The following is a 56,510-nucleotide window of genomic DNA, read 5'->3' as shown; positions in this document are numbered from 1 at the left end:
TCGGCTCATCGGCCGGAATTTTGGCAAGCAGGAGATAGATCGAGATCAGGCCAAGCGGCAGGTTGACGGCGAAAATCGCCCGCCAGATGCCACCGCCGAAAGCCGAGAGCACCAGGCCGCCGAGTACTGGGCCGAGCGCGGTGGTCAGCGCGGAGGCCGCCGCCCAGATGCCGATCGCGCGGCCCCGCTCTTTTTTCGGATAGGCCTTGGCGATGATGGCGAGGCTGCCCGGCACCATGATCGCCGCGCCAATACCCTGGAGGGCGCGAAACGCGATCAGCACGATCGCGTTCGGCGCCAGCGCACAGGCAAGCGAGGCCGCGACGAACAGCGCAATGCCGGCCACGAAGGCGCGGCGCAGCCCGAACCGGTCGCCGGCGGCTCCGCCGGCAAGGATCAGCGCCGAGAGCGTCAACGCATAGGCATTGGAAATCCACTGTGCCGCGGCAAGGCTGGCACCGAGATCGACGCGGATCGCCGGCATGGCGATGGCCAGGATCGAGCCGTCGATGAAGCCGAGCGCCGAAGCCAGGATCGCCGCAACCAGCACGTATCGCCGCAGCGAAGGCGGACAGAAAGTTCCGTTCGTGACCGGACTGGTCAGCGGGATTGCGGCGGCTTTATCTGGTGAATGCATGACACATTGCTTAGACCGTCGGTGTTTCGGCAACAACCGGCCAGCGGCTCGCAGTCACTGAGCCCAGCCAACTGGGCAGGGTCGCGCCGCACCGGATGCAAACGGCGGCAGTCATGCTAAGTTCCGGAGAGCCGCAAGCGAGGAGAAGTCTATGAAGCGTCCACTCGAAGCATCAGCGGAGGGACGCGGCCGCATTGTCGGCATCACCGACGGCGTCTTCGCCATCGCGCTCACCCTGATCGTGCTCGAGATCAGGGTGCCGGCGCATGAGACGATCCATTCCGAGCATGATCTGCTCGCTGCGATCGCGGCATTGGCGCCGCGCTTTCTGACCTATGCCTTTGAGTTTCCTGACGCTGACGATCTTCTGGTTCGGCCAGCAGGCCCAGCATGGGCTGATCGCCAAGTCCGACAGGCGGCTTGCCACGCTGAACCTCTGCTTTCTCGCCTTTGTCGCCTTGCTGCCGTTCTCGACCGACCTTCTGGCGGACTTCCTCGAATTCAGGACCGCGGTGCTGGTCTACTGGCTCAACCTGCTGATGCTCGGCGTCACGCTGTTCGCCAGCTGGCATTACGCGGAGAAGAACGGCTTTGTCGCGGAAGGCGTCGACGCTGAAGCGAAGCGCACGGTCTATCTGCGTATCGCCAAGGCGCAGATCCTGTGGGCAATCGGCGCCGCACTCTGCCTGGTCACCCCATTGCTCAGCGTCGGCTTCATTCTGGTGGTGCAGCTGATCTATGCCGCCGCACTGCGCGGCTCATTGCTGCGCAAAGTCATCGGCTGAAGATCCCCCGACGAATTCCACGGTGACGCCTGGCGACACCAACTTGGCGAGCTCGCGCGCGTCCCAGTTCGTCAGGCGCACACAGCCATGGCTTTCGGTCTTGCCGATCTTCGATGGGTCCGGCGTGCCGTGGATGCCGTAGGTCGGTTTGTCCAAGGCGATCCAGACCGACCCGACAGGTCCGTTGGGGCCTGGCGGAATGGTGAGAATCTTGTCGTTCTGGCCCTGCTTGAAATTGATGTTCGGGTTATAGGTGTAGTTCGGGTCGAGCGCGACACGCGACACCGCGTGTATCCCGGTGGGCGACGGCGTGTCGGCCGAGCCGATGGTCGCGGGATAGGCTGCGACCAGCTTGCCGTCCGCATCGTAGGCGTACACTTCCTTCTTGGCTTTGTCGGCGACGATACGCGCGACCGGCGTTGACACCAGCTTGCCGAAATTGGCGACCTTGATGATCGTCCCGGGGCGATTGAAGTCGAGGCCCTTGTTGATCGACTTCAGATAGGTCTCATCCATGTGGAAGCGCTCGGCGAGTGCCTCGGTGACGGAGGTGTAGCCCATGCGGTCGAGCTTGGCCTTCTGGCTGTAGTCCTCCGGGATCGAGGCTACATAGGGGCCAGCCGCGTCTTCGGGGGTGATCGTGTAGGAAGCGAAAGCGTCGCCGCCGGTCTGGGCAAGGGCCGCCTGGATGCCGACCGCGTCGGTCGATTTCAGATTGCTACCGGTGATCTGGTTGTAGGCGGCCAAGGCCTTGTCGACGTTAGAGCCGAAGCGCCCGTCGATCACCCCCGGCGAAGCGCCGCCGCGGTCGAGCAGCACCTGCAGCGCCGCCACGTCCTGCCGCGCGCCGAGCGACAGCGACGGATCGATGGTGGCCTTGCCGCCAGTGTCCGGCGGCAGGGACGTCTGCGTTTCCGGATTGGCCGGCTGCAGTTCGGGCTGGCCCGGCTGGGCCGGTTCTATCGAGGCCTCATTGAGGGGCTGGCGTTTGATGGTCTGCGGTTTTGCCGGCTGCGGCGCCTCGGGATAAGTGTTGTCGTAGCTGCCGTCATCCTGCTGCGAAGGCGGATAGGCCTCAACCGAATTGTCGCCATAGGGGTCGGCCTCGTCCGCCGGCGGGGGGATGACCCGGCCTTCTTCTTCCAACTGCTTGCGGCGGAACCGCGCCATGTCTTGCGGATCGTCGAGATAGTAGCGGTCATCGTCGGCTGGGGCACGGCCCAACTCGCGCAGTCTTGTATCGCGGCGCAGCGCGCGCCGGTCGAGTCTCGTCTGCGGCGGCTGGATGGCGATCACCTTGCCCGTATCGGCGTCAACGATGACGCGATTACCCCTGGCGTCGTAGTAAATATCGAGATTGCCGTCCTGGGCGACAAGGATGCCACCGTCGCTGGCGGTGCGGCTAACCCTGGGTGCATTGTCTTGCGTCGGCGCTGCGAGCGCGCCGCAAGAAAGCATCCCGGCTGCGAGGGCCGAAAAGACGAAGATCGTGCGGAACATGGTGGCCAAAACTCTCCGGTCCGTAGATTGCCGTCGCCCGGCGTTGTCCCTGTGAGGCGAACCCTTCGCCAGCAAACCAGCTATCCACAATATGGTTCCAACATGAACCGGGCATGAAGATGGCGGTTTTCCGGCACCTCTGGGAATATCAGCTAATGCATGTCGCCCAAAAGTGACCTCGGTTTTGGGACAACGACATGCATCAAAACAAAGAACCTAAAGGGCGTCGCATGACTCCGTTTTCACGAGACGCGCTTTAGCCTGCGCCAAGCCCCAACTCCTTGCGCGCCTGCTTCGTCAGCTTGAGCGCAACAAGGCGGTGGCTCTCGCGCAGATAGTCCTGCAACGCGTCATCATCCATGCTCTGGCTTGTCTGACGCTGGATCCATTTCATGCCGCGCGAGGCAAGATACGGCGCGGGCCGCAAGCCCGGCTGTTCCTTCAGCACGTCATAGGCAATGTCGGAGCATTTGAAGGTGACGAAGAGCTGCGCGCCTTCGTTCCAGCCACCAATGGCAAAGACCTTGGTCCCGACCTTCCAGACATGGGCGCCACCCCACTGCACGACATGGTTCGTGGCAGGCAGAGAGGCGCAGAAGTCGTTGTAGTCATCCAGCGTCATCCGCGTCCCATGCTTGCTATGAAAAACGCCTCGCGCCCAAACTGGGCGCGCGGCACTCCGAAGCGCGACGCGCTTCAGATCTTTTGTTTTTAATGCATGTCATTGTCCCAAAACCAAGGCCGGTTTAGGCGACACGCATCGGTCAGGCCGCCGCCTCGGTCGCGACAACAGTCGGCTTCGAGCGGAAATTCAGCCGGTCGGAACCGGCGGTCACCTTCACCGTCGAGCCATCGAGGATCTCGCCGAGCAGGATCTTCTCCGCCAGCGGGTCCTGCAGTTCCTTCTGCATCACCCGCTTCAGCGGCCTGGCGCCATAGGCCGGATCGTAGCCCTTGGCCGCAAGCCACTCGATCGCCTCGTGATCCAGCGACAGCGCGATCTTGCGATCGACAAGCAGGTTCTCCAGCCGTTTGAGCTGGATCTCGACGATGCGGTCCATGTCCTGACGGCGCAGCCGATGGAACAGGATCACCTCGTCGACGCGGTTGAGGAATTCCGGCCGGAAATGCGCCCTCACCACGCCCATCACCTCGTCGCGTACGGCGTCGACATCCTGGTCTTCGCCGAGATTGACCAGATATTCGGCGCCGAGATTCGACGTCATGATGATCAGCGTGTTGCGGAAGTCGACGGTACGACCCTGGCCGTCGGTGAGCCGGCCGTCGTCGAGCACCTGCAGGAGCACGTTGAACACATCCGGGTGCGCCTTCTCGATCTCGTCGAACAGCACGACCTGATAGGGCCGGCGCCGCACCGCCTCGGTCAGCGCGCCGCCTTCCTCATAGCCGACATAGCCGGGAGGCGCGCCGATCAGCCGGGCGACCGAGTGCTTTTCCATGAATTCCGACATGTCGATGCGCACCAGGGCGCTCTCATCGTCGAACAGGAAGCTGGCCAATGCTTTGGTCAGTTCGGTCTTGCCGACGCCCGTAGGTCCGAGGAACATGAACGAGCCGATCGGCCGATTCGGATCCTGCAGGCCAGCACGGGCACGCCGCACCGCCTTGGAAACGGCCTGCACCGCCTCGCCCTGGCCGACGACCCGCTTGCCGATCTCGTCTTCCATGCGCAGCAGCTTGTCGCGCTCGCCTTGCAGCATCTTGTCGACGGGAATGCCGGTCCAGCGCGAGACGATATGGGCGACGTGGTCGGGGGTGACCACTTCCTCGACCATGCCGGCCTTGCCGTCCTGGGCCTCAGCCTCCTTCAGTTTCTTTTCCAGTTCCGGAATCTTGCCATAGGCAAGCTCGCCTGCGCGCTGGAATTCACCCTTGCGTTGGGCAATGGCCAGTTCGTTGCGCGCCTCGTCGAGTTGCTTCTTCAAGTCGGCGGCAAGCCCGAGCTTCTGCTTCTCGGCCTGCCATTTGGCGGTAATCTCGGTCGATTCCTCCTCGAGGCCGGCGAGTTCCTTTTCCAGGCGGGCAAGCCGATCCTTCGAGGCCTCGTCCTTCTCGACCTTCAGCGCTTCGCGCTCGATCTTGAGCTGCATGATGCGGCGGTCGATCTCGTCCAGCGCTTCGGGCTTGGAATCGACCTGCATCCTGAGTCGCGAGGCAGCCTCGTCGACCAGGTCGATCGCCTTGTCCGGCAGGAAACGATCGGCGATGTAGCGGTTGGACAGCGTCGCCGCCGCCACCAGCGCCGAGTCGGAGATGCGCACCTTGTGGTGCTGCTCGTATTTTTCCTTCAGGCCGCGCAGGATCGAGACGGTGTCCTCCACCGTCGGCTCGTCGACAAAGACGGGCTGAAAACGGCGGGCCAGCGCCGGGTCCTTCTCGACGTGTTTTCTGTATTCATCAAGCGTGGTCGCACCGACGCAGTGCAGTTCACCGCGCGCCAGGGCCGGCTTCAGGAGGTTGGACGCATCCATCGCGCCATCCGCCTTGCCGGCACCGACCAGCGTGTGCATCTCGTCGATGAACAGGATGATGCTGCCGTTGGCCGAAGTGACTTCCGAGAGCACGGCCTTCAGCCGCTCCTCGAACTCGCCGCGATATTTGGCGCCAGCGATCAGCGCGCCCATGTCGAGCGCCATCAACTGCTTGTCCTTCAGCGATTCCGGCACGTCGCCATTGACGATGCGCAGCGCCAGGCCTTCGGCGATGGCCGTCTTGCCGACGCCGGGCTCGCCAATCAGCACCGGATTGTTCTTGGTGCGGCGCGACAGCACCTGAATGGTGCGGCGGATTTCGTCATCACGGCCGATGACCGGATCGAGCTTGCCGGCACGGGCATCGGCTGTGAGGTCACGCGCGTATTTCTTCAGCGCATCATAGCCCTGCTCGGCGCTCGCCGAATCGGCGGTGCGGCCCTTGCGGAGATCGTTGATGACCTGGTTCAGCGCCTGCGCGGTGACGCCGGCCTTGGCCAGGATTTCGGCTGATTTGGCCGATTTTTCCATGGCAAGCGCCTGCAGCAGCCGCTCGACGGTGACGAAGCTGTCGCCGGCTTTCTTGGCCAGTTCCTCGGCGGTCGAGAACACCTTGGCCAGAGGCTGCGCCAGATAGAGCTGGCCATTGCCGCCTTCCACCTTGGGCATCGCCTCAAGTGCCGCCTCGACACCGAGCTTGACGTCGCGGACATTGCCGCCGGCGCGCTCGATCAGCGATGCGGCTAGGCCCTCATCATCGTCGACGAGTACCTTCAAGATGTGTTCGGGGGTGAATTGCTGGTGATTGCGGGAGAGCGCCATGGTTTGCGCGGACTGGATAAAGCCGCGCACGCGCTCGGAGTATTTCTCAAGATTCATATCTGTCTCCTTCCGTCACCGACCCGCTTTGCGGCACCGGATCAGATTGCGGTGACGGACCCGCCCATTCGAGCCGGATCCTGTTCAGCCGAGATATGGTGCATAGGCCATGCTGTCTCAAGACACCTTGATGTCGGTCAACGTATAATATTCCACAGGCGCAAAAAACGAAAACGGCGGAGATTTCTCCCCGCCGTTCAACATCTTCAAGTGCTGCTCGATCAGTTGTCGATGTCTGAGATCACGGGCTCTGCGCTGCCGCCCTCGGCAGGGGCCGCGACCACCTCGCCGGCATCCGCATTGCGGCCGCCGCCGTCTGCCTGGTCGGCAGTGGCGCGCGGACGGCGCGGTCGCCGCGGGCGGCGGGCAGCGCCGCTCTCGGCTGCCGCCTCATTGAGCTCGGCCTGGGCGGCCAGACCGGCTGGCGAAAAATTCTCGAACAGCGGCGCCGGTTCGGTCGCCGCGACGGTTTCGGCCGGCGAAGCGGACTCTGCCTGCACCTCAGCCTGTCCCGGGGCCTCGTTGCGCTGCTGCTGGCCGCCTTGCTCGGCGGACGAAGCATAATCGCGCTGGCCGTTCTGGCCATAGCCGCCATTGGGGCGGCGATCGCGATGGCGACCGCCATGGTTGCGTCCACTATTGTCACGGCCAGCATTGTCACGATTGTCGCGGCCGCTTTCCCGGTTGAGCGCGACCTCGGCCGGCATGCCTTCGATCACTGGCTGCGGACCGGCGCCATGGTTGATCACCGGAACTTGCGGATCGGAAATGGCGTTGCCGCCGCTGCTTGCTCCGCTGTTGCCGGCCCCGACGTTGCCCGCATTGTCGAACTCGTCGCGGTCCTCGTCGCCATCATCGTCGAAGTCGTCGCGGTTCTGCTGGACGTTCTGGATCGGCATCTGCGCTTGCGCGGCGGCAATGATTCGATTGTAGTGTTCGGCGTGCTGGAGATAGTTCTCCGCCATGACCCGGTCGCCGGAGCTTTGCGCATCACGGGCAAGGGTGGCATATTTTTCGGCGATCTGCTGAGCCGATCCACGGATCTTCACGTCCGGGCCGTTGCTCTCGTAATTGCGCGTCAGCGGATTCGGGCCTTTGCGGTTGTTGTTATTGTTGTTGCCACCGCCGCCGCCATTGTTGTTGCGACCGCGCATGCGCCTGTTCTGCTGTTGTGGCCTCATTCGACTCTCTTCATCTTGAAATTTTCGAAAACTCGTTACGAACGGAGGCGCTCATGCAGCCAGCCGTTTCGTTTCTTCACCGGCGTTCGCCCGCATCGATTGCGTTGGCGCCACGTGCCATCCCGTTCCGGTTACATCACTTGCCGGACGATTCCCGCACGAAGCTTGGGCGTCGTTTGCGCAAGAAGGCAGCTATTTCCAAGGAAACCGAATCGCTAAGAGCACTGCCTGCTTCGTCTCATCCGGTTGAGGCGACCCTAGCCGCATTCCCCGGCATTGCCAAGCGGTTTTTTCGCACTGCGTCAAGGCTTTCCCCGTTGAAAGACAAGAACCCTGTCGTTTCCGCCGAGATCGCCGAACACCTCACCGGCGGCATAGCCGGCTACGCTAAATATGTCGTTGACCTCGTTGCGTTGCGTGTGGCCGATCTCGACCGCTATCACGCCTTCGGCTTCCAGAAATCTTGCCGCCTCGGCGGCGATGATCCTGTAGGGGGTAAACCCATCCGCACCGCCGTCAAGTGCCAGGCGCGGATCGAAATCGCGAACTTCGTTCTGCAGATTTCCAATATCCTCCGACCGTATATAGGGAGGGTTTGCGGCAATTACATGGTATCGGCCGGAAACTTTTTCGAACCAGTCCGACTGCAGTGCCGTGAACCGGCCGCCGAGCCCCAATTGCCCGGCATTGCGGGTCGCTGTCGCCAGCGCGCCTGCGGAAATGTCGACGCCGATGGCGGTCGCGGCCGGCACCGTGCTCAGCAGCGCCAGGGCGATCGCGCCCGTCCCGGTGCCGAGGTCGAGGATGCGGCATGTGCCCTCCCGTGCGGCCGTTGCCTTGACGAAGGGCAGCACCGCCTCCACCAGCGTCTCGGTGTCCGGCCGCGGCTCCAGCGTTTCCGACGATAGCGATAGGCGCAGACCGTAGAATTCACGATAGCCGAGGATGCGATGCACCGGTTCGCCACCGGTTCGCCGTTTCAGCGCGGCCTCGATTTCGGCGATGGCGCCCCCGTCGACCTTGCGCCCGGGTTCGGCAATGGCCTGTGTACGCGTCGTGCCGGAATAATGTTCGACGATCAGCCGCGCATCGAGCGCCGGATCGTCGATCATGGCCGCCGCAAGCCTGGCCCGCGCCTCCCGCAGCAGCGGCCCCAGTGCCTCGGGCAGAGGGTCAGCCATCGAGGCCTATATCGGCCAGCAGCTTTGACTGGTGATCGGCGATCAGTGCGTCGACGATTTCATCGAGTTCGCCCATCATCACCCGGTCGAGCTTGTAAAGCGTCAGATTGATGCGGTGGTCGGTGACGCGGCCTTGCGGAAAATTGTAGGTGCGGATGCGCTCGGAGCGATCACCGGAGCCGACCTGCGACTTGCGCGATTCGGAACGCTCCTCGTCAGCCTTGCCGCGCTCCAGATCATAGAGCCTGGCCCGCAGGATCTGCATGGCCTTCGCCCGGTTCTGGTGCTGCGACTTCTCCGCCTGCACCACCATGATGCCAGTCGGCAAATGCGTGATGCGGACCGCCGAATCGGTGGTGTTGACGTGCTGCCCGCCGGAACCCGAGGCTCGCATCGTGTCGATACGGATGTCCTCGGCGCGGATCTCGATGTCGACCTCTTCCGCTTCCGGCAGCACGGCAACGGTGGCGGCCGAAGTGTGGATGCGGCCGCCAGCCTCGGTTGCCGGCACGCGCTGCACGCGATGCACACCGGATTCGAACTTCAGATGGGCAAACACGCCCTTGCCGGACACGGTGGCGATGATTTCCTTGAAACCGCCGGCATCGCCGTCGCTGGCCGACACTGTTTCGAACCGCCAGCCGCGTTCGGCGGCATAGCGCTCATACATGCGAAACAGGTCGCCCGCGAAGAGTGCCGCCTCGTCACCGCCGGTGCCGGCGCGAATTTCAAGGATCGCGTTCTTGTCGTCGGCGGCATCCTTGGGCAGGAGCAGGATCTGGATGTCCTTCTGCAGTCCTTCGATACGCTCCTCGACGCCGGGCAGGTCGGCTTCGGCGAGAGCCCGCATCTCGGCGTCGGTGCCTTTGTCGGCGAGCATCGCTTCGAGGTCGGCCTGCTCGTGCTCGGCCGAGCGCAGCGCCCGAACCTTGGCCACCATGTCCTGAAGCTCGGCATATTCCGACGCCATCTTCACATAGGCATCCGGCGCCGGGCCGGCCGACATCTGCGCTTCGAGCATCTCGAAACGCTTGACGACTTGATCCATGCGGTCGCGGGGCAGGTTGATCATGACAAATGCTACAGCGGAATGGAGCGGTCGTCGGCAAAGGCCTGCAGCAACGCCCGCATCGGCAGCCCCTGCGCCGGCGCCATCAGATTGTCATCGAAGAAGGCTTCCAGCTCATCCAGCGGCAGTTCCGTCAACATGGCTTTGACCGGGCCGATCGAGGCCGGCGACATCGAGATCGAACGGAAGCCGAGACCGATCAGCGCCATTGCCGAGATCGGCTTGCCGGCGAGTTCGCCGCACAGCGTCACCGGCGTGCGGTTGCGGGCGCCGGCGTCGGCGATCTGCTTGAGCACACGCAGGAACGGCGCCGACAGCGTATCGAAGCGGTTCGCCAATTGCGTGTTGCCACGGTCGACCGCCATGACGAACTGGAACAGATCGTTCGAACCGACCGAGACGAAGTCGACGGCTTTCATCAATTCGTCGAGCTGGAACAGGAGCGACGGCACTTCCAGCATGGCGCCCAGCTTGAGGCTGGTCGGGAGGTGGTGGGCGAAGCGTGAGAGATGCCGCACCTCGCGATCGATGATCTCGCGCGCCTGGGCGATCTCGCCAAGCTCGGTCACCATCGGCAGCATCAGCTTGAGTTCACGCCCACCGCTGGCCTTGAGCAGGGCGCGGATCTGGGTCCTAAGCAGACCCGGACGGTCGAGCGTCAGCCTAATCGCCCGCCAGCCGAGCGCCGGGTTCTCTTCCTGGATGGTGCCCTTGAAGTAGGGCAGCACCTTGTCGCCGCCGATATCGATGGTGCGGAAAGTTACCGGCTTGCCGCGCGCGGCCTCGAGCACGTCGCGATAGAGTTTCTCCTGCGCTTCGGCGCGCGGAAAGGTCGAGGCGACCATGAACTGCAATTCGGTGCGGAACAGGCCGATGCCGGCCGCGCCCGCCTCGGCCAGCTGCGGCAGATCGACGGCGAGCCCGGCATTCATCAGCAGGTCGACCTGGACGCCGTCCCTGGTCATCGACGGCTTCTTGCGCAGTTCGCGGTAGACTTCCTGCCGGCGTGCCCTGAACCGCACCTTTTCGGCATAGGCTGCCTCGAGATCGGACTGCGGCCGCAGATGGATCGCGCCTTCCTCGCCGTCGACGATGATGGCATCGCCGTTTTCCGCCATTGAAACCGCGCCCTTCATCTGGCCGGCGACCGGAATGCCCATGGCGCGCGCGACGATGACGACGTGGCTGGTGGCCGCGCCATCCTCGAGCACCAGTCCACGCAATTTGTCCCGGGGATAGTCGAGCAGCTCGGCGGCGCCCATGGAGCGGGCGACGATGATGGCATCCTTCGGCAGCGATGCCGCGACATCCTCCGGCCCGCGTCCCATCAGCTGGCGCAGCAGCCGGTTGGCAAGATCGTCGAAATCGCTCATCCGCTCGCGCAGATAGGGATCGGTCATGTGCAGCATGCGGGCGCGCATGTCGCTCTGCACCTTTTCCACCGCCGCTTCCGCCGTCAGGCCGTTGCGGATCGCCTCTTCCAGGCGCCGCACCCAGCCACGGTCGTTGGCGAACATGCGGTAGGCTTCCAGCACCTGGCGATGCTCGCCCTCGAAAGCGACGTCGCGGCGCTCCAGCATGTCGTCGATGGATAGCCGCAGCGAGCCGAGCGAGCTTTCCAGCCGCCGGACCTCTTCCTCGCTGTCCTCGTTGAACAGGTTGGTGACGACGATGCGCGGCTCGTGCAGCACGACATGGCCAAGCCCGACGCCGTCGTTGAAGGACAGCCCGGTGAAGCTCACCGGGCGGCGCAGGTCGAGTTCGAGACCTGGCCGGGTCAGCCGCGCCAGATCACCGGTGGCGATCATCTCGGCGATCACCATGGCGGTCGTTTCCAGCGCCTCGACCTCGTCGTCGCGGTAGTGGCGCATGGTCTTGTTCTGGACAACCAGGACGCCCAGCGTGCGCCCTGCCCGCAGCACCGGCACACCAAGGAAGGAGTTGTAGATCTCTTCCCCGGTCTCTGGCAGGTAGGCGAAGGCCGGGTGCTCCTGCGCGTTGGAAAGGTTGAGCGGCCGCGCGCTGGCGGCGATCGTGCCGACCAGGCCCTGCCCCAGCCTCAGTTGCGCCAGGTGGACGGCGTTGGGATTCAGACCTTCGGTGGCATAGAGCTCGAGCACCGAATCGGCGCGCAGCACATAGAGCGAGCACACTTCGGCGACCATGTTGGAGGCGATATCGCGCACGATCCGGTCAAGCCGCTCCTGCGGCTCCAGCGGCTCTTGCATGAGCTCGCGGAGCCGTTTCAGCAGAACGCGCGGGCCAACGGCCGTCTCACGCATCGCGGCTTCTTCTCCAATGAAACACTTGCCGGCGCAGTTTCCGCCGCTGCCGGCACGCGCGCAACAACTGATTCAGTCTTACAACTGCTTATCCAGACCGTAGACGGAATGCAAAGTGCGAACAGCAAGTTCCGTGTACGGACCGTCGATCAGTATCGAAATCTTGATCTCGGAGGTGGTGATGGCGCGAATGTTGATCGCCTTGTCCGCCAGCGCCTTGAAGGCGGTGGCCGCGACGCCGGCGTGGCTCCTCATGCCGATGCCGATGACCGACACCTTCGACATGCCGGCTTCCGACTGCACGACATCGTAGCCGACCTCGGCTTTCATCCGATCGAGCACGGCAAGCGCCTTGTCGACGTCTCCGGACGGCACCGTGAAAGTCATGTCGGTGAACTTGCCGTCCTCGGAAATGTTCTGGACGATCATGTCGACATTGATGTTGGCCTCGGCCAGCGGCCCGAAGATGCCGGCGGCAACGCCGGGGCGGTCGCCGACGCGGCGCAGCGAAATCTGGGCCTCGTCCTTGGCGTAGGCAATTCCGGTGACGACCTGCTGTTCCACGATCTCTTCCTCGTCGCAAATGAGCGTTCCCGGAGGATTGAGCAAATCCCCCATTCCGGGCGCGTCGGGATCGTCGAAGGACGACCGCACGAAGGTACGCACCCTGTGCACCATGGCAAGTTCGACCGAACGCACCTGCAGCACCTTGGCGCCGAGCGAGGCCATTTCGAGCATTTCCTCGAACGATATCTTGCCCAGCCGCCGCGCCTTGGGCTCGATGCGCGGATCGGTGGTGTAGACCCCGTCGACATCGGTGTAGATGTCGCAGCGATCGGCCTTGACCGCCGCGGCTATGGCCACGGCACTGGTATCGGAACCGCCGCGGCCAAGCGTGGCGATGCGGTTGTCCGGCCCGATACCCTGGAAGCCGGCGATGACAGCAACCTGGCCCTCGCCGAAACGCTTGACCAGGAACGCGCCGTCGATGTCGAGGATGCGCGCCGCGCCATGCGCGTTGTCGGTTTTGATCGGGATCTGCCAGCCCTGCCAGGACCGCGCATGGATGCCCATGTTCTGCAGCGTGATCGCCAAAAGCCCGGCGGTGACCTGCTCGCCGGAAGCGACAACGGCATCGTATTCGCGTGCGTCGTGCATCGGCGAGGCCTCGCGCGTCCAGGCGACCAGTTCATTGGTCTTGCCGGCCATTGCCGAAACCACCACCGCCACCTCATGGCCGGCGTCGACCTCGCGTTTGACGTGACGCGCCACATTGCGGATGCGGGCGATGTCGGCGACGGAGGTTCCGCCGAATTTCATCACGATGCGCGCCATGGAAGCGAATTGCCTTTGACTGAAGCCGGACCCCAACCCAGAAAGCGGAATCCCGAAAAGCGGAAAGACACGTCCGGCTGCGCCGGCCGCTGAATGCGCGGCCTCCTTAGCCAAATGCTTTCGGTTTCGCAAGGCTGGACGCGGATTGCCGGCTTCAAGAAGACGGCATATTGCCTTGCAGGCTGCCGCCGCTTACCAAATGCTGCCCGCGAGAATTCCTTTTGGTTCGGCAGAACAGATGATTGCTCGTCTTCGACGTGCCATGCGATGGCAAACGTTTCCGATTGTCGCCGGTTTCGCGGTGCTGGCGCTGATCGTCGGCTCCCGCGCCATGCTCGTCGAAAGCCAGAGGGCCAATCGTGCCGCCGCGCGCGCCACAATTGAGTATCAGCAATTGCTCTCCGGCCTGCTTTCGCTGGCGCAGGACGCCGAGAGCGGTCGGCGCGGCTATCTCTTGACCGGCGAGATATCCTATCTCGAACCCTATCGGAAGGCGGTCGATGCAATTCCGGGGCAGCTCTCCCGCATCGACGCCATGGCGGCTTCGGACAGCCCTTTCGTCCAGCAGATCAGTCATATCAAGGACGCGCTTTCGCGACAGCAGGCTGAACTGGCCGAAACCATCGCCCTGTATGACAAGGGCGACGCGGCCGGAGCGCTGCAAAGGTTCCGCAGCGGCCAAGGCAAGTCCGCCATGGACGAAATCCGGACCAACATGGATATGATCCGGCGCATCGACGCCGCCGACATCGCTGCGCGCGACGAGCACACGGACCGGGTCGAGGCGTGGCTGCGCATCGGTTCGCTGGCGGCGCTCACCGCGATCTTCCTGCTCGGCGCCTACACCATTCGCGAATCCCGCCGCCGCTTCCGCGAGGTCGCCACCGCTCAGGAAGAGCTCATGCGCAAGAACATCGAACTTGGCAACGAGATCCAGACGCGTGAAAAGGCCGAATCCCAAATACGCCAGATGCAGAAGATGGAGGCCGTAGGGCAGCTGACCGGCGGCATCGCCCATGATTTCAACAACATGCTGGCGGTGATCCTCAGTGCCATGAACCTTGCCCAGCGCAAGCTGAAGCGAGGCGAGAACGACATCGAGAAATTCATCGAGGCCGCGACGGATGCGGCCAGCCGCGCCGCCAATTTGACCTCGCGGCTGCTTGCCTTCTCCCGTCTGCAGCCGCTGGCGCCGCAGGTCGTCGACACCAACCGGCTGGTGACTGGCATGTCCGACCTCCTGCGCCGGGCTCTGGGCGAGGGAATACGCATCGAAACGGTGCTGGCGGGTGGCCTGTGGAAAACTCACGCCGACCCCAGCCAGATCGAGAACGCGATCCTCAACCTGGCCGTCAACGCCCGCGATGCCATGGATAATGACGGCAAGTTGACCATAGAGACCGCCAACAGCTACCTCGACGAGGCCTATGCCTCGACGCATGCCGAAGTCGCTCCGGGCCAATATGTGATGATCGCGGTGACCGACACCGGTGCCGGCATGTCACCGGAGGTCATTGCCAAGGCCTTCGAACCCTTCTTCACCACCAAGCCAGTCAACAAAGGCACGGGACTGGGGCTGAGCCAGGTGTTCGGCTTCGTCAAACAGTCAGGCGGCCACGTCAATATCTACTCCGAACCAGGCGAAGGCACGACGATCAAGATCTACCTGCCACGGTTCTTCGGCCCCGAGGAGCCGGCCGCGCCCGCTGAGCGTGGCAAGAGCGTCTCCAAGGTCACCGAGACAATCCTCGTGGTCGAGGATGACGCCCGCGTGCGAGCCGCCACAACGGACACCATGCGCGAACTCGGCTACACTGTCATCCAGGCCGGAAGCGGCCCGGAGGCTCTTCAGAAGCTGGCCGCGACGCCTGGCATCGCCCTGCTTTTCACGGATATCGTCATGCCGGTGATGAACGGTCGCAAGCTTGCCGAGGAAGCGGTCGCGCAACAGCCCGGGCTGAAAGTCATCTTCACCACCGGCTTCACCAGGAATGCCGTCGTCCACAACGGTGTGCTCGACCATGACGTGCATTTCCTGGCCAAGCCGTTCACCATCGAGCAACTGGCCGCGAAGCTGCGCGACGTGCTGGACACGAAGTAGGCGGGCCCTGACAGCAGGGAGAAAATGTTGCCTTGACATTCGAGGCCTCACGCCCGACTTCCTAGCGCATGACCCCGAAATCGACTTCGGTTTCGGAAAAGGATCATGCGCAGAATCAAAGTGCTACAGCGTCCTTTGCGCATCCGAAGGACGCGCGGCGCTGTAGTGTCGAGGAGACCAACCGATGCCAGAGCCCCGACGATCGACGATCGATGCCGGAGAAGTGGAACGCTTTTCCGCCCTTGCCGCCGAATGGTGGAACCCGAACGGCAAGTTTCGTCCGCTGCACAAATTCAATCCGGTCCGGCTGTCCTATATCCGCGACCAGATCGCGGCGCGCTTCGGCCGTGACCCGCGCGCGGCACGGCCGTTCGAAGGCCTGCGCATCCTCGACATCGGCTGCGGCGGCGGCCTTTTGTGCGAGCCGATGGCGCGGCTTGGCGCCGAAGTGGTGGGAGCGGATGCCTCGGAAACGAACATCGAAGTGGCAAAACTGCATGCCGCCGAAGGCAATGTGAGCGTCGACTATCGCGCCACGACGGCCGAGGACCTCGCCGACGCCGGCGAGACATTCGACGTCATCCTGAACATGGAAGTGGTTGAGCATGTCGCCGACATCGACCTGTTCGTCGCCAAATGCGGGCAGATGGTCCGGCCCGGCGGCATCATGTTCGTGGCCACCATCAACCGTACGCTGAAGGCGCTGGGGCTGGCCATCATCGGCGCTGAGTACGTGCTGCGCTGGCTGCCACGCGGCACCCACCAATTCGGCAAGCTGGTGCGCCCGGAAGAACTGGAAAAGGCGCTTGGCGGCGCCGGCCTGACTGTCATCGACCGCACCGGCGTCACCTACAACCCGCTTGCCGACCGCTGGTCGCGATCGAAGGACATGGACGTCAACTACATGGTGCTGGCGGAAAAGGGATCGGTCTGATCCTGTCTCTCGATTCGGCATCGAGCGGACGGGAGCCGCCTCGCCAGTATGGCGGCAAGGGTGAAGACGTTTAGGCGGCCTGGCCCTGCGCTCTCATGCTGGTCTGGCTCTGCGCCCTGGTGGTGATGAACACGCCGGCGGTGATGATGACGGCGCCGGCCCAGGTCAGCAGCTGGTAGTGCTCGCCAAGGAAGACCGTGCCGGCAAACAGCCCGACCGCGGCCGCCACATAGCCGATCTGGCTGAGATAGACCGGGCCGCCGACGGCCTGTAGCCGGAAGAAGAAGGCGAACATCGCCGATGCGGATGCGACTTGCGCGACGACCACCAGCGGCACACCGCCGAGCGGGGCGAAAGCCCTGAAGCCGAACAGAGCGAGAATGCCGGCGAGCAATAGCGTCGCCGACGCCAGATGGCTGCCGACGGCAAACTCGATCGGGCCGGTGCCTTCCGGCCAGTCGACGGTGCGGTAGATGTTGCCGGCGGCGAGGCTGATCGGAATGAGCAGCCCGACGGCCACCCAGAAATAGTCGGCCGGCTGGCCGGCCTCGCCGCGCGTAAGAGCCACCATCACCGCACCGATGAAGCCGACGGCAATGCCTGATATGCCGAGCATATTGGGGCGCCGGACACCGAGCAGGATCGAGAACACCAGCGTGACGACGGGCGAAAGCGTGAACATGATGCCCGTATAGCCGGCGCCGAGATGCGGGATGGCTGAAAACATCAGGAGATTGGGAAACGCGTAGGACACCGCCGCAGTGACGAAGAAATAGCGCAGCTTGTGCGCCGTCAGCCGGATCTTTTGCCTGCTGAGCAGCAATGCGCACAAAAGCACGCCGCCGGCGCCGAGCGAAATGATGAAGGCCCAGACCATGGCCGGCACGCCGGCCGCCGTGGCGAGCTTGCCGAAGGGCAATGTCAGGCCAAGCAGGCCGCCGGTGACCACCAGCAGGCCGAGCGCCGAATCCCAGAGAAATTTCATCGGACGGTCCCGTCGTTGATGGCAGCGCTTGGCCGCCGGGATATCTTGCGATAAGATAATGAAAAGATTCTTAGCGTCAAGATATTTGATGGTGAGATATATGGATAGAGCAGCGAAGGCCATCGAACAGTGGCGGCGGGAACGGCCGGATCTCGACGTGTCGCCGATGGGTGTGATCGGCCGGCTGAACGAGGCGTCCTCGCTGATCGCGCGTGACCGCCTTGCGCCGGTTTTTGCCCGCTTCGGACTCCAATCGGGGGAATTTGATGTGCTCGCGACGCTGCGCCGCTCCGGCCAGCCTTATACGCTGACCCCAACCGAACTCTATGAGGCGACGATGGTGACCTCCGGTGCCATGACCGCCAGGCTCGACCGGCTGGAGAAGGCCGGACTGATCCAGCGCGCGCCGCACCCCAGCGACCGGCGCGGGGTTGTTGTTCAATTGACTGAAAAAGGTCTCGCGCTGATCGACGAGGCTGTCACCGCCCATGTGGCCAATGAACACGAGATTCTTTCGGGCCTGACGAAGGCCGAGCAGGAGACGCTTTCGAGCCTGCTCGAGAAGCTGATCGGCAACGTGAGTTGATCATTCAGTTGCGATCGTCCGGAAATACCGGGATCGGCATGAAATCGACGCCGTCCTCGGCCAGGCTCTTGGCCTCTTCCAGCGTCGCTTCACCATAGATGCCGCGCGGGTCGGTCTCGCCAAAGTGGATTTTTCGCGCTTCCTCGGCGAACTTGTCGCCGACATAGTCGGCATTCTCGCGCACCTTCTCGGCCATCGCCTTCAGTTGCGCCACGGCCTGCTTCTGCGCCTCGCCCATGGCCAGCGCAATGGTTTCCTGCTTGCGGGCGGTCGAGACGGCGGGCGCCATCAGGGCCTTCTGCACCTTGTGCGAGCCGCAGCTGGGACAATCGACAAAACCGCGCTTCTTCTGGGTGTCGAAATCGTTATTGCTGCGAAACCAGCCCTCGAACTCGTGCTCGTTTTCGCAGATGAGGGAAAAGCGGATCAAGAGGCGGCACCCCTGAGACGCGGCGCCTCCATTGCGCCGGCGTTGATGGTGAAATCCCGCGCATTTCTGAGGTTCGGGATCTTCTTGCGCGCCGCAAGCGACCGCGCCGGGTCGATCTCGGCGACGATCACATCAGGCTCGTCATGCGCGGCTTCCGCCAGGATGCGCCCCCACGGATCGACGATCAGCGAATGGCCATAGGTCTCGCGGCCGTCCTCGTGCAGGCCGCCTTGCGCGGCGGCGACGACAAAGGCGCCGTTCTCGATGGCGCGGGCCCTCAGCAGCACGTGCCAATGCGCCTCGCCCGTCTGACGGGTAAAGGCCGCGGGCACGGTCAAAAGGTCGGCGCCCGCCATCGCCTCGGCACGGAACAGCTGCGGGAACCGCAGATCGTAGCAGACCGCGAAGCCCAGCTTCGCGCCCGCGATCGCGGTCACGACGGCCTCGGTGCCTGGTTCATAGGAGGCGGATTCGCGCCAGCTCTCGCCATTGTCGAGATCGACGTCGAACATGTGGATCTTGTCGTAGGTGGCAAGCGTGGTGCCGTCCGGACCAAACAACAGCGCCCGGTTGGCGAGCTTGCCGTCGGCGCGCAGGATGGCGGTCGAGCCGATATGCAGGTAGACGCCCAGTTCGCGTGCCAGTCCGCGCGCTGTCGCGACGACGATGTCCTTGTCCTCCGAGGTAAAGGCGGCGGCACGCGCTTCCTTGTCGCGGATCAGCGCCCCGGTCATTTCAGGTGTCTGGATGTAGGTGGCACCTTGCGCCGCCGCTTCACGCACCAACCGTTCGAGATCGGCCGCATTGCGCTCTGGACTTTCGCCTGAGCGCATCTGGATCGCCGCGGCCTTGAAAACACCCATGATCATACCCTCAAATCGTCGTGCCGTTGGCGAGCAGTTTGTCCAGCCGGCCTTCGGCCTCCAGATCATGGAGGTCGTCGCAGCCGCCGACATGCCTGTCGCCGATGAAAATCTGCGGAAAGGTCGTACGCCCATGAGCGCGCGAAATCATCTCCTGGCGCAGTTCCGGGGAAAACGAGGCGTCGTGCTCGGTATAGGCGACGCCCTTGCGCTCCAGCAGCCGCTTGGCTGCAGTGCAATAGCCGCACATCATGCGGGTGTAGATGGTGACATCGACCATAACGTTTCCGTTCTCTGTTGCCGACTTATATAGTCACGGACTCGTCCGCCCGGAAGTCCCCCGGCAGCACGCGGGCAAATGTCAGCACGTCGACAGCGGCCGCACCTCCTCTTTTCAGCGCCTTGGTGGCGGCACGCACGGTGGCGCCCGTGGTGTAGACATCATCGATCAGAAGCACCCTGCGGCCGGCAATCTCGATTTCCGCTTCCGCCGGCACACGAAACGCGGCCCGCACATTCTCCTCGCGTTCCTGTCGCTCCAGCCCGACCTGCTGGCGGGTGAGTTTCACGCGCTGCATGGCGGAGGGCGCGAAGGACAGCCCGCTGAGTTCGCAAACCGCGCGCCCCAATTCCGCCGACTGGTTGTAGCGCCGCCTGAAAAAGCGCCGCCAGTGCAGCGGCACCGGCACCACCACATCGGCCTCGGCAATGAGATCGGCGCCGGCGCGCACCATCCAGCGCGCCATCCAAGGCGCGAGATCGGTACGGTCCTGGTATTTCAGCCCTTGCACCATCTGGCGAGCCACGCCCGAATAGGCGACGGCCGCCCGTGCTCGCTCGAAGGGCGGTGGATCGGCGATGGCCTCGGCCGACAGAAAGCCCTCGCCCATATGGTGGATGAATGGCGTGCCCATCACCGGGCACCGGGGTCGTTCCAGCAGCCTGAGCTTCGGCCAGCAGGCGCCGCACAGTACGCCGGGCTGCGAGACATGCCGGCGGCAGCCGGCGCAGACGGGCGGAAACAAGGTGCGCGACGGCCAGCCGAGAGCCGATCGGGCCAGGCTCCTGATGTCGATGGACTTGATCTTGGACATCGGATCGGCCACGTGGTTGGTCCTGCATGCCATTATACCAACTATATCAGTGCCCAACCATATCAGGGGCAGGGACAAACAAGGATCCGCCTCTTGCAGCCTATAATGGATACCTCACTATGGCTGGCGCACAAGCGGCGCGCGCTTGCTCATCCTGTCGACGGCGCTGATTTCCTGATGAACCGCGCCGCCGAGGACCTTGCCGACCGGCTGGGTGCCGTCGAACGCCGGTTCGGCAAGGCGGCGGTGCTGTTTTGCCAGACGCCGGCGGCAGCCAACGTTCTGGCCGCCAGCGGCAAGGTTGGGGAAATCGTCCGCGTCGAGACAGACGCCGCCTTCCTCATCGGCAGTGCCGGCTTGATCGCCCCCCTGGAGACCGTGCCGTTCGAACCGCAAAGTCTCGATCTGGCCGTGTCGCTCCTGTCCTTGCAGGCGATGAACGACATCCCCGGCATGCTGATCCAGGTCCGCCGCGCGCTGCGGCCGGATGGGCTTTTCCTCGGTGCCTTTGCCGGTGCAGGCACGCTCGGCGAACTGCGCGAAAGCCTGCTTGCGGCCGAGACCGAGCTTTACGGCGGCGCCAGCCCGCGCGTCATCCCGTTCACCGATGTGCGCGATGCCGGGGCGCTCTTGCAACGCGCCGGTCTCGCCCTTCCGGTCGCCGATGTCGAAACCGTAACGGTGCGCTATGCCGACCTGTTTGCCCTGATGGCCGACCTGCGCGCCATGGGCGAGACCACCGCGCTCGCCGACCGCAGCCGGCGGCCCGGTTCAAGGGCGTTGTTTGCCCGCGCCGCGGAAATCTACGCTGAGCGTTTTTCCGACCCCGACGGTCGGATCCGGGCAAGTTTCTCGATGGTCTGGATGTCCGGCTGGGCACCCGATGCGTCACAGCAAAAACCGCTGAAGCCTGGTTCAGCCAAGGTCTCGCTGAAGACTGTGCTGGAAGGACCTGAAGGGCATTGACCGCCGCGAGCGTGGGCGCGCCGAGGTCATGGTGCGAAGGCGTTGGCCAGCCTGCTGCTATCGTCGCTGAACAGCCAGGTGAGCGAGTTGAAAACCTGGCCGATGCCGCCGATGATGGTCAGGGACAGCACGGTGACGATCAGGGCATATTCGACGGCGGTGGCGCCGGTGTCGTCCTTCAGAAAACGCAGCAGCACTGTTTTCATGGCCTCGATCCCCGTTGCCAGGACCTTACCGCCGATCTGTTAAGAAAGGTTAATGGCAAAGGCTTAACAGGCGGTGAAACAGCCGCTCCCGTGAAAATGTCTTAACCATCTCAGCAGTCGCCGCTGGTCCTGCCGTCCGACCCGATGATGCAGACCGAACCGGGCTCCGGCTGCAGTACGCTGCGGCGCACCGTATAGGTGCTGCGATGGCTGATCGAACCGGTGGCCGTCATGTCGAGACCGGGAAAACCGTCGCGAGCCGACTGCGAGCGCGTCTGACTGTCGAGGAAAGGCGTCGCGATCAGCGCCAGCGCCACCGCGGCCGATCCGAACAGCAACGTGACGCGCAAGATGCCCATCCCGGCATCGGCGGCACGGAAGCCGCGGTCGGGCCGGATCGAATCCCAATCACTGTCCAGGCTCATGCTATCGCTCCCTGCGATTCGGCGGCGACCGCGACAAATACGGCCATGCATCAATTTTTCATGATGAGATAAATCTTCCATTAACGCTGGCTGACATGGACCGTGGTCCCGATCAGCTCTCCGATCGTCAGAGGAGATCGATGAGAAACGGAATCAGCGGCGCGTCGGCCGGCGGCATCGGGTAGTCGCGCATCTGCTTTGGCCGCACCCATTTCAGTGCTTGCCCTTCCCTGGGCTGTGCGATGCCGCGGAAGCGGCGGCAGACAAACAGCGGCATCAGGAGATGGAAGTCGTCATAGGAATGGCTGGCGAAGGTGAGCGGCGCCAGACACGGGATCTCGGTCTCGATGCCGATCTCCTCATGCAGCTCGCGGATGATGCATTGTTCCGGCGTCTCGCCGGGCTCGACCTTGCCGCCGGGAAATTCCCACAGGCCGGCAAGCTGCTTGCCTTGCGGCCGCTGCGCCAGGAGCACGCGGCCATCGGCGTCGACCAGCGCGCAGGCGGCGACTAGGAGCAGGCGCTTGCCGGCAATCGCCAGGTCATTCATGACCGGGCGGCCGGCGGTAGTGATAGCGATAGACTTCCTCGAAGCCGAGCGAGCGGTAGAGCGCCAGCGCCGGCGCATTGCCCGCCTCGACCTGAAGCCAGGCTTCCCGCGCGCCGCGCAACCGTGCCCATTTCAGCGCCGACAGGATCAGGTTGCGGCCGTGCCCCTTGTTGCGGGCCGACTTGTCGGTGGCGACCTCGAACAGTCCGGCGAGATCGCCATCATGCACACAGATCAGCGTCGCCAGCGGCTCCGCTTCATCCTCGAGGGCGAACAGCCCGGCCTCCGGCTGGATGGCGCCGATGATCTCCGACAGGCCGGGCCGCAGCGAAACGTCGGAGCCGCCGACCTTGAGCGACGCGCCGATGAAGCGGCTGATGTCCTTGAGCGGAATCTGGTCCATGGCGGCGTCGAGATGGGCATTAGCCAGCGGCAGCCGCATGACCAGCGATTCGTCAAACCGGCTCCAGCCCTCCTTGTCGAGATGGCTGGCCAGATCGGGACCCGACAGCGGCGACATCCGGAACGTCAGCGGCCGGCCATAGGCGTCGAAGCGGCGGCTGGCGCGGCCGATGCGGTCGGCGATGTGCTGGGTGTCGCCGGGATCGAGCGGATTGACCGAATTCAGCCGCTTGGCCGGGTGGCCGGCGGTCAGCCGCACCACCCAGGTACCGTCATAGTGGACGGCGGCCGCCGGCCAGGCGCGAAAGCCGGCCGCTTCGTAGCGGCGCACGGTTGCGAGCATGCTTGCCGGATGGCGCGAGACCACGGCGATCAGCTCCGGTAGTCGCCGTTGATGGCGACATATTCCTTGGTGAGATCGCAGGTCCACACCGTCGCCTTGCCGCGGCCGATGCCGATGTCGGCGCGGATGCGGATATCGTCGCGCTTCATGTAGGCCGAGGTCTTTTCTTCCGAATAGGCCGGGTCGCGCTCGCCCTCATGGGCCAGCCGGTTGTCGCCGAACCAGATCGACAGCCGGTCGCGATCGGCGGGCTCGCCGGCCTTGCCGACCGCCATGACGACGCGGCCCCAATTGGCATCCTCGCCGGCAACGGCGGTCTTGACCAGCGGCGAATTGGCGATCGACAGCGCTATCCGCTTGGCCGAGCGGGCCGATTTCGCGCCGGTGACGGTGACTTCGACCTGCTTGCGCGCGCCCTCGCCGTCGCGCACCACCTGCAACGCCAGCGACTTCAGCACCTTGCCGAGCGCCCGACGGAACGCGCCGAGCCGGGCGTCCCTAGGGTCGGTGATCTCAGGCGCGCCGCGCTTCGCGGCCTTGCCGGTGGCAAAGAGCAGCAGCGTGTCGCTGGTCGACGTATCGCTGTCGACGGTCACCGCATTGAAGGTCTTGGCCGTGCCCCGCGACAACAGATCCTGCAGCACCGGTGCGGCGATCGGCGCGTCGGTCGCGATGAAGGAAAGCATCGTCGCCATGTCAGGCGCGATCATGCCGGCCCCCTTGGAAATGCCGTTGATGGTGACGTCGGTGTCGCCGAGCTTGACCATCTGCGTCGCCACCTTCGGATAGGTGTCCGTGGTCATGATGGCCTTTGCCGCCTCGGTCCACAGGTCCGGCTTGCCGTCGCTGACCAGCCCGGCGAGCAGATGACTGAACTTGGTTGTGTCGAGCGGCTCGCCGATAACACCGGTCGAGGCCAGGAAAACCTCGCCCGCCGTGCAGCCGGCCGCCTTGGCCGCCGCCTCGCCGGTCAGCGCGGTGGATTCGCGGCCTTTCTTGCCGGTGAAGGCGTTGGCATTGCCGGAATTGACGACCAGCACCCGGGCCTTGCCGGCGCCAAGGTTCTGCCGGCAGAAATCGACCGGCGCCGAGGGGCATTTCGACTTCGTGAACACGCCGGCGACCGTGGTGCCCGCGTCGAAGACCATCGCCAGCAGATCGGTGCGGTTCTTGTACTTTATCCCCGCTTCGGCGGTGGCGATGCGCACCCCTTCGACGACAGGCATCTCGGGATATTTCTTCGGCGCGAGCGGTGAAATCGTGGTGGACATGGCAACCTCGGGCGGGAAAATCGCAAGGGAAGGCCGGTTTGCCCGATACGGCGCGCCGGCGCAAGGGCGTTTTCGCCAGGCCTGCGGGGCGGGAAACCCGCTCCATTCAAGACCGACGAGGGATGGCGCATCGTGCCGGAGACATCGCATGCGATGTAAGGACCGGCGTCCTGATGACGAACGCGCTCTCACGCTAAAAAACGGGTCGTTTCGTTTCATCGGCGGATCACTTATCATCGCCCGGAAATTGAAACGAGGACGACAGGAATGGCCGAGGAGGCGGATACGGCGCGCAAATCGATCGGTGCGCGGCGCAATCCTGACAGTGCGGATGCCATTCTGGAGGCCGCCGAGGCAGTGCTTGTCGAGGCCGGCTATGCCGGCTTCTCGATCGAGGCGGTGGCGCGGCGCGCCCGCGCCGGCAAACCGACCATCTATCGCTGGTGGCCAAGCAAGGCCGCGCTGCTGCTCGAAGTCTATCAGCGCCAGAAGCGCGTCGACGTTCCCGATACCGGAAATCTGGAAGAGGATCTCGTCGGCTTCCTGCAGAACCTGTTCTTCCACTGGCGCGAGACATCGTCGGGCAGCGTGTTCAGGTCGCTGATTGCCGAGGCGCAGTCGGATGAAGCCGCGGCCGCGGCCCTTGCCGGCTATGCCGGCGGGCGCCGCGCCCACACCGGTCAGATCATCGAGCGCGCCAAGGCAAAAGGTGAGGTCGCGGGCGACATCGATCCGGCCGTGGTCGCCGACCTGCTGGCTTCCTATGCCTGGCGGCATCTCCTGACCAACCGGCTCGACGAGCCCGAGGCAACGATCCGCACGATGGTCCGCTATCTCCTGAAAGGCATAGCGGCCGCCCAATAAACAAAGGGCGCGGCAAGCTTCGCTGCCGCGCCCCTTTTGAAAAAGCCTTTAAGGCTTACTTGCCGCTTTCAAGCGTATCGACGGCCTGCTTCAGCTTGGCGTCGGGGATCTCGACCTTGGCGCCCGCGCGCAGCGACTTGACCAGCGCGAAATACTTGTCGCGGATGACGGCCTGCTTGGCCTGGTCCTTGACGTCGTCAAAAGCCGGCGGCTGCTTGGCGCGCTTGTCCTCGAGCTTGATGACATGCCAGCCGAACTGCGACTGCACCGGCTGCTTGGTGTATTTGCCGACCTCGAGCGCAAAGGCCGCCTTGTCGAACTCCGGCACCATCTGGCCAGGTCCGAACCAGCCGAGGTCGCCGCCATTGGACTTGCCTGAAGGATCGCTGGTGTGCTCGTTGGCGAGCTTCTGGAAGTCGGCGCCGCCGTCGAGTTGCTTGATGATGGCCTCAGCCTCTTCCTTCGTCTTCACGAGGATGTGACGGGCATGCACCTCGTTGACTGGCGGCGTGTTGGCGATCTCCTGGTCGTAGCGGGCGCGAACCTCGGCGTCGGTGACCTTGTCGACAACGCCTTTCTCGACCATCTCGCCATGCAGGGCGCGCTGCTGCAGGAAGGCCATGCGGCGCTGGAAGTCTGGATCCTTGTCAAGACCGTCGGTGACGGCCTTGGCGGCCATGACGCGGATCTCGATGGCAGCGGAGAGTGCGGCGGCGCGGCGCTGTTCGGGCGGCAGTTGCGCGAATTGCTGCGACAGCTCGCCTTCGGCAAGCACCAGATCGGCTTCAGTGAGCGATTGGCCATTGACGGTGGCGACGACGGCATTCGGATCGACCGGCTTCGCCGCGGGTGCCGCCGCGTCGGCCGGAGCAGCAGGAGCGGTCTCCTGGGCCATCAGCGGGGAGAGGCAAAGAGCCGACAGGCCGAAGGCCAGGCCAAGGCTGGCAAGCGACGCACGGCGGAACAACAAGGGCATTGGAATGACTCCGGTGAAGGATTGTAAGGAGGATGGGTTCCAGATCAGCCAGATTGTGGCGGAATTTGGCGCGACCGCCAGGGCCAGCGCGGCGTTGACATCAGTTGAGCCCCCTCTTATCTGTCCAACGACTTGGCGTCCAGAACCGTTTTCCGGGCGCTTTTTGTGTTTGCCCGTATTCAGGCGGCGCGTTCACGCGGATTTGATGGGGCCGGCCGGCGCCCATCTCAAGATTGAGAATTCTATCGAAAGGGCCATTGAATGGTCAGTCTCGGCGGTCTCGCCCGTAAGGTTTTCGGTTCCTCCAACGACCGTCGGGTCAAATCGACCCGGCCCCGTGTCGAGGCGATCAACGCCATGGAAAACGAGATGCGGGCGCTCTCCGACGCCGAGCTTGCCGGCCGCACGGAGAAATTCCGCCAGGACATCGCCAACGGCGCCAGCCTTGACGACCTTTTGGTACCGGCCTTCGCCACCGTCCGCGAGGCGGCGCGCCGTGTGCTGGGCATGCGTCCCTTCGACGTCCAGCTGATCGGCGGCATGGTGCTGCACAATGGCGGCATCGCCGAAATGCGGACCGGCGAAGGCAAGACCCTGGTCGCGACGTTGCCGGTCTATCTCAACGCGCTTGCCGGCAACGGCGTCCATGTCGTCACCGTCAACGACTATCTCGCCACGCGCGACTCCGAATGGATGGGCCGCGTCTACAAATTCCTCGGCCTCTCGGTCGGCGTCATCGTCCACGGCCTGTCCGACGAGGAGCGTCGCGTCGCCTACGCATCCGACGTCACCTACGCCACCAACAACGAGCTCGGCTTCGACTACCTGCGCGACAACATGAAATACGAGCGCGCCCAGATGGTGCAGCGCGGCCACAATTACGCGATCGTCGACGAAGTCGATTCCATCCTGGTCGACGAAGCGCGCACGCCGCTGATCATTTCCGGTCCGCTCGAGGATCGTTCGGAAATGTACAACACCATCGACACCTTCATCATCCAGCTGCAGCCGCAGGATTATGAGATCGACGAGAAGCAGAAGACCTCGATCTTCACCGAGGAAGGTACCGAGAAGCTGGAGAACCTGCTGCGCGATGCCGGCCTGCTGAAGGGCGAATCGCTCTACGATGTCGAGAACGTCGCCATCGTCCACCATGTCAACAACGCGCTGAAGGCGCACCGGCTGTTCCAGCGCGACAAAGACTATATCGTGCGCAACGGCGAGATCGTCATCATCGACGAGTTCACCGGCCGCATGATGCCCGGTCGCCGCTATTCCGAAGGCCTGCACCAGGCGCTCGAAGCCAAGGAGCACGTGGCGATCCAGCCGGAGAACCAGACGCTCGCTTCCGTCACCTTCCAGAACTACTTCCGCCTTTACAAGAAGCTTTCCGGCATGACAGGCACGGCGCTGACCGAGGCCGAGGAATTCGGCAACATCTACGGCCTCGAGGTCACCGAAATCCCGACCAACCTGCCGGTCATCCGCAAGGACGAGGACGACGAGGTCTACCGGACGGTCGAGGAGAAATACAAGGCGATCGTCAAGGAGATCCGTGAAGCCAGCGCCAAGGGCCAGCCGACACTGGTCGGCACGACCTCGATCGAAAAGTCCGAGCAGCTGGCCGAGCGCCTGCGCAAGGAAGGCTTCAAGGATTTCGAGGTGCTGAACGCCCGGCACCACGAGCGCGAGGCGGCGATCGTCGCCCAGGCCGGCAAACCCGGCGCCATCACCATCGCCACCAACATGGCCGGCCGCGGCACCGACATCAAGCTTGGCGGCAATGCCGAGATGCGCATCGCCGAGGAACTGGGCGACATGCCGGAAGGTCCCGAACGCGAAGCACGCGAAAGGGAAATCAACGCCGACGTCGAGCGCCTGAAGGAAAAGGCGCTGGCCGCCGGCGGCCTATACGTTCTCGCCACCGAGCGCCATGAATCGCGCCGCATCGACAACCAGTTGCGCGGCCGCTCCGGCCGCCAGGGCGACCCCGGCCGCTCGAAATTCTTCCTGTCACTGCAGGATGACCTGATGCGCATCTTCGGCTCCGAGCGCATGGACGGCATGCTGCAGAAGCTCGGCCTCAAGGAAGACGAGGCGATCATCCATCCCTGGATCAACAAGGCGCTGGAAAAGGCGCAGAAGAAGGTCGAGGCGCGCAACTTCGACATCCGCAAGAACCTCTTGAAATATGACGACGTCTCGAACGACCAGCGCAAGGTGGTGTTCGAACAGCGCATCGAGCTGATGGACGGCGAAGGCCTGTCGGAAACCATTACCGAGATGCGCGAAGGCGTCATCGAGGAGATCGTCGCCAAGGCCATCCCCGAAAATGCCTATGCCGAGCAGTGGGATGTCGCTGGCCTGAAGGCAGAGGTCGCCGAATTCCTCAATCTCGACTTGCCGGTCGACGAGTGGGCCAAGGAAGAAGGCATCGCCGAGGACGACATCCGCGAGCGCATTTCCGCTGCCGCCGACGCCGCCTCCAAGGAGCGCGCCGAGCGGTTCGGGCCTGAGGTGATGACCTATGTCGAACGTTCGGTCGTGTTGCAGACGCTCGACCATTTGTGGCGCGAGCACATCGTCAACCTCGACCACCTGCGCTCGGTCGTCGGCTTCCGCGGCTACGCCCAGCGCGATCCGCTGCAGGAATACAAGAGCGAGGCATTCGAGCTGTTCCAGGCGATGCTCGGCAATCTGCGCCAGGCCGTCACCGCGCAGCTGATGCGCGTCGAACTGGTTCGCCAGGCCGCCGAAGCCCCGCCTCCGGAAGCGCCCGACATGTTCGGCACGCATATCGACGGCAGCACCGGCGAGAATGATTTCGACGGCGGTGAGACTGCCCTTCTGGTGCGCCAGGAGACCAGCGCCATCGTCGCCCCGGAAGACCGCGACCCGAAGAACCCCGCCACCTGGGGCAAGGTCGGCCGCAACGAGGCCTGCCCCTGCGGTTCCGGCAAGAAATACAAGCACTGCCACGGCGCCTTCGCATAACGGCGCAGCGCTTTCCTTCTCCCCGTCCCTATACGGGGAGAAGGTGCCCGAAGGGCGGATGAGGGGCGGCGCGAAGTCCCGCGATTATCACATGTCCCCAACCGGGAGATGACATGCCGGACTGCGCCAGCCGCTTCGTCTATAGTTAATCTAATTCTCCTCACCCGGCCCATCAGCGCAATCTCCGTAGGCTTGCGCCGCCCCTCATCCGCCTGCCGGCATCTTTTCCCCGTGGAGTGACGGGGAGAAGGAAGGCTCTCCGCCCACGTTTTCTTAAGGTGTCTCCGCTACACCAAGGTCCGAAAAAGAGGCGGAAAACGGAGAGTAATCGGGGTGCGCTTTTCCGCGGCCACGACTGCCGGGCGGTTCTTGCCGCAGCGTTTGGCGCTGCGCGTGGGGCCGCTGCTTGACCGCATCGATGCCGTCCTGTTCACCGCCGACGAGCGCGGCGAGGCGGGCCGCATGTCGGTCATCGCCTTCTCGATCCGGATCGTCAGCGCCGTCATCGCCTTCGTCAGCCAGGTGCTGATGGCTCGCTGGATGGGCTCGTTCGAGTACGGCATCTTCGTGCTTGTCTGGGTGACGATGGTCATCGTCGGCAATCTCGCCTGCCTCGGCTTCCACACCTCGGTCATCCGCTTCATCCCCGAGTACCGCGAGCGCGGCCGGATGGACGAACTGCGCGGCATCGTCGTGGCCAGTCGCCTCTTCGTGCTGATTGCCTCGACGATGATCGCCGGGCTCGGCGCGCTCGGCGTCTGGCTGGCCGCGCCCTGGATCGAGAACTACTACGTGATACCGTTCATCCTTGGCGTCATCTGCCTGCCGATGATCGCGCTCTCGGATCTGCTGCAAGGCCAGGCAAGGGCGAACAGCTGGGCGCTGTTTGCCCTGTCGCCGACCTACCTGGTGCGGCCGGTGCTGATCCTGCTGTTCATGGCGCTGATACTCTTCGCCGGCTACGCCCCTGATGCCAGAACCGCGATCTTCGCCTCGATCGCCGCCACCTACGTCACCACGCTCGCTCAGTTGATCGGCGTCACCCAGCGCATGGAAAGGCAGATCCCGGCCGGGCCGATGAAGGTGCATTTCGCGCAATGGTTCATCGTCTCGCTGCCGATCTTCCTGGTCGAAGGGTTCTTCTTCCTGCTCACCAACGCCGACGTGCTGATGGTCGGCGCCTATATGGATCCCAACGACGTTGCCGTCTATTTCGCCACCGTGAAGACGCTGGCGCTGGTGCATTTCGTCTATTTCGCCGTCAAGGCGGGTGTTGCCCAGCGCTATGCGCAGTTCACCCATGGCGAGCCGGAAAAGCTCGCCGCTTTCGCCCGCGAGACGGTGTCGTGGACCTTCTGGCCTTCGCTGCTGATGGCGCTCTTGGTGCTGGCGCTCGGCGAACCCATGCTGGTGCTGTTCGGCCCCGAATTCACGACAGGCTATCCGCTGCTGTTCCTACTTGTCTTCGGCGTCGTGGCGCGGGCGGCCGTCGGCCCTTGTGAAAGCCTGCTCACCATGAGCGGCAACCAGAATATCTGCGCCGCCGTCTATGCCATGACGCTGGCCTTGAACATCGGCCTCAACGTGGTGCTGATCCCGCTTTTCGGCCTGTGGGGCGCGGCCATGGCCACCGCCTTTGCCATGATCTTCGAGGCCAGCGCGCTGTCCTTCACGGTCTGGCGCAAGCTCGGCATCGTCATGGCGATCTTCGTGCCAGCCGAAGGAGCCACCTGATGGCCGCTATCCCGTTGCTCGAGGAAACCAGCGGCGGCCCCGCCGGCGCCATGGTGTCGGGCCTTGCCGGGCTGGCGCGCGACCCCGACCCAGCCCATATCGAGATCCTTGCCAACAACCGGCCCGAGCGCAAGCTTGCCATCTATCCGGCGTCGGCCGGCTTCGACCTGGTGGAGGAACTGGATTACCTCTGTACCCGTACGATCGAGCCGAACGTCTTCTTCAACCCGCGTTTCCTGGCGCCGGCCATGCCCCGGCTGGAGGACCGCGAGGTGCGCCTGGCGGTGATCCGCGACGGCGACGAATACCGCAACCGGCTGCGCCTTCTGGTGCCGTTCTCGGTGGAACGGCCGGTGGTGCCGCTCGGCGTGCCGGCCATGCGCACCTGGTCGAGCCTGTTCGGCCCGCTCGGCACGCCGCTGATCGACCGCGACGATCCGGTCGGCGTCCTCGAGGATTTCTTCTCGATGCTGTCGCGCCCGCATCTCAAGCTGCCGAAAGTCTTCGTCCTGCCCGACATCAGGCTGGACGGTCCGGTGGCGAGCCTGCTTGGCACGGTGGCCGAGACGCGCGGCCTGACGCTGATCACTACCGGTGAGACCCCACGCCCGGTGCTGGAGAGCGAAGCCGACGGCGACGCCTATCTGAAGACCTCACTGCGCGCGCACCATTATCGCGAGCTCCGCCGCCTGAAGCGACGCCTTGCCGACCTCGGCAGGCTGGAGCACATCGTGGCGCGCGGTCCCGAAGAGATCCGCCACGCAATCGAAAGCTTCCTGACGCTGGAGGCGGCCGGCTGGAAGGGCCGCGAGCGCACCGCCATGGCGATCGACCGCTACCGCGCCGCGTTCGCCCGCGAGGCCGTGCACAGGCTCGCCGAACAGGACATGTGCCGCATTCATTCGCTGACGCTCGACGGCCGCACCATCGCCTGCCTGATCGTCTTCGTCGAGGCCGGCGTCGCCTATACCTGGAAGACGGCCTATGACGAGACGCTTGCCACCTATTCGCCCGGCACGCTGCTGATGATCGAGGTGACCAGGCAGCATCTCGACGACCCCAACATCATGATGACCGATTCCTGCGCCGTGCCCGACCATCCGGTGATGAGCAGGCTGTGGAGCGAGCGCAAGCCGATCGGCACACTGGTGATCGGGCTGACGCCGGACGCCGACCGCCTCGCCCGCCAGGCCGCCTCGCAGCTGCACCTCTACCGCGAGACTCGCAACATGGCGCGTCTGCTGCGCAACCGGATGAAGAGCCTGCTGAGGCGGCGCTGAGCCAATCGAATTCGCCGAAGGCGTGCGAAGGAATTTGGTGCCCCTAGCCGGGATCGAACCAGCACTCCTTGCGGAACTCGATTTTGAGTCGAGCGCGTCTACCAATTCCGCCATAGGGGCTCAGGCCGGGCGGCCTGGATGGGCGCGGACTATACGGTGGGAGGGCTGTTCGTCAACTGTCCAATTTGCAGACCAGCTCACAGCCGCGACCAGACGGCACCTTTCCAATTTGTAAGACCGCGGCCATTGTGCGGCGCGAAAAACCTTTCTAGACAGACGAGCCGTTCCATAGGAGAGCCGATGCTTCGCGGACTGTACGACTGGACGCTGTCACTGGCGGCGCGCAAATCCGCCGAATGGTGGCTGGCCTTCATCGCTTTCGTCGAGAGCTCGGTGTTCCTGGTGCCGGCGGACGTGCTCTATCTGCCGATGGCCCTGTCGCGGCCGGATCGCGCCTATCGCTATGCCTTCGTCGCCACCGTCGCCTCGGTGCTGGGCGGCATTGCCGGTTGGTTCATCGGCCACTACGCCTATGACGCCGTGGCGCGCCCCATCCTTGAATTTTATGGCAAATACGACGAATTCGAGCAGTTGCGGGCGTCGTCGGGCGTAAGCATTGAGTTCATCGCCCTGATGCTGGTCACCTCGGGTGCCGCCCATCTGCCGCCGATCAAGGTGGTGACGATCCTGTCCGGCGCTCTTGGCGTCAACCTGGCCCTGTTCATCGTGCTGGCCATCGTGGCCCGCGGCGGCCGCTTCCTGCTGCTGGCCTGGCTTTTGCGCCGCTATGGCGAACCGATCCGCGAATTCATCGAAAAGCGTCTCGGCCTCATCGCCAGCGCCGCCGCGGTCGCCCTGATTTTGCTTTATATCGTGATCAAGTACGCCCTCTGAACCCTCTCTCTCGAACCGCGCAATGCTTTTGGAAGAGCGGCAACCGGACTGGCGGGCGGCGAACACAATGGACGAAAGACCCATGACAGCGACGATGAATGCCGATACCGGACGCCAGCGCATGCGGACCGCCCTGTTTCTCGCCGTCGCCATGGCCGCCACGGTCGGTTCGGCGCTCTGCTTCCAGTATATTGGCGGCTACATCCCTTGCCACCTCTGCCTGGAGCAGCGCACCCCCTACTATATCGGCGCGCCTTTGATGGTGCTGGCGGTGATTGCATCGCTGCTGCGTGCGCCCGCATGGCTGACGCGCGGCCTGCTGGGCATTGCCGGCCTGCTGATGCTCTACGGCTTCTATCTCGGCGTCTACCACTCCGGCGTCGAATGGGCCTGGTGGCAAGGTCCGGCCGATTGCACGGCGGGCGCCGGTCCGGTCGACACTGGCGGCAAGGGCGTGCTCGACGCGCTCGACAAATTCGTGCCGCCTTCCTGCGACAAGGCCGCGCTGCGCATCCTCGGCCTGTCGCTGGCCGGCTGGAACGCCATCGCCAGCCTGGTCCTGGCCGCCGTCGCCTTCCGCGGCGCGCTTGCCCGCGACTGAGCCACTTGATTGAGCTGCTCGACGCAGAGTTCGAGCAAAAATTCGGCAGGCTGAGTCGGATGGCTCGGCTTTCGAGAACCGGAGCGGAGCGTACTTGAATACGTGAGCACCGGAAGCGCAGAGAGCCGCGCCAGACGGCCGGCATGGCGAGTTTGTGTCGAACTCTATGGTTCGAGTTCGACATCCCAGTAGAGATAATCCATCCAGCTTTCGTGCAGGTGGTTCGGCGGGAACAGCCGGCCATTGTTGTGCAGATCATGCACCGTCGGCTGGAACGGCTTCTGCAGCGGCCACATCTTGGCCTGCGACGGCATCATGCCGCCCTTGCGTAGGTTGCAGGGCGAGCAGGCCGCGACGACGTTCTCCCATGTCGTGGCACCGCCACGATGGCGGGGGATGACGTGATCGAAGGTCAGATCCTCGGGCGTGCCGCAATACTGGCACTGGAAGCGGTCGCGCAGGAACACGTTGAAACGGGTGAAGGCCGGATGCCTGGAGGGCTTCACATAGGCCTTCAGGCTGACCACGCTCGGCAGCTTCATCGAGAAGGTCGGCGAGGAAACCGCATGCTCGTATTCGGCGACGATATTCACCCGGTCGAGGAACACTGCCTTGATGGCGTCTTGCCAGGACCAGAGCGACAAGGGGTAATAGCTGAGCGGACGGTAATCCGCATTCAGCACCAGCGCTGGAAGCCCATCCGGAGATACGGCAACCGTCACCTTGTTGACCTCCTTGGTTCGCACATGACCCCGAAAATCGAATTCGACTTTCGGAAAGGGTCACGTGCAGCTTCAAAAGACCCACCGTTCGGCGCGGATACTGTAAGCCCGACATGACAGGGATGTGAAGCGGATTGTCGTTTGCCCGAAGTGCCAAAAATGCGTGATTTTCACGCCCTTTTGCGGATTCAGGCAGGCGGCGCGGCGTCGCGCCCTCTGGTTTCGCGATAATAGGACCAGAAAAGCCGCGATGCGACACCTCGCCACGGGCTCCATGATTCGGCCAGTGCGATCAGTCTTTTCTCCGGCGGACGCGGGTCGATGCCGAGCGCATGGCCGACAGCAGCTTGCAGGGCGACGTCGCGCGCCGGGAAGATGTCGGGGTGCCCCGCGGCAAACAAAAGGTACACTTCGGCTGTCCAGGGACCGATGCCGGCCACTGCGGTCATCGTTGTGATCGCCTCGGTTGCGTCGAGCGAACACAGGTGATGGAGGTCGAGACCGTCGGCCACCGCCTGGGCGACCGCGATCAGGCCGCGCTGCTTGGGCCGCGACAGGCCGGCCTCGCGAAACATGTCCTCGTCGGCGGCCAGGATCGCCTGCGGCGTCAGCGGATCGACAAGCCTTGTCAGTCGGCCGAAAATCGCATCGGCACTTGCGCGGGAGACCTGCTGCGAGACGATGATCGAGGCCAGGCTCCTGAACCCCGGCTCGGAAAGCCTGAGCGGTACCTCGCCGGCCATGCCGCGCACCTTTTCCAGGCGCGGGTCGATGACGCAAAGCGCATCCAGCCCGCGCGCAATGTCGTCCAGTGTCGTGATGCGTTGCATGGTATCCTTGTCCGCGAATGTGCCGCAAAGTAGCAATTGCCAAAACCGCCGCACAACCCGATCGCCGCCTGAGACATGACGCTCCTGACATTCCGCTTCGCGCCCAGCCCCAACGGCGACCTGCATCTCGGCCACGCCTATTCGGCGCTGCTCAACCAGAGGCTGGCAAATACCTCTCGCGGCCGCCTGCTGCTGCGCATCGAGGACATCGACACGACGCGCTGCACGCCGCGATTCGAGGCTGGCGTGCTCGCCGATCTTAAATGGCTGGGCCTTGGCTGGGAGGAGCCGGTGCGCCGCCAGTCCGAACATTTCGCCGAGTACGAGGCGGTGCTCGACCGGCTGATCCGCGAGGAGCTTGTCTATCCCGCCTTCATGAGCCGTGGTGAGATCCGCGCCTTTATCATCGGCTGCGAAAAGCGCGGGCGCGACTGGCCGCGCGATCCCGACGGCGTCCCTCTCTACCCTCCGACCGACAAGGCGCTGCCGATGACAGAGCGCAAGCGGCGCATCGCCGATAACGTCCCTTTCGCCTGGCGGCTGGATATCGGCGCCGCCTTGGCGCATGTCGGCAAGGACCTCGCATGGGCCGAATTCAGCGACGAGACGCTGTCCGCGACGCACTCGGTCGAGGCCCGCCCGCAAGAGTGGGGCGACGTGATCGTGGCGCGCCGCGACATCCCGACCAGCTACCACCTTGCCGTCGTCATGGACGACGCCCTGCAAGGCGTCAGCCATATCGTGCGCGGACAGGACCTGTTCCCCGCGACAGGAGTGCAGCGCCTGCTCCAGGAATTGCTTGGGTTGCCGCAGCCGGCCTATTTCCATCATCGGCTTATCCTCGGGCCGGACGGGCGGAAGCTGTCGAAGAGTCTCGGCGATACCGGCCTTGCCGCGTTGCGCGATGCCGGAGCATCGCCGGACGATATCAGGCGGATGGTTGGTCTCTGAGCCTGCGAAGTACTGGAAAGCCGCATATCGCACGCACCAGCCGTTGAATTCCGGTGATGCATGGATCAATCGTTTCGTTTTGCGCGACGGCCTGAACCGGACTAGAGCATCGCCACGGTTCAAGTCTCACCAGCGTGGCGGTCCCCGGAACATGCACAGCATCAAGCGGTTCATCCCCGCCACCTTCGTCGTCCTGTGGGCGACCGGCTTCATCGGCGCCCGCTACGCCATGCCGTGGGCGGAACCCTTCACCTTTCTCGCCGTGCGCTTCGTCCTGGCGGCGGCGCTATTCGCTGTCCTGACGGTCGTTCTGGGTTCGAAAAGAGCCACCCGCGAAGAGGCGCTGCATGCGGCCGGCGCCGGCATCCTCATGCATGGCGTCTATCTCGGCGCCGTGTTCTGGGCCATCCACAGGGGTATGCCTGCAGGGCTTTCGGCGCTGATTGTCGGACTGCAGCCGCTGATCACGGCGGTGCTCGCGGGCAAATTCTTGGGCGAGGCCATTCTGCCGCGCCATTGGGCCGGCCTCGCCGTTGGTCTGATCGGCGTCGTCATCGTGCTGTGGCCAAAACTTGGCGCGCTCGGCGGCGGCGTGACATCGGCGACACTGACCGCCTCGCTCATCTCCGTGCTCGGCATGGCCGCCGGCACCATCTGGCAGAAGCGTTTTGCCTCTGGCGGCAACCTCGTGGCGGCGACGATGTGGCAATATGTCGGCGGCGCGGCGCTGATGATCCTGGCCGCGCTTGCCTTCGAAACGCACACCGTGGTCATCAATGGCGAGTTGATCTTCGCGATGGCCTGGCTGGTGCTGGTGCTGTCGGTCGGCGCCATCTTCCTGTTGATGGTGATGATCCGCGACGGCGAGATGTCGAAAGTGGCCTCGCTGTTCTATCTGGTGCCTGCGGTGACCGCCGTCATCGCCTGGGCCCTGTTCAACGAGCAGCTCAACGCGCTGCAGATTGTCGGCATGGCGATCACCACCTTCGGCGTTGCCCTGGCAACGGCTCGGCAGACCAAGACACAGGTTGAGCCGACCAAGGCATGATCCCGAAAGGTGGGAACCGGTTTTCGGAAGAGATCATGCTCGGCTCAGCCGACTCTTGCCCGTGCCTCGAGATAGCGGCTGATGGCGGCATTGAGCTCGCCGCCAAGAATGAAGATCGCCGAGACGATGTAGAGGAAAACCACCGCGATCATGATCGAGGCCAGGCCGGCATAGGTCGTCACATAGGAGGAGAAATGATCGAGATAGGTGGCGAACATCGTCGAGCCGATAAGCCACGCGGCCAGCGTGAAGATGATGCCCGGCACCAGCGACACGAAGCGGCGCTTGCCGGCCGGCAGCCAGTAATGCACGGCAAACAGCCCACCGATGATGACGGTCGAGGCAATGACATAGCGCCATAGCGTGATCGTCCCCGTATAAGGCTTTATCCATTCGAAATGGGCTTCCGCCAGCCGCGCCAGCAAGGGCGCGAACACCAGCAGCACGCTGATCGCAAGAAAACCGGCGGTGGCGATCAGCACGAAGAAGATGCTCTGCACCCGGCGATGGATGATGCCGCGCGTTTCCGTCACGCGATAGGCCCGGTTGAGCGACGTGCGCAGCGCCTCGATGCCGTTCGAAGCAAAGTAGGCGGCAAGCAGCACGCCATAGGTCAACAAATCGCTGCGCCTGACGGTCAGCACGTTCAGCACCTCACGCGCGATCGGCTTGGCGATCTGCTCCGGCCAGGTGTCGAAGACCAGATGCACGGCCGTGTCGGCAAAGGCCTGGGCGCCGAGGAAACTGGCCAGCGTCGTGGCGAAGATCAGGAACGGAAACAGCGCCATCAGCGAGGTGATCGCCAGATGGCTGGCCATCGCCCAGCCATCATCGGTGGTGAAATGGCCGATCGCGTCGTAGAGCACGCGGCGCAGGGCGACAATATTCCGCAGCAAGAACGCGCGCTCCCTTCGATTGTCTCGACGCCGCGAATATGGGAAGTGAATGCGGCAAATGGCAACCCTTCTTCAAACCACGAATTCTGCAGCGGCGCAGTTGCGCACCGTCATCGTCACCGGTGCGTCTTCAGGCATAGGCGCCTATTGCGCCCGGGCATTGAAGGCCGAGGGCTGGCGGGTATTTGCCACGGCGCGCAAACCTGAAGACATTGCCGCACTCGAGGCTGACGGCATCGAGGCCTTCTATCTCGACTACAGCGAGCCGGACTCGATCGCCGCCCTAGTGCCAGCGGTGCTCGGCCGCACTGGCGGCCGGCTCGACGCGCTGTTCAACAACGGCGCCTATGCTCAGGCCGGCGCGGTCGAGGACTTGACCGTCGTGGCGCTCAAGGCGCAGTTCGAGGCCAATTTCTTCGGCTGGCACGACCTGACCCGCCGCATCGTGCCGGTGATGCGCCGCCAGGGCCACGGCCGCCTTATTCATTGCTCATCGATTCTCGGCCTGGTGCCGGTGCGGTTTCGTGGCGCCTATTCGGCATCGAAACATGCGCTTGAGGCCCTGATGCTTTGCCAGCGTCAGGAACTGACAGGCAGCGGCATCCATGTCTCGCTGATCGAGCCGGGGCCGGTGAGATCGAAGATCGCCAGCAATGGCCTGCCCTGGTTCCTGAGGAATATCGACCACGAGAATTCCGTGCATCGGCTGGACTATGAGGCGCAGCTGAAGCGGCTGCGCGCCGGCGGCAGCCAATCGGCGCTGAAGCCCGGGCCGGAGGTGGTTCACAAGGCTCTGCGTCATGCACTTCTGTCACGGAGCCCGCGCCCGCACTATGTGGTAACGGTGCCGGCCAGGATCGGCGCTGCGCTCAAACGCATCCTGCCGGCATCGATACTCTACCGCCTGATGGCCAAACGCGCCTGAACAACAAGAGAACTGGAAACGCAACAATGGCATCCGTCTTCAACATCCTCGCCATTCTGGTCATGGCCGCCGTGGTGATCGTTCTGATCCGGGGGCTCATCAACATGATGCGCGGCGGTTCCGGCGTCACTTCGAACAAGCTGATGCAAGCACGCGTCATGCTGCAGGCCGTGGCGCTGGCGCTGATTCTGCTGGCCGTCTATTTCACCCGCAAGTGACGGCCTTTCGGGAGGCGACGTGGTCAAGCTCAACAAGATCTACACCCGCACCGGCGACGACGGCACCACGGGGCTCGGCACCGGTGAAAGGCGGCTGAAATCCGATCTGCGGGTGGATGCCTACGGCACGGTCGACGAAGCCAATGCCTGCATCGGCATGGCGCGCGTCCACACCGCCCAGACCCATCCGGCGATCGACGCCATGCTGTCGCGCATCCAGAACGATCTCTTCGACCTCGGCGCGGATCTAGCGGTGCCCGACGACGGCAAACCGCTCGGCTATGAGGCGTTGCGGATCACCCCCGCGCAGACCGATCGCGTCGAGAAGGATATCGACCTTCTCAACAAGGATCTCCAGCCACTCAAATCCTTCGTGCTGAATGGCGGCACGCCGGCCGCCGCCGCCCTGCATCTCGCCCGCACGGTGGCGCGGCGGGCCGAGCGGCTGATGGTCGCGCTCGCCCAGGATCCGGGGGAACATGTCAACCGCGACGGGCTGAAATACGTCAACCGCGTCTCGGATTTCCTGTTTGTCGCCGCCCGGGCGGTCAATGACAATGGAAATGCCGACGTGCTATGGATTCCCGGCAAGAACCGCTAAAATATCCGAAAGGCGGAAGGGGACCGGGGACCGATGTTCATCCCGCTTTACGACACCAACAGGCTGCGCCACATCCGCCTGCAATATGTCACGATCGGGCTGATCGTGGCCAATGCGCTGGTCTATTGCGCCACCGCGCTTGGCGGCGAGAACTTCACCAATGCCGCCGTGCTCGGAGTCGGCTTCATCCCCGCCGTGGTTCACGACACGGCCGAACTCGATCCCCGCTTTGTGGTCATTCCGGAAAGCCTGAGCTACCTCACCTATTCCTTCCTGCATGCCGACATCTTCCACCTCGGTGGTAACATGCTGTTCTTGTGGGTGTTCGGCGACAATGTCGAGGATGCGCTCGGTCACATCCGCTACCTCATCTTCTATCTCCTGTGCGCAGTTGCCGGAGCAGCCTTCCAAAGCCTCGTCGCCTGGGACTCGCAGGTGCCGCTGATCGGTGCCTCGGGCGCCATCGCCGGCGTGGTCGTCGCCTACCTGATCCTCTATCCCAGGGTGAAGGTCTGGGTGCTTGCCTTTGCCCGCATCCCACTGCGCATTCCGGCCTTTATCCCGCTCATCCTGTGGGTGCTGTTTCAGATCGTCATGTTCGCCGCCGGCGGCGAGGACCAGATTTCCTGGGCCTGCCACATCGGCGGCATCATCGCCGGGGCGATTCTGGTGCTGGTCTTGCGCAGTCGCGGCGTGCCGCTGTTTGCCGCTGCCGACGAGGATATCGTGGCTCCCCTACCCGACCAGCCGCCGGTTCCCGCTGAACCAGTGGCGGCCGAACCGCCGGCCACCGCGGCGCGCTGGGGCCGGGGAAACCCTTCTGGCCCGAACTGAACCGATTTGAGCCGCCTTCAGCGTATTGACGCGCAGGATTACCACAACTACGGAAACGTCTCCGTCGCAGCCTAAGGCGGTCGGAGACCAGAATTTCCATCCGGAATGTCGGCTTTCGACAACTCAGAAAGGGCGCAGGCTGCTATAGCGCGCCCAACTAGCGTGAAGAGGTGACAGGCAAATGAAGATCCTTGTGCCCGTGAAGCGGGTTGTCGATGCGAATGTGAAGGTTCGCGTCAAGGCTGATGGTTCAGCGGTGGAACTCGCCAACGTCAAGATGGCGATGAACCCGTTCGACGAGATCGCGGTTGAAGAAGCGATCCGGCTGAAGGAAACCGGCAAGGCCGAAGAAATCATCGTTGTTTCGATCGGCCCGCAGCAGGCGCAGGAAACGCTCCGGACCGCGCTTGCCATGGGCGCCGACCGCGCCATCCTGGTGAAGACCGACGAGCAGACCGAGCCGCTCGGCGTCGCCAAGGTGCTGAAGGGCGTGGTCGAGGCAGAGAAGCCTGGCCTCGTCATCCTCGGCAAGCAGGCGATCGACGACGACTCCAACCAGACCGGCCAGATGCTGGCGGCCCTGCTCGGTTGGGCACAGGGCACCTTCGCCTCCAAAGTGGTGCTTGAAGGCGACAAGGCCAAGGTGACCCGCGAGGTCGATGGCGGCCTGCAGACCGTGGAACTGAAGATGCCGGCGATCGTCACCGCCGACCTTCGCCTCAATCAGCCGCGCTATGCCTCGCTGCCCAACATCATGAAGGCCAAGAAGAAGCCGCTCGACGAGAAGAGCCCGGCCGACTACGGCGCCGACGTCAAGCCGCGCCTCAAGGTCATCAAGACCGAGGAGCCGGGCGGCCGCAAGGCGGGCGTCAAGGTCAAGAGCGTCGCCGAACTGGTCGACAAGCTGAAGAACGAAGCCGGCGTGTTGTAAGCGATCGGGAAAGGAACAGATAAAATGGCAATTCTCCTCATCGCCGAACACGACAACGCCACCCTTTCGGACCAGACCGCCAAAGCGCTCTCGGCTGCATTGCAGATCGGCTCGGACGTGCATGTGCTGGTGGCCGGCAAGGGCGCCAATGGCGCGGCGGATGCAGCCGCCAAGCTCAAGGGGGTCAGCAAGGTGCTGCTCGCCGAGGCCGACGAACTCGCCGAGCGCCTCGCCGAACCGATGGCGGCTCTCGTTGTGTCGCTCGCCGGCGGCTACGACACCATCATCGCGCCTGCGACTTCCACCGGCAAGAATGTCGCCCCGCGTGTCGCGGCGCTGCTCGACGTCGCGCAGGTTTCCGAGATCATTGAGGTCGTTTCGCCTGATACCTTCAAGCGGCCGATCTATGCCGGCAACGCCATCCAGACCGTGCAGTCGACCGACGCCAAGAAGGTCATCACCGTGCGCACCGCCTCCTTCCAGGCGGCTCCCGAGGGTGGCTCGGCCGCGATCGAGACCGTCAAGGCCGCGGCCAATCCCGGCCTGTCCACCTTCGTCGAGAACAAGCTGTCGGAGACCGACCGTCCGGAACTGACCTCGGCCAAGATCATCATCTCGGGCGGCCGTGCGCTCGGCTCCTCGGAGAAGTTCCAGGAGGTCATCCTGCCGGTCGCCGACAAGCTCGGCGCTGCCGTCGGCGCATCCCGCGCGGCCGTCGATGCCGGCTACGCCCCGAACGACTGGCAGGTCGGCCAGACCGGCAAGGTCGTGGCTCCCGATCTCTACATCGCTGTCGGCATTTCCGGCGCCATCCAGCACCTCGCCGGCATGAAGGACTCCAAGGTCATCGTCGCCATCAACAAAGACGAGGAGGCACCGATCTTCCAGGTTGCCGATTATGGCCTCGTCGGCGATCTCTTCGTTGTCCTGCCGGAGTTGCAGAAGGCGCTTTGACGCTCTCTGCCAAAGCGTATTAAATTGTCAGGGGCGGGGTAGACTAAGTCGCCCCGCCCTTTTAGTTTGCACTGCACAAAAAGCGGGCCAGAAGGGCTTAGTGCAATTCCAGCAAACCCGCAGCGGTTTTGCGTCTGGAATTGCGGAAAAACAAAAGATGGAGCATTTTCGCGATTCAAGCGGAAAGCTCCGGACGGGATCGGGGTCATGAGCAAGATCGAGACGATCGGCATCATTGGCGCGGGCCAGATGGGCGGCGGCATCGCCCACGTCTCCGCGCTTTCGGGCTACAAGGTGCTGATCTACGATATATCGCCTGACCGTATCGAGAAGGGCATCGCCACCATCAGCGGCAACATGGCTCGTCAGGTGGGGTCTGGCAAACTCGACGAAAAGCTGCGCAACCAGGCGATGGCGCGCATTGCGTCGGCACCGGCCATGGCCGATCTTGCCGGCGCCGATCTGGTGATCGAGGCGGCGACCGAGGACGAGACCGTCAAGCGCAAGATCTACGCGCAGCTCTGTCCGCAGCTCAATCCCGAGGCCATCCTGGCGACCAACACCTCGTCGATCTCGATCACGCGGCTTGCCGCGCAGACCGACCGGCCGGAGCGTTTCATCGGCATACATTTCATGAACCCGGTGCCGGTGATGAAACTGGTCGAGCTGGTGCGCGGTATCGCCACCGAGGACCAGACCTTCGAGGCCGCCAAGACCTATGTGAAGCAGCTCGACAAGACGATCACCGTCTCGGAGGATTTCCCGGCCTTCATCGTCAACCGCATCCTGCTGCCGATGATCAACGAGGCGATCTACACGCTCTATGAAGGCGTCGGCACGGTCGATGCCATCGACACCGCCATGCGGCTCGGCGCCAACCATCCGATGGGGCCGCTGCAGCTCGCCGATTTCATCGGCCTCGACACCTGCCTGTCGATCATGCAGGTGCTCCATGACGGCCTGTCGGATTCGAAATACCGGCCTTGCCCGCTGCTGGTCAAATATGTCGAGGCCGGCTGGCTCGGCCGCAAGACCGGGCGCGGCTTCTACGACTATCGCGGCGAGCACCCCGTTCCGACGCGCTAGTCAAAGTCGAGAAATGGAAGGGTTCGGCGTTTCGGCGAAACGATGAACCGCTTCGACGCGTCCGCGGCCTACGATGCCACGGCGAGCGGCTTGGGCGGTTCCGACCTGTCGTTCATGAGGTTGCCATCCGGCGCCACGGAAAGGCATCCGCGGCCGGCCGCCTTGGCCGCATAGCAAGCGGCGTCGGCCCTCGCGATGATCTCATCGACCTCGCCGCAATTGGCGCGGATCGCCGCCAGCCCGATACTGGCGCCGATCGCATGCGGCCGACCATCCCAGGTGAAGTTCAGGCCGGCTATCGCATCGATTATGGAGCGCGCCGCGATCCTGGCGCCCGCGATCGAGCCCGATTTCAGGATGACGGCGAATTCGTCGCCGCCCAGGCGTGCGACGATGTCTTCAGGGCCAAGCACGCCGCGCATGGCCTCGGCGACCCGCTTCAGCAGTGCGTCTCCAGCGGCGTGGCCGCCAGTGTCGTTGACCAGCTTGAAATGGTCGAGGTCGATGAACATGAACTGGTGGATGCCCCCAGCCATCGTGCCGTCCTCCTTGCGCGCCTGCTCGACCAGCCCCTCCATGGTGCGGATGAAGCTCGATCGATTGGCAAGGCCGGTCAGCGCGTCATGCGCGGCGGCATGGGCAAGCTGCCGCTGCAACGCACGCGCATCGGTGAAGTCCTGGAAGACAATGACCAGGCCGCAGAATTCATTGCGCTCGTTCATGATCGGCGACACGACCTGACGGATGCTGCAGCGTGTGTCGTCGCGGCGGATCAGCACGGCCCGGCTGTTCTGGTCGGAGGGCGCCTCCGCGCCGATCGCGGGCCGCGTCGCACCAATCCTGTGGCCCGTCTCCTCGTCAACCGCCCGATAGACATGGCCGAGCGTCTTGCCGAGAGCGGCCTCGCCGGAAATACCGGTCAGCTTCTCGGCAACCGGGTTCATGAAGGTCACACGGTTCGCCGCATCGGTGCAGATGACGGCATCGCCGATCGACTGCAGCGTCACCCTGAGCCGCTCCTTCTCGTCGGCCAGCATTGCCGCCGACACCGTCAGGCGCTCTTCGGCCTCCTTGCGCCGGGTGATGTCGGTCAGGCTGCCAATCGCCCGGATCGGCCGCCCGTCCTCGTCGCGCTCGATGGCTTTGCCGCGGTCGAGGATCCAGATCCAGTGACCGTCCTTGTGGCGCATCCTGAACTCGGCTTCGAAGAACGGCGTCTGGCCATCAAGATGCGCGCGGTCCGCTTCGGCGACGGTCTGGCGGTCGTCGGGATGGATCATCGTCAGCCAGCGGTCCGGATCGCCGTCGAGTTCGCCTTCCTCGAAACCGAGCATCTTGACCCAGGTCGAGGAATAGGTCGTGCCGCCCTTGCGCTTATCGAAGTCCCAGACACCCTGACCCGCGCCGGCGAGCGCGAAATTCCAGCGCGTTTCGGCTTCGGCAATGCGCGCCTCGGCCTGCTTGCGCGCGTCGATGTCCTCGATCTGCGAGACGAGATAGAGCGGATGCCCGCTTCTCTCATCGCGGATGACGGAGCCGGCAAGACGCGCCCAGACGGGTGTGCCGTCCTTGCGCAGATAACGCTTTTCGAAGTGGAAGGCGTCAACGTTGCCCGCCCTCATGGAGTCCATCGTTTCCCGCCCGATATGCAGATCGTCGGGATGCGTGATCTGGAAAAAGGTCAGCGCCTCGATCTCCTGGCGGCTGTAGCCAAGCATGGCGGCAAAGGCTGGATTGGTCTGAAGGATACGCCCGTCAAGCGCCACGATGGCGATGCCGATCGCCGAGTCCTCCATGGCCCGGCGGAAGCGCTGTTCGCTCTCCGCGATCTGGCGCCGGTCGTCGGAGATGCGAACGATAAACAGGTAAGCGAAGAACAGTGCGCATACTGTCAACGCGACCGATATTTGAAGGCAAACTCTCAGTGCTTCCGCGCCAAGGTTCAGCCTCGACACCACGAACGGCGCCCCCACCACGGCAAGAGCGGCCACAAGCAACGCCAGCGCTGCACGCTTGTGGAGCCTCAGCCCGATCAATCCCCGCAATATCACGACCCGTGCCACCCCCGTGGGCAATCGCTTTTTCCCGTCAAAACCCTGAAGGATCGATTTTAAGGAATGGTTGCGCCGGGGTATTGGCGAGATCGGGAACCGGCAAACAATTGCCGGCATGATTAAGGATCAGTGTGCACGGCTTGCGGTTGCTTGGAGTATGCTACCAGCGCACGAAAAAACGCCCGCCAAGCGAACCAAGCAAAGCGAGAGCCGAGATCGCGATCGTGTACCAGGTGGCGACAAAGAGCGGCGAGTCGTCGAAACAGTGTGCGGCATAGAAGGTCGCCGCCAGCCCGCCGGCAAGCAGCCCCGCCACCGCGCCGGCAAGCACCGGCCGTGTCGGCGCGCCATAGCGCAGCATTCCCAGGAAGATGGCCAGCGGGCCAATGCCGATCAGCGGGATGAAGCTCATGCAGATCATCATGTTGGAGCCGATCATCCTGGTACTCCAATCGGCCTCGGGCACTGCGAACAGTTCCAGAACCACCGCCACCGCGACCAGCAGCGGCGCGGCGATCATCCCCGCCATTGCCCGGCCCGTCGCCGCACCCGGCGTCGACAGGGCGCGGATCGAGGCGAAAGCGCTGATGGCAAGCACGGTGGTGAAAACAAACTTGGACAGGAAGCGCATAGTATGCGCGGCCGCCATGAAATCGGGGCGCGGACCGATCGTCGACAGGAAAACGATCGCGGCGAGCACGACGGCCGCGCCGGCGGCCAGCCACCAGGCCGAGCGCAATGGCATCGCCTTGCTGCGGGCATCGGCATCGAGCGCCTTGATGAGATCGTCCGTCCTCATGTCATTCCCGCCCGGATCGCCCCTGACCGAATCGCTTGGCTATCGCGGCGAGCCCACGATGCAGCGACACGCGCACCGCCGTCTCGCTGATGCCGAACTTCGCCGCCGTCTCGCCGATCGAGCGGCCATCCACCGATATGGAAGACACCACGGACCGTTGGGCTGGCGGCAGCCCGTCCAGCGCCCGATTGATATCGCGCTCGCTGACGGTCTCGGTCTCCGGTTCGGCGAATGTCTCGGCGATTTCGTCGACATCGATCTCGATGCGCCGTCCGCGGCGCCGGAATGCATCGATCAGCTTGAAGCGGGCGATCGCGTAGACCCAGGGCAGCACCGGCGCGTCCTGGCGCCAGGTGTGCCGTTTAACATGAATGGCCAGCAAGGTTTCCTGCACGACATCCTCGGGATCGACCCCGCCCTGCACGATCTTGCGCCTGACAAAGCCGCGCACCAGCGCGGCAATTCGGTGGAGAAAGTCGGCATAGGCCTTTTCATCTCCCGCGATGGCGGCTCGCAACAGCCGGGAAAGCTCGGCCTCGTCCTTGCCGCTCACAAGAGTTCACTCCCCGGTTTTCGCGCCTCGGCGTTGATTTGTTACGTGGCCGGCGAAATAATGTCCAAGCCAAACTACGGGCAAGTCACGAAAGTGTGCGGGATGGCCCACCGGAATGCCATGCCGATTTGTCAAACTCCCCGATCGCCACGGCCCGTTGAAGCGTGTAGTCCAGAGGCCCGCCATCGCCCCCCGGTATCGGGTGATACCCGTTACTGACGTCTTGACATGCGAAACCGATCAGCCGGACGCCTTTCAATCTTGACTAGCGCATTCATGATTTGATACTCGGGCGCATCCGCAATGTGGGAAACCCGAGGAGCACCTTATGAAATCCCCCCTTCTTGCCCTTGCCGGCGCCACGGCACTTGCAATCGGCCTGATCGCCGGTCCGGCGATGGCCGAAGATGCCGGCATCGTCGTGTACAACGCCCAGCATGAAAGCCTCGCCAAGGAATGGGCCGAAGGGTTCACCAGGGAAACCGGCATCAAGGTCACCTTGCGCAATGGCGGCGACAGCGACTTCTCCAACCAGATCGTCGCCGAAGGTGCTGCTTCGCCCGCCGACATCTTCCTGACGGAGAATTCGCCGGCCATGGCGCTGGTCGAGAATGCAGGCCTGTTCGCCCCGGTCGATGCCGACACGCTGGCTCAGGTTCCGCAGGACTTCCATCCGGCAAGCGGCAAGTGGGTCGGCGTTGCGGCGCGCAGCACCGTTTTTGCCTACAACAAGACCAAGCTGACCGCCGACCAGCTGCCGAAGTCGATGCTTGATCTCGCCGATCCTAGCTGGAAGGGCCGTTGGGCCGCCTCGCCGTCGGGCGCCGATTTCCAGGCGATCGTCAGCGCGCTTCTGCAGCTCAAGGGTGAGGCCGCTACGGCCGATTGGCTGAAGGCGATGAAGACGAACTTCACGGCCTACAAGGGCAACAGCACGGTAATGAAGGCGGTCAACGCCGGCGAGATCGAAGGCGGCGTGATCTATCACTACTACTACTTTGGCGATCAGGCCAAGACCGGTGAAAACAGCAAGAATGTCCAGCTGCACTATTTCAAGAACCAGGATCCGGGCGCGTTCGTCTCGATTTCCGGTGGTGGCGTGCTCGCCTCGAGCAAGCATCCGAAGGAAGCACAGGCCTTCCTGAAGTGGGTCACCGGCAAGGGCGGCCAGGACGTTCTCAAGAACCGTGACTCCTTCGAATACGCGGTCGGCAAAGGTGCCGAATCCAATCCGAAGCTGGTGCCGCTGGCCGATCTGCAGGCGCCCAAGGTCGATCCGACAACCTTGAACTCGAAGAAGGTCACCGACCTGATGACGGCAGCCGGCTTGCTTTAGTTATCGTTCGTCCTAAAAGGACAACCGACCATGCTCCCGCCGGAATTCATTTTCGGCGGGAGTGCTTTTGTTTTTCGAGATGGCATTCGTCGATGACGACACGCTGTATTCCCGACCGCGATTGCGGTCCTTCGATTGCTGCCACCGGGCGGCAACGGCGCGGTGCCTGACCTGATGCAGTCCGCGATCGATCTCGAACACCCGGGCCTGCCTGCGCGCATGGGCCGAAAGGCTCGGCGGCGGACGGCGCCGTGGCTCGTCACCGCCGCCATCTTCGTCTCGCTGCTGTCGCTGCTGCCGCTTGCCTTCATCATGGGGGTCGCGGTGCAGACCGGCTGGGACACGGTCTCGGCATTGGTTTTCCGGCCCCGTGTCGGCGAACTGCTGGTCAACACCGGCCTGCTGGTGCTGCTGGCCGTCCCGATCGCCATCATCCTGTCGGTGGCGCTGGCCTGGCTGACCGAACGCAGCGACCTGCCCGGCGCCCGGTTCTGGGCCTGGCTATGCGTGGCGCCCCTCGCCATTCCCGCTTTCGTCCACTCCTATGCCTGGGTCACCATGGTGCCCGGGCTGCACGGCCTGTGGGCCGGCGTGCTGGTGTCCGTGATCGCCTATTTCCCCTTCCTTTATCTGCCGGTCTCGGCGGCGCTGCGCCGCCTCGATCCCTCCCTGGAGGACGCGGCCGCGGCACTTGGCCTTGGACCCTGGCGGGTGTTCTGGCGTGTCGTGTTGCCGCAGCTCAGGCTCGCCATCTGCGGCGGCTCGCTGCTGGTCGGATTGCACCTGCTGGCCGAATACGGCCTCTACGTCTTCATCCGCTTCGATACTTTCACCACGGCGATCGTCGACCAGTTCCAGTCGACCTTCAACGGACCGGCCGCCAACATGCTGGCCGGCGTTCTGGTGTGTTGCTGCTTTGTGCTCCTGGGCCTCGAAGTGCTGGTGCGCGGCGAGGAGCGTTATGCCCGTGTCGGCTCCGGCGCGGCGCGCTACCAGCAACGCAAGGGCCTCGGCCGCGCCACCATTCCGAGCCTCGCCTTGCTTATGGTCATCACGCTGCTGGCGCTCGGCGTACCTTTCATCACCATCGGCCGCTGGCTCGTCGCCGGCGGCGCCGATGTCTGGCGTCTCGATGAAATTGGCCTGGCGCTTGGCCAGACGCTATTCCTGTCGCTTGCCGGCGCGTTGCTTGCGACGGTCGCCGCCATGCCGATGGCCTGGATCTCGATCCGCGCGCCGGGACCGTTGCAGCGCCTGCTGGAGGGTTGCAACTACATCGTCGGCTCGCTACCGGGTATCGTCATCGCGCTGGCGCTGGTCACCATCACCGTGCGCGTCGCCCTGCCGTTCTACCAGACCCTGTTCACCATCCTGGTGGCCTATGCCCTCATGTTCCTGCCGCGTGCCCTGGTCAGCCTGCGCGCATCGATCGCCCAGGCACCGGTCGAGCTCGAACGCGCCGCGTCCAGCCTTGGCCGGCGTCCGCTCAACGCACTCTGGTCGACGACGATCCGCCTGTCGGCGCCCGGCGCCGCGGCCGGCATGGCGCTGGTGGCGCTCGGCATCATGAACGAACTGACCGCGACCCAGATGTTGGCGCCAAACGGCACCCGCACGCTGGCAATGGCATTCTGGTCCTACAGCGGCGAGATCGACTATGCCTCGGCGGCGCCTTATGCCTTCATCATGGTGGCGATGTCGCTGCCTTTGACCTGGCTGCTCTATGTCCAGTCGAAACGGATGGCCGGACGATGAGCTTTCTCGAAATCAGCGGCCTGAAAAAGCACTACGGCCCGGTCGCGGCCCTTGACGGCGTCGACCTCCATGTCGCCAGCGGCAGCCGCACGGCGATTGTCGGCCCGTCCGGCTGCGGCAAGACCACCCTGCTGCGGCTTATCGCCGGCTTCGAGGCGCCGGACCAGGGCCGCATCGTGCTCGACGGCGAGGTGCTGGCCAATGGTGGTGCGGCTGTCCCGGCGCATCGCCGCGGCATCGGCGTGGTGGCGCAGGACGGCGCCCTCTTCCCGCATCTGACCATATCGGACAATATCGGTTTCGGTATGGACCGCGGCGCGGACAAGCGCGCCGAGCGCATCGTCGAACTCGCTTACATCGTCGGGCTGGACAAGGCCGTGCTCAAGCGCCGCCCGCACGAGCTCTCCGGCGGCCAGCAGCAGCGAGTGGCGCTTGCCCGCGCCATGGCGATGAAGCCGCGGCTGATGCTGCTCGACGAGCCGTTCTCGGCGCTCGACACCGGTCTGCGCGCTTCGATGCGCAAGGCGGTGGCCGAGCTTCTGGAAGCGGCCGGCATCACCACCATCCTGGTCACGCACGACCAGGCCGAGGCGCTGTCCTTCGCTGCCCAAGTGGCGGTGATGCGCGAAGGCAAGTTTTCGCAGGTCGGCACGCCGCGCGAGCTCTATTTCAAGCCGAAGGACAGGATGATCGCCGAGTTCCTCGGCGACGCCATCATCCTGCCGGCAAAGGTGGCAGGCGGTTTCGCCAACTCACCGCTAGGCCGCATCGCGGTCGACACATCAGATAGACGCGATGTCGCCCGCATCATGCTGCGGCCGGAGCAGATCGGATTGAAGAGGACATCGCGCGAGGGCATGTCGGGCACACCGGAGATGCTGTTTGGCGAGGTGGTGGAATCCGAATTCGCCGGCTCGATGTGCACCATCGCGGTGCGCCTGATGAACAATCCCGATCCGCCGGACGCCGCCGCCATCGGCAACACGCCGCTGATCCTGCGCAAGCCGGGCATGGATGCACCCGCGGTGGGAGAGATCGTGCGGCTCACCGTGTCGGGAAAGGCGCATGTGCTGGCCTGAACGGCCGAGTGCCTGATGTGCTCGGGCCGCGGCAGGTTCGGTCACCGCTCGCGCGAAGTTTTGGAAATCAGAGTGCCGGCTCGGGAACGGACGCCTTGAAGACATCGAGGCGGTTTCCCGTCTCCGACGAGAAGAAATGCATGTCCTCTGGCGAAAGCTTCAGACCGACCGTGCTGCCCGGCTCCGGGTGCACGGCTTCCGATGTCATCACCGAAAACGGCGCGCCGTCGAGGTCGACGTAGATGACCCGCCCCGCGCCGAGTTCCTCGACCAGGTCGACGGTGGCCTTGAGCGCGCCGGCCGCGTCTGGCGCCACCAGCCGGACGGCTTCCGGCCGGATGCCCATCGCGACCTTCGTGCCGACCGGCAGACCTGCGCGCGGAACAACGATACGCCGGCTGCCGCCGAGCAGCGACAGCCCATCGAGTTCGACCGTGCCTTCCAGAATGTTCATCGCCGGCGCGCCGACGAAAGTGGCGACGAAGCGGCTGGCGGGCCTGCTGTAGATTTCGCCCGGCGTGCCGACCTGTTCGACACGTCCGGCATTCATCACCACCAACCGGTCGGCAAGCGTCATCGCCTCGACCTGGTCGTGGGTGACGAAGACGGAGGTGGCGTTGAGCCGGCGGTGCAGCTTGCGGATTTCCGACCGCATCTGGACGCGCAACTTGGCGTCGAGATTGGACAGCGGTTCGTCGAACAGGAACACTTTCGGTTCGCGGATCATGGCGCGGCCCATGGCGACCCGCTGCCTCTGGCCACCCGAAAGCGCCATAGGTTTGCGGTCGAGCAGATGTTCGAGTTCCAGCGTGCGCGCAACCGCCTGGATGCGCTGGTTGCGTTGCGCGGAAGGAACGCCTGAGACCTTCAGCGAATAGCCGATATTCTGGGCGACGCTCATATGCGGATAGAGCGCGTAGTTCTGGAACACCATGGCGCAGCCGCGCTCACGCGGCTCGAGCTTGTTGACCACGGTGCCGTCGATGGCGATCTCGCCGCCGGAAATCTCCTCCAATCCGGCGATCATCCGCAGAAGCGTGGACTTGCCGCAACCGGACGGCCCCAGGATGACGACGAATTCGCCCGAGGCGAAATCGAGGTCGACCCCGTGCACGACTTGCGTCCTGGCGTAGTTCTTCGTGACGCCGCGTATGGCGATGGAGGCCATCTTCTGTCTCCCCTTATTTCTCGGTGGCGATAAGGCCACGCACGAACCAGCGCTGCATCAGCACCACGACGATCAGCGGCGGCAGCATGACGATCAGCGTGCCCGCCATGGCGATGTGCCATTCCGGCGCGCCGCCGACATTAGGAATGAGCTGCTTCAGCTCGGTAACCGCAGTCGCATGCGACTGATCGGTGGTGATAAGCAGCGGCCATAGATACTGGTTCCAGGCCCACAGGAACATGATGGTGCCCAAAGCGGCCATGTTGTTGCGCGACAGCGGCAGCAGGATATCGATGAAGAAGCGCAGGGCGCCGGCGCCGTCCATGCGCGCGGCCTCGGTCAGTTCATCGGGCACCGTCAGGAAGAACTGGCGGTAGAGGAACGTGCCGGTGGCCGTGGCGACCAATGGCATGATCAGACCGGTATAGGAATTGAGCAGTCCGAGGCTGAGCGAGACCTGCACGCCCGACACTTTTTCGATCAGCCAGCTCAGGCCCGTGACGTCGAGGATGGCCTGGTAGGGTGACAGCACATTGGCGACGACGGCGTAGGTCGGCACGATGCGGACTTCGAGCGGCAGCATCAGTGTGACGAAGATCAGCCAGAAGATGAACGTGCGCCCGGGGTAGCGGAAATAGACGATCGAAAAGGCGGTGAGCGCCGAGATGATCACTTTGCCCGCCGCCACGCCGGCAGCCATGACGAAACTGTTAAACAGCTTGGGACCGAGATCCGCTGTCGTCCAGGCCGTCTTCATGTTGATCCAGAAGTCGCTGCCCGGCAGCAGCGACATCGGCACATCGTTGACGTCCTTGAGGTTGTGCGACGCGGCGATCGCCACGACCGCGAACGGCGCGATGCAAACGATGAACCCGACGAACAGGATCAGATGCGTGAGGAAATTGAGGAACGGGGTGCGTTCGACCATGTCTATCTCACCTGTAATGCACGCGCCGCTCGATGAAGCGGAACTGGAAGATGGTGAGCACGATGATGAGCAGCATCAGGATGATGCTCTGCGCGGCGGCGCCTGAATAATCCAGGCCTTTGAAGCCATCGGAATAGATCTTGTAGACCATCAGATTGGTCGCGTTCGCCGGGCCGCCGGAGGTCATGATGTCGACGATGCCGAAGGAATCCTGAAAGCTTTCGGTGATGTTGATGACCAGCAGAAAGAAGATCGTCGGCGTGATGAGCGGGAACTGGATGTCCCGGAAGCGCCTGACGACGCCGGATCCGTCCATCGCCGCCGCCTCGATCAGCGAACGCGGGATGGCCTGGAAGGCGGCGAGGAAGAAGATGAAGTTATAGCCGACATATTTCCAGGAGAAGGCGACGATAATCGAAGCCATGGCATCGGCGCCGTCGAGACCAGGGTCCCAGAAGCCGGGCCAGACCTGGTTGAGGACGGCCATGAAGCCGGCCTCCGGCGCCAGGATGAAGCGGAACGCCATCGCCAGCGCGGGCGCGGCGATGCCGTAGGGCCAGATCAGCACCACGCGATAGAGGCGTGAGCCGGCGAGCTGGCGATCGGTCAGGGCGGCGAGCACCAGCGCGATGAACATCGCAAGGCCGGTGCTGATTCCCGCAAAGACAAGGCTGGCGGTGATCGAGTTCCAATAATCGGCGTTGGCCAGGATCGAGCGGAAATTGTCGAGCCCGACCCAGATGTTGCCGCCGCCCCAGGGCTGTTGCAGCGTCAGCGACCAGTACACGGCCTGGCCGGCCGGCCAGTAGAAGAACGTGAAGATCAGAAGGAGCTGCGGCACCGCGAACAGGATGCCGATCGTCGATCTGCTAAAGGTAACGCGTTTTTCCATAGGTCCGCCGATGCCGCTTCACAGCTGGCCTGGAGCAAGGGTGAGATTAATATGCGAAACGGCCGCCCGTCGACCCAAGCATGATCCCGAAACACGGAAACCGTTTTCGGAAGTGATCAGGCTTGGAACACGGGCGGCCTTTGGCAATTCGGCTATCAGGGCAGGGTCTTGCCCGGATAGGTCTGCTGGAAGCGGTCGAGGATGGCATCGCCATTCTTGACCAGCGTGTCGAGGCCTTCCTGGACGCTGACCTTGTTGGCGAAGATCGCCTGCATCTGCGTGCCAAACTCGGCGCGGATCTGGGTGAAGTTGCCCAGGCGCACGCCGCGGGTGATTTCGGTCGGCTCCGAGGCGGTCAGGCTGGCGATCGCGACTTCACGGCCCTTGTAGGGCGCCTTGTCGTAGAAACCGTCGGCCTTCATGTAGTCAAATCCCGACTTGGTCACCGGGATGTAGCCGGTGTTGGTCGACCAGAACAAAGCGGTCTTGGGGTCGTGGATGAAGTTGAGGAAGGCGGCCGCACCCTTGTATTCGGCGTCCGACTTGCCGGAGAGCACCCACAGTGAAGCGCCGCCGACGAGCGAATTCTTGCGCTCGGTGCCGGCATAGACCGGCAGTTCGGCGACGTCCCACTTCATGCCTTCCTTCTGGGTCCTGCCGACGGTGCCGTGGTCGCCGACGGAGGTCAGGATCATCTGGCAGGTGCCGGAGGCGAAGGACTGGACCATGTCCTGGCCGAGATCCTTCGACTTGATCTTGATCAGGCCGGCATCATACCACTTCTTGAGGTCGGTGACGTACTGGACGAACTTGGTCTTGTTGACCTCCAGGCGGGCATCGAGCCCGTCATAGCCATTGTTCTTGGTAGCGATCGGCTGATTGTGGATCGCGGAGAACTGCTCCATCAACTGCCAGCTTTCGTTGGCCGAGATGTTGATCGCCATCGGGCATTCGTAGCCGGCGTCCTTCATCGCCTTGAGGTCGGCGCCGACGTCTTCCCAGGTCTTGGGCGCTTCGGTCTTGCCGATTTTTGCGAAGGCGTCCTTGTTCCAGTACATCAAGGCAGTCGAGGAGTTGAACGGGAAGGACAGCATCTCGCCCTTCGAGGTCGCATAGTAGCGCGCAATGCCGGGGAAATAGTCGGCGTAGTCGATCTTGTAGCCGTTTTCCTCCATCAGCTTGTCGGCGGGCTTGTAGGCGCCCGACAGCATCATGGTGGCGGTGCCGACGTCATAGACCTGGACGATGGTCGGCTGCTTGCCGGCACGGAAGGCGGCGATGGTGTTCTGCAGCGTGGCATCGTAATTGCCCTGGCTGGTGCAGACGACTTCGTAGTCCTTCTGCGACTCGTTGAAGTTCTTGCACATCGTGTCGACGACGCGGGCGAGGTCGCCCGAAAGGCCGAACCAGAAATCGAATTTTACCGGTTCTGCAAAGGCAGGCATTGCCAGCGCGCTACCGAGCGCACCGACGGCAAGGGCAGCGAGGCCCCGCTTGATCATGGTCATGGTTTTTCCCTCTTGAGTGGCTGATGACAAGGGTCTTGCGCAAGTCCTTGCCCGCTCTCTTAGAGAAGGTATGTGACAGTTCTGTTGTGGCTCCCAGGCCTTTGCACAGCTGTTCGTTCCTCCTCACGGCGGTTGCGCCGGCATGAAAATGTCGTACCGGCGCCTTAGGGAGCCAGGGTGATCGTCGCCGGCGTAAAGCCCGAGACGGATCGCCATGATTAGCCGGCTAAATTGATGAATGCTGCTGGTGCCGACGCACGAACGACCAGCTCGCGGCAATCGTGCGCGCTGTGCTGGGGACGGGATGTGGGCTCGGCCTGCCTGTGCTGGCGAAGGGCTTAGAAACGCCTGGCGAGTTGAAGTTCCCGGACGCGGAGGCCTGTGAGATCGGCCAGAGCTACTATCTCGGCAAGCCGACGCCGATCGAGACGTTCGACGAACTGAAGGGCAACGGCAAGCGTACTCCGGTGCGCGTCGCTGACCACCACGACGACAACCCTATATTGCTCAAGCCAAGCGTGCGCAGACCCTAGGTGTTTAGTCCCGGCATTTGATGGACCGGGTCGAGTCTGAACCGTTCGGGCTCTTTTTTCCAGATTTTG

53 protein-coding genes, 1 tRNA gene and 2 pseudogenes (1 of these 56 running past the window's edge) are annotated in these 56,510 nt (G+C 63.8%); 25 read left to right on the top strand and 31 right to left on the bottom strand.

What is annotated here, in order from left to right; all coding sequences use genetic code 11:
* Positions 1-637: the beginning of an MFS transporter gene (locus FJ934_RS15975; RefSeq protein WP_140610569.1), read on the bottom strand. 923 nt of this gene lie to the left of the window's left edge; only the first 637 of its 1,560 coding nucleotides appear in the window; it begins with the start codon at positions 635-637; its stop codon lies beyond the left edge, outside the window.
* Positions 638-788: 151 nt separating this feature from the next.
* Here FJ934_RS15975 and FJ934_RS28420 point away from each other — a divergent pair.
* Both FJ934_RS28420 and FJ934_RS15970 read left to right on the top strand, forming a co-directional pair.
* A pseudogene (locus tag FJ934_RS28420) lies at positions 789-926 on the top strand (TMEM175 family protein); the annotation flags it as partial.
* 46 nt (positions 927-972) lie between these two features.
* On the top strand, positions 973-1,422 hold the full coding sequence (locus FJ934_RS15970) for a TMEM175 family protein (protein WP_246671524.1): 450 nt from the start codon (positions 973-975) through the stop codon (positions 1,420-1,422).
* On the opposite strand, the gene FJ934_RS15965 is transcribed toward FJ934_RS15970, so the two are convergent.
* From FJ934_RS15965 to FJ934_RS15930, 8 genes are all read right to left on the bottom strand, one after another.
* The gene (locus FJ934_RS15965; protein WP_140610568.1) at positions 1,396-2,922 is read right to left on the bottom strand and encodes a L,D-transpeptidase family protein; all 1,527 of its coding nucleotides are present in this window, start codon (positions 2,920-2,922) and stop codon (positions 1,396-1,398) included. The genes FJ934_RS15970 and FJ934_RS15965 overlap by 27 nt on opposite strands.
* A gap of 256 nt (positions 2,923-3,178) precedes the next feature.
* A complete protein-coding gene (locus FJ934_RS15960) occupies positions 3,179-3,544 on the bottom strand; it encodes an MmcQ/YjbR family DNA-binding protein (RefSeq protein WP_140610567.1) in 366 nt (121 codons plus the stop codon).
* 142 nt (positions 3,545-3,686) lie between these two features.
* Complete coding sequence (gene clpB / locus FJ934_RS15955; protein ID WP_140610566.1) at positions 3,687-6,293, bottom strand: ATP-dependent chaperone ClpB; 2,607 nt, start codon at positions 6,291-6,293, stop codon at positions 3,687-3,689.
* A gap of 221 nt (positions 6,294-6,514) precedes the next feature.
* Positions 6,515-7,474: a DUF4167 domain-containing protein gene (locus tag FJ934_RS15950; RefSeq protein ID WP_140610565.1), complete on the bottom strand. Its 960-nt coding sequence runs from the start codon at positions 7,472-7,474 to the stop codon at positions 6,515-6,517.
* A 302-nt stretch (positions 7,475-7,776) separates the two neighbouring features.
* On the bottom strand, positions 7,777-8,655 hold the full coding sequence (gene prmC, locus FJ934_RS15945) for a peptide chain release factor N(5)-glutamine methyltransferase (RefSeq protein WP_140610564.1): 879 nt from the start codon (positions 8,653-8,655) through the stop codon (positions 7,777-7,779).
* Positions 8,648-9,727: a peptide chain release factor 1 gene (gene prfA, locus FJ934_RS15940; protein WP_140610563.1), complete on the bottom strand. Its 1,080-nt coding sequence runs from the start codon at positions 9,725-9,727 to the stop codon at positions 8,648-8,650. Before prfA ends, prmC begins: the two co-directional genes overlap by 8 nt.
* 8 nt (positions 9,728-9,735) lie before the next feature.
* Entirely contained in the window at positions 9,736-12,006 is a 2,271-nt protein-coding gene (gene ptsP / locus FJ934_RS15935) for a phosphoenolpyruvate--protein phosphotransferase (RefSeq protein ID WP_140610562.1), read from the bottom strand.
* A gap of 78 nt (positions 12,007-12,084) precedes the next feature.
* Complete coding sequence (locus FJ934_RS15930) at positions 12,085-13,341, bottom strand: aspartate kinase (RefSeq protein WP_140610561.1); 1,257 nt, start codon at positions 13,339-13,341, stop codon at positions 12,085-12,087.
* Between the two features lie 262 nt (positions 13,342-13,603).
* Between FJ934_RS15930 and FJ934_RS15925 the strand changes: the two genes are divergently transcribed.
* Positions 13,604-15,442, top strand: a complete 1,839-nt coding sequence (locus FJ934_RS15925; protein ID WP_140610560.1) for a CHASE3 domain-containing protein — start codon at positions 13,604-13,606, stop codon at positions 15,440-15,442.
* A 184-nt stretch (positions 15,443-15,626) separates the two neighbouring features.
* The gene (gene ubiG, locus FJ934_RS15920) at positions 15,627-16,376 is read left to right on the top strand and encodes a bifunctional 2-polyprenyl-6-hydroxyphenol methylase/3-demethylubiquinol 3-O-methyltransferase UbiG (protein ID WP_140610559.1); all 750 of its coding nucleotides are present in this window, start codon (positions 15,627-15,629) and stop codon (positions 16,374-16,376) included.
* Positions 16,377-16,446: 70 nt separating this feature from the next.
* Here ubiG and FJ934_RS15915 read toward each other — a convergent pair whose 3' ends face one another.
* A complete protein-coding gene (locus FJ934_RS15915; RefSeq protein WP_140610558.1) occupies positions 16,447-17,361 on the bottom strand; it encodes a DMT family transporter in 915 nt (304 codons plus the stop codon).
* Between the two features lie 100 nt (positions 17,362-17,461).
* Here FJ934_RS15915 and FJ934_RS15910 point away from each other — a divergent pair, with 100 nt between their 5' ends.
* A complete protein-coding gene (locus FJ934_RS15910) occupies positions 17,462-17,947 on the top strand; it encodes a MarR family transcriptional regulator (RefSeq protein ID WP_140610557.1) in 486 nt (161 codons plus the stop codon).
* Between the two features lie 4 nt (positions 17,948-17,951).
* Here FJ934_RS15910 and FJ934_RS15905 read toward each other — a convergent pair whose 3' ends face one another.
* Genes FJ934_RS15905 through FJ934_RS15890 form a run of 4 tightly spaced genes read right to left on the bottom strand, consistent with a single transcriptional unit; the run spans position 17,952 to position 20,346 of the window.
* The gene (locus tag FJ934_RS15905; protein ID WP_140610556.1) at positions 17,952-18,377 is read right to left on the bottom strand and encodes a DUF1178 family protein; all 426 of its coding nucleotides are present in this window, start codon (positions 18,375-18,377) and stop codon (positions 17,952-17,954) included.
* Positions 18,374-19,240 (bottom strand): carbon-nitrogen hydrolase family protein, encoded by an 867-nt coding sequence (locus FJ934_RS15900; RefSeq protein WP_140610555.1) that lies wholly within the window; start codon positions 19,238-19,240, stop codon positions 18,374-18,376. Before FJ934_RS15900 ends, FJ934_RS15905 begins: the two co-directional genes overlap by 4 nt.
* 10 nt (positions 19,241-19,250) lie before the next feature.
* Positions 19,251-19,520 carry a glutaredoxin 3 gene (gene grxC / locus FJ934_RS15895; RefSeq protein WP_140610554.1) on the bottom strand — a complete coding sequence of 90 codons (270 nt, stop codon included), beginning with the start codon at positions 19,518-19,520 and terminating at the stop codon, positions 19,251-19,253.
* Between the two features lie 25 nt (positions 19,521-19,545).
* Complete coding sequence (locus FJ934_RS15890; RefSeq protein ID WP_140610553.1) at positions 19,546-20,346, bottom strand: ComF family protein; 801 nt, start codon at positions 20,344-20,346, stop codon at positions 19,546-19,548.
* 81 nt (positions 20,347-20,427) lie between these two features.
* Between FJ934_RS15890 and FJ934_RS15885 the strand changes: the two genes are divergently transcribed.
* Positions 20,428-21,300, top strand: coding sequence for a methyltransferase domain-containing protein (locus tag FJ934_RS15885; protein WP_140610552.1), 873 nt, complete (start codon positions 20,428-20,430; stop codon positions 21,298-21,300).
* Between the two features lie 26 nt (positions 21,301-21,326).
* On the opposite strand, the gene FJ934_RS15880 is transcribed toward FJ934_RS15885, so the two are convergent.
* The 5 genes from FJ934_RS15880 to argJ form a co-directional block, all read right to left on the bottom strand.
* Entirely contained in the window at positions 21,327-21,506 is a 180-nt protein-coding gene (locus FJ934_RS15880) for a Flp family type IVb pilin (protein WP_140610551.1), read from the bottom strand.
* Positions 21,507-21,616: 110 nt separating this feature from the next.
* Entirely contained in the window at positions 21,617-21,931 is a 315-nt protein-coding gene (locus FJ934_RS15875) for a hypothetical protein (RefSeq protein WP_140610550.1), read from the bottom strand.
* A gap of 127 nt (positions 21,932-22,058) precedes the next feature.
* A complete protein-coding gene (locus FJ934_RS15870) occupies positions 22,059-22,481 on the bottom strand; it encodes a (deoxy)nucleoside triphosphate pyrophosphohydrolase (RefSeq protein WP_140610549.1) in 423 nt (140 codons plus the stop codon).
* Positions 22,474-23,226, bottom strand: a complete 753-nt coding sequence (locus FJ934_RS15865) for a GNAT family N-acetyltransferase (RefSeq protein ID WP_140610578.1) — start codon at positions 23,224-23,226, stop codon at positions 22,474-22,476. Before FJ934_RS15865 ends, FJ934_RS15870 begins: the two co-directional genes overlap by 8 nt.
* Before the next feature lie 29 nt (positions 23,227-23,255).
* Positions 23,256-24,497: a bifunctional glutamate N-acetyltransferase/amino-acid acetyltransferase ArgJ gene (gene argJ / locus FJ934_RS15860; protein ID WP_140610548.1), complete on the bottom strand. Its 1,242-nt coding sequence runs from the start codon at positions 24,495-24,497 to the stop codon at positions 23,256-23,258.
* 267 nt (positions 24,498-24,764) lie between these two features.
* Between argJ and FJ934_RS15855 the strand changes: the two genes are divergently transcribed.
* Positions 24,765-25,361: a TetR/AcrR family transcriptional regulator gene (locus FJ934_RS15855; protein WP_140610547.1), complete on the top strand. Its 597-nt coding sequence runs from the start codon at positions 24,765-24,767 to the stop codon at positions 25,359-25,361.
* Positions 25,362-25,416: 55 nt separating this feature from the next.
* Here FJ934_RS15855 and FJ934_RS15850 read toward each other — a convergent pair whose 3' ends face one another.
* Positions 25,417-26,337, bottom strand: coding sequence for a peptidylprolyl isomerase (locus tag FJ934_RS15850; RefSeq protein ID WP_140610546.1), 921 nt, complete (start codon positions 26,335-26,337; stop codon positions 25,417-25,419).
* 261 nt (positions 26,338-26,598) lie between these two features.
* On the opposite strand from FJ934_RS15850, the gene secA reads away from it, so the two are divergent.
* The 3 genes from secA to FJ934_RS15835 all read left to right on the top strand — a co-directional run bounded on the left by secA (position 26,599) and on the right by FJ934_RS15835 (position 32,345).
* Entirely contained in the window at positions 26,599-29,331 is a 2,733-nt protein-coding gene (secA, locus tag FJ934_RS15845) for a preprotein translocase subunit SecA (RefSeq protein WP_140610545.1), read from the top strand.
* Between the two features lie 333 nt (positions 29,332-29,664).
* The gene (locus FJ934_RS15840; RefSeq protein WP_140610544.1) at positions 29,665-31,065 is read left to right on the top strand and encodes a lipopolysaccharide biosynthesis protein; all 1,401 of its coding nucleotides are present in this window, start codon (positions 29,665-29,667) and stop codon (positions 31,063-31,065) included.
* Positions 31,065-32,345: a GNAT family N-acetyltransferase gene (locus FJ934_RS15835; protein WP_140610543.1), complete on the top strand. Its 1,281-nt coding sequence runs from the start codon at positions 31,065-31,067 to the stop codon at positions 32,343-32,345. The genes FJ934_RS15840 and FJ934_RS15835 overlap by 1 nt, the downstream gene beginning before the upstream one ends.
* Positions 32,346-32,380: 35 nt before the next feature.
* Here FJ934_RS15835 and FJ934_RS15830 read toward each other — a convergent pair.
* Positions 32,381-32,465 (bottom strand) — tRNA-Leu (locus FJ934_RS15830).
* Positions 32,466-32,645: 180 nt separating this feature from the next.
* Between FJ934_RS15830 and FJ934_RS15825 the strand changes: the two genes are divergently transcribed.
* Together FJ934_RS15825 and FJ934_RS15820 are read left to right on the top strand one after the other, a co-directional pair.
* Complete coding sequence (locus tag FJ934_RS15825; RefSeq protein WP_140610542.1) at positions 32,646-33,239, top strand: YqaA family protein; 594 nt, start codon at positions 32,646-32,648, stop codon at positions 33,237-33,239.
* 82 nt (positions 33,240-33,321) lie between these two features.
* Positions 33,322-33,840, top strand: a complete 519-nt coding sequence (locus tag FJ934_RS15820) for a disulfide bond formation protein B (RefSeq protein ID WP_140610541.1) — start codon at positions 33,322-33,324, stop codon at positions 33,838-33,840.
* 164 nt (positions 33,841-34,004) lie between these two features.
* Here FJ934_RS15820 and FJ934_RS15815 read toward each other — a convergent pair whose 3' ends face one another.
* Positions 34,005-34,562 carry an HNH endonuclease gene (locus FJ934_RS15815; RefSeq protein WP_140610540.1) on the bottom strand — a complete coding sequence of 186 codons (558 nt, stop codon included), beginning with the start codon at positions 34,560-34,562 and terminating at the stop codon, positions 34,005-34,007.
* A 188-nt stretch (positions 34,563-34,750) separates the two neighbouring features.
* On the bottom strand, positions 34,751-35,392 hold the full coding sequence (locus FJ934_RS15810; protein WP_140610539.1) for a DNA-3-methyladenine glycosylase: 642 nt from the start codon (positions 35,390-35,392) through the stop codon (positions 34,751-34,753).
* Positions 35,393-35,467: 75 nt separating this feature from the next.
* Here FJ934_RS15810 and gluQRS point away from each other — a divergent pair, with 75 nt between their 5' ends.
* Positions 35,468-36,343, top strand: a complete 876-nt coding sequence (gene gluQRS, locus FJ934_RS15805; RefSeq protein ID WP_140610538.1) for a tRNA glutamyl-Q(34) synthetase GluQRS — start codon at positions 35,468-35,470, stop codon at positions 36,341-36,343.
* Positions 36,344-36,494: 151 nt separating this feature from the next.
* The gene (locus tag FJ934_RS15800; protein WP_140610537.1) at positions 36,495-37,391 is read left to right on the top strand and encodes a DMT family transporter; all 897 of its coding nucleotides are present in this window, start codon (positions 36,495-36,497) and stop codon (positions 37,389-37,391) included.
* A 44-nt stretch (positions 37,392-37,435) separates the two neighbouring features.
* On the opposite strand, the gene FJ934_RS15795 is transcribed toward FJ934_RS15800, so the two are convergent.
* Positions 37,436-38,287: a YihY/virulence factor BrkB family protein gene (locus FJ934_RS15795; RefSeq protein WP_140610536.1), complete on the bottom strand. Its 852-nt coding sequence runs from the start codon at positions 38,285-38,287 to the stop codon at positions 37,436-37,438.
* 58 nt (positions 38,288-38,345) lie between these two features.
* Here FJ934_RS15795 and FJ934_RS15790 point away from each other — a divergent pair, with 58 nt between their 5' ends.
* From FJ934_RS15790 to FJ934_RS15760, 7 genes are all read left to right on the top strand, one after another.
* Entirely contained in the window at positions 38,346-39,212 is an 867-nt protein-coding gene (locus FJ934_RS15790; RefSeq protein ID WP_140610535.1) for an SDR family oxidoreductase, read from the top strand.
* 26 nt (positions 39,213-39,238) lie between these two features.
* On the top strand, positions 39,239-39,430 hold the full coding sequence (locus tag FJ934_RS15785; RefSeq protein ID WP_140610534.1) for a twin transmembrane helix small protein: 192 nt from the start codon (positions 39,239-39,241) through the stop codon (positions 39,428-39,430).
* Positions 39,431-39,449: 19 nt separating this feature from the next.
* The gene (locus FJ934_RS15780; protein ID WP_140610533.1) at positions 39,450-40,031 is read left to right on the top strand and encodes a cob(I)yrinic acid a,c-diamide adenosyltransferase; all 582 of its coding nucleotides are present in this window, start codon (positions 39,450-39,452) and stop codon (positions 40,029-40,031) included.
* A gap of 33 nt (positions 40,032-40,064) precedes the next feature.
* Positions 40,065-40,865, top strand: a complete 801-nt coding sequence (locus FJ934_RS15775; protein ID WP_140610532.1) for a rhomboid family intramembrane serine protease — start codon at positions 40,065-40,067, stop codon at positions 40,863-40,865.
* Between the two features lie 181 nt (positions 40,866-41,046).
* A complete protein-coding gene (locus tag FJ934_RS15770; protein ID WP_140610531.1) occupies positions 41,047-41,796 on the top strand; it encodes an electron transfer flavoprotein subunit beta/FixA family protein in 750 nt (249 codons plus the stop codon).
* 24 nt (positions 41,797-41,820) lie between these two features.
* Positions 41,821-42,750 carry an electron transfer flavoprotein subunit alpha/FixB family protein gene (locus FJ934_RS15765; protein ID WP_140610530.1) on the top strand — a complete coding sequence of 310 codons (930 nt, stop codon included), beginning with the start codon at positions 41,821-41,823 and terminating at the stop codon, positions 42,748-42,750.
* A gap of 207 nt (positions 42,751-42,957) precedes the next feature.
* On the top strand, positions 42,958-43,836 hold the full coding sequence (locus FJ934_RS15760) for a 3-hydroxybutyryl-CoA dehydrogenase (RefSeq protein WP_140610529.1): 879 nt from the start codon (positions 42,958-42,960) through the stop codon (positions 43,834-43,836).
* A 68-nt stretch (positions 43,837-43,904) separates the two neighbouring features.
* Here the strand turns inward: FJ934_RS15760 and FJ934_RS15755 are convergent, their stop codons facing one another.
* The 3 genes from FJ934_RS15755 to FJ934_RS15745 form a co-directional block, all read right to left on the bottom strand.
* Positions 43,905-45,911: a PAS domain S-box protein gene (locus FJ934_RS15755; RefSeq protein ID WP_246671523.1), complete on the bottom strand. Its 2,007-nt coding sequence runs from the start codon at positions 45,909-45,911 to the stop codon at positions 43,905-43,907.
* Between the two features lie 139 nt (positions 45,912-46,050).
* Complete coding sequence (locus tag FJ934_RS15750; protein ID WP_140610527.1) at positions 46,051-46,689, bottom strand: NrsF family protein; 639 nt, start codon at positions 46,687-46,689, stop codon at positions 46,051-46,053.
* Position 46,690: 1 nt separating this feature from the next.
* Positions 46,691-47,242, bottom strand: coding sequence for a sigma-70 family RNA polymerase sigma factor (locus tag FJ934_RS15745; protein ID WP_140610526.1), 552 nt, complete (start codon positions 47,240-47,242; stop codon positions 46,691-46,693).
* A 328-nt stretch (positions 47,243-47,570) separates the two neighbouring features.
* Between FJ934_RS15745 and FJ934_RS15740 the strand changes: the two genes are divergently transcribed.
* The 3 genes from FJ934_RS15740 (at position 47,571) to FJ934_RS15730 (ending at position 51,412) form a co-directional block, all read left to right on the top strand.
* On the top strand, positions 47,571-48,578 hold the full coding sequence (locus FJ934_RS15740; RefSeq protein WP_140610525.1) for an iron ABC transporter substrate-binding protein: 1,008 nt from the start codon (positions 47,571-47,573) through the stop codon (positions 48,576-48,578).
* A gap of 174 nt (positions 48,579-48,752) precedes the next feature.
* A complete protein-coding gene (locus FJ934_RS15735) occupies positions 48,753-50,333 on the top strand; it encodes an iron ABC transporter permease (protein WP_181165638.1) in 1,581 nt (526 codons plus the stop codon).
* A complete protein-coding gene (locus FJ934_RS15730) occupies positions 50,330-51,412 on the top strand; it encodes an ABC transporter ATP-binding protein (RefSeq protein WP_140610523.1) in 1,083 nt (360 codons plus the stop codon). The genes FJ934_RS15735 and FJ934_RS15730 overlap by 4 nt, the downstream gene beginning before the upstream one ends.
* Positions 51,413-51,479: 67 nt before the next feature.
* Here the strand turns inward: FJ934_RS15730 and FJ934_RS15725 are convergent, their stop codons facing one another.
* The 4 genes from FJ934_RS15725 to FJ934_RS15710 all read right to left on the bottom strand — a co-directional run bounded on the left by FJ934_RS15725 (position 51,480) and on the right by FJ934_RS15710 (position 55,908).
* Positions 51,480-52,580: a sn-glycerol-3-phosphate import ATP-binding protein UgpC gene (locus tag FJ934_RS15725; protein WP_140610522.1), complete on the bottom strand. Its 1,101-nt coding sequence runs from the start codon at positions 52,578-52,580 to the stop codon at positions 51,480-51,482.
* A 13-nt stretch (positions 52,581-52,593) separates the two neighbouring features.
* On the bottom strand, positions 52,594-53,508 hold the full coding sequence (locus FJ934_RS15720; protein WP_140610521.1) for an ABC transporter permease subunit: 915 nt from the start codon (positions 53,506-53,508) through the stop codon (positions 52,594-52,596).
* 7 nt (positions 53,509-53,515) lie between these two features.
* Positions 53,516-54,400, bottom strand: coding sequence for a sugar ABC transporter permease (locus FJ934_RS15715; RefSeq protein ID WP_140610520.1), 885 nt, complete (start codon positions 54,398-54,400; stop codon positions 53,516-53,518).
* Between the two features lie 155 nt (positions 54,401-54,555).
* Positions 54,556-55,908 (bottom strand): extracellular solute-binding protein, encoded by a 1,353-nt coding sequence (locus tag FJ934_RS15710; protein ID WP_140610519.1) that lies wholly within the window; start codon positions 55,906-55,908, stop codon positions 54,556-54,558.
* A 260-nt stretch (positions 55,909-56,168) separates the two neighbouring features.
* Here FJ934_RS15710 and FJ934_RS15705 point away from each other — a divergent pair.
* Positions 56,169-56,441: pseudogene (locus tag FJ934_RS15705) on the top strand (bifunctional diguanylate cyclase/phosphodiesterase); the annotation flags it as partial.
* Positions 56,442-56,510 lie beyond the last annotated feature (69 nt).

Source organism: Mesorhizobium sp. B2-4-12 (assembly GCF_006441575.1).
GTDB lineage: Bacteria > Pseudomonadota > Alphaproteobacteria > Rhizobiales > Rhizobiaceae > Mesorhizobium.
The sequence above is the reverse complement of the archived record's forward strand: the minus strand, read 5'-3'. Positions and strand labels throughout refer to the sequence as shown.

Coding starts and splice junctions, on each gene's coding strand:
- FJ934_RS15710 (WP_140610519.1), bottom strand. CDS start 55,908: ATGACCATGATCAAGCGGGGCCTCGCTGCCCTTGCCGTCGGTGCGCTC.
- ubiG (WP_140610559.1), top strand. CDS start 15,627: ATGCCAGAGCCCCGACGATCGACGATCGATGCCGGAGAAGTGGAACGC.
- grxC (WP_140610554.1), bottom strand. CDS start 19,520: ATGGTCGATGTCACCATCTACACCCGCATGATGTGCGGCTATTGCACT.
- FJ934_RS15835 (WP_140610543.1), top strand. CDS start 31,065: ATGGCCGCTATCCCGTTGCTCGAGGAAACCAGCGGCGGCCCCGCCGGC.
- FJ934_RS15775 (WP_140610532.1), top strand. CDS start 40,065: ATGTTCATCCCGCTTTACGACACCAACAGGCTGCGCCACATCCGCCTG.
- FJ934_RS15950 (WP_140610565.1), bottom strand. CDS start 7,474: ATGAGGCCACAACAGCAGAACAGGCGCATGCGCGGTCGCAACAACAAT.
- FJ934_RS15785 (WP_140610534.1), top strand. CDS start 39,239: ATGGCATCCGTCTTCAACATCCTCGCCATTCTGGTCATGGCCGCCGTG.
- FJ934_RS15800 (WP_140610537.1), top strand. CDS start 36,495: ATGCACAGCATCAAGCGGTTCATCCCCGCCACCTTCGTCGTCCTGTGG.
- FJ934_RS15960 (WP_140610567.1), bottom strand. CDS start 3,544: ATGACGCTGGATGACTACAACGACTTCTGCGCCTCTCTGCCTGCCACG.
- prfA (WP_140610563.1), bottom strand. CDS start 9,727: ATGATCAACCTGCCCCGCGACCGCATGGATCAAGTCGTCAAGCGTTTC.
- FJ934_RS15720 (WP_140610521.1), bottom strand. CDS start 53,508: ATGGTCGAACGCACCCCGTTCCTCAATTTCCTCACGCATCTGATCCTG.
- FJ934_RS15810 (WP_140610539.1), bottom strand. CDS start 35,392: ATGCAACGCATCACGACACTGGACGACATTGCGCGCGGGCTGGATGCG.
- FJ934_RS15855 (WP_140610547.1), top strand. CDS start 24,765: ATGGCCGAGGAGGCGGATACGGCGCGCAAATCGATCGGTGCGCGGCGC.
- argJ (WP_140610548.1), bottom strand. CDS start 24,497: ATGTCCACCACGATTTCACCGCTCGCGCCGAAGAAATATCCCGAGATG.
- FJ934_RS15930 (WP_140610561.1), bottom strand. CDS start 13,341: ATGGCGCGCATCGTGATGAAATTCGGCGGAACCTCCGTCGCCGACATC.
- FJ934_RS15735 (WP_181165638.1), top strand. CDS start 48,753: ATGCAGTCCGCGATCGATCTCGAACACCCGGGCCTGCCTGCGCGCATG.
- FJ934_RS15715 (WP_140610520.1), bottom strand. CDS start 54,400: ATGGAAAAACGCGTTACCTTTAGCAGATCGACGATCGGCATCCTGTTC.
- FJ934_RS15850 (WP_140610546.1), bottom strand. CDS start 26,337: ATGCCCTTGTTGTTCCGCCGTGCGTCGCTTGCCAGCCTTGGCCTGGCC.
- secA (WP_140610545.1), top strand. CDS start 26,599: ATGGTCAGTCTCGGCGGTCTCGCCCGTAAGGTTTTCGGTTCCTCCAAC.
- FJ934_RS15970 (WP_246671524.1), top strand. CDS start 973: ATGCCTTTGAGTTTCCTGACGCTGACGATCTTCTGGTTCGGCCAGCAG.
- gluQRS (WP_140610538.1), top strand. CDS start 35,468: ATGACGCTCCTGACATTCCGCTTCGCGCCCAGCCCCAACGGCGACCTG.
- FJ934_RS15750 (WP_140610527.1), bottom strand. CDS start 46,689: ATGAGGACGGACGATCTCATCAAGGCGCTCGATGCCGATGCCCGCAGC.
- FJ934_RS15770 (WP_140610531.1), top strand. CDS start 41,047: ATGAAGATCCTTGTGCCCGTGAAGCGGGTTGTCGATGCGAATGTGAAG.
- FJ934_RS15730 (WP_140610523.1), top strand. CDS start 50,330: ATGAGCTTTCTCGAAATCAGCGGCCTGAAAAAGCACTACGGCCCGGTC.
- ptsP (WP_140610562.1), bottom strand. CDS start 12,006: ATGCGTGAGACGGCCGTTGGCCCGCGCGTTCTGCTGAAACGGCTCCGC.
- FJ934_RS15825 (WP_140610542.1), top strand. CDS start 32,646: ATGCTTCGCGGACTGTACGACTGGACGCTGTCACTGGCGGCGCGCAAA.
- FJ934_RS15725 (WP_140610522.1), bottom strand. CDS start 52,580: ATGGCCTCCATCGCCATACGCGGCGTCACGAAGAACTACGCCAGGACG.
- FJ934_RS15925 (WP_140610560.1), top strand. CDS start 13,604: ATGCGATGGCAAACGTTTCCGATTGTCGCCGGTTTCGCGGTGCTGGCG.
- FJ934_RS15760 (WP_140610529.1), top strand. CDS start 42,958: ATGAGCAAGATCGAGACGATCGGCATCATTGGCGCGGGCCAGATGGGC.
- FJ934_RS15875 (WP_140610550.1), bottom strand. CDS start 21,931: ATGAGCCTGGACAGTGATTGGGATTCGATCCGGCCCGACCGCGGCTTC.
- FJ934_RS15790 (WP_140610535.1), top strand. CDS start 38,346: ATGGCAACCCTTCTTCAAACCACGAATTCTGCAGCGGCGCAGTTGCGC.
- FJ934_RS15820 (WP_140610541.1), top strand. CDS start 33,322: ATGACAGCGACGATGAATGCCGATACCGGACGCCAGCGCATGCGGACC.
- clpB (WP_140610566.1), bottom strand. CDS start 6,293: ATGAATCTTGAGAAATACTCCGAGCGCGTGCGCGGCTTTATCCAGTCC.
- FJ934_RS15915 (WP_140610558.1), bottom strand. CDS start 17,361: ATGAAATTTCTCTGGGATTCGGCGCTCGGCCTGCTGGTGGTCACCGGC.
- FJ934_RS15870 (WP_140610549.1), bottom strand. CDS start 22,481: ATGAATGACCTGGCGATTGCCGGCAAGCGCCTGCTCCTAGTCGCCGCC.
- FJ934_RS15865 (WP_140610578.1), bottom strand. CDS start 23,226: ATGCTCGCAACCGTGCGCCGCTACGAAGCGGCCGGCTTTCGCGCCTGG.
- FJ934_RS15900 (WP_140610555.1), bottom strand. CDS start 19,240: ATGGGTGTTTTCAAGGCCGCGGCGATCCAGATGCGCTCAGGCGAAAGT.
- FJ934_RS15965 (WP_140610568.1), bottom strand. CDS start 2,922: ATGTTCCGCACGATCTTCGTCTTTTCGGCCCTCGCAGCCGGGATGCTT.
- FJ934_RS15740 (WP_140610525.1), top strand. CDS start 47,571: ATGAAATCCCCCCTTCTTGCCCTTGCCGGCGCCACGGCACTTGCAATC.
- prmC (WP_140610564.1), bottom strand. CDS start 8,655: ATGGCTGACCCTCTGCCCGAGGCACTGGGGCCGCTGCTGCGGGAGGCG.
- FJ934_RS15765 (WP_140610530.1), top strand. CDS start 41,821: ATGGCAATTCTCCTCATCGCCGAACACGACAACGCCACCCTTTCGGAC.
- FJ934_RS15910 (WP_140610557.1), top strand. CDS start 17,462: ATGGATAGAGCAGCGAAGGCCATCGAACAGTGGCGGCGGGAACGGCCG.
- FJ934_RS15880 (WP_140610551.1), bottom strand. CDS start 21,506: ATGAAAACAGTGCTGCTGCGTTTTCTGAAGGACGACACCGGCGCCACC.